Origin of the sequence: Roseomonas sp. CECT 9278 (assembly GCF_918698155.1) — a bacterium.
In the GTDB taxonomy this organism is placed as follows: domain Bacteria; phylum Pseudomonadota; class Alphaproteobacteria; order Acetobacterales; family Acetobacteraceae; genus Neoroseomonas.
This window is the reverse complement of the sequence record NZ_CAKKLX010000007.1, coordinates 54,581-110,721: the sequence shown is the minus strand read 5'-3', so window position 1 is coordinate 110,721 and position 56,141 is coordinate 54,581. Positions and strand designations below refer to the sequence as shown.

Sequence of the window (56,141 nt, the reverse complement as noted above, 5' to 3'; positions counted from 1 at the left end):
CGGCGCCGAGGCCTACGAGGCGGCGGGTGGGCTGATCCTCCGCGACCTGTTCCAGCCGGACGATGGCGGCTGGTGGCAGGATGCCGGGCTGCTCGACCGCCTCGCGCGCGAGCGGCTTGAGCGCGAGGCCGAGGCGATCCGCGCCGAGGGCTGGCGCTGGGTCGAGGCCGCGCCCGACTTCCCTTACGGCCACACCTACGGCCTGCGCCGCCTGGCCGGCGAGGCGCAGCCGCTCACCGAGGAGGAGACGGCGCGACGGGATGCGCTTCAGGCCGAGTTCGACCGGCTGGAGCAGGACTGCGCCGAGGCCGACGAGGTGCCGGAGGAGACCGACCGGCGCCTGGCCGAGATCGAGGAGGCGCTGGCCGCCTTCGAGGACCGGCCCGTCGCCTACGACCCCGAGGAGACGGCGCGCGCCGGCGTCTTCGTCAGCATCGATGGCTCGGGCGCGCTGCGCGTCGAGCGCGGCTATGTCCTGCCGGAGGACGAGCCGCCGGTCGCCGCGGCGCCCGAGGACGAACAGGTCGGGACCGACCAGCCCCCGGCCGAGCCGGAGCCGGAGGGCGAGACCACGGCCGAGCCCGAGACCGGCACGGCCATCCCGCCCGCCGAGCCGCCGGAGGAGGACGAGGGCATCCGCCCACTGCCCGACCGCCTGCTGACCGAGCTCACCGCGCACCGCACCCTCGCGCTGCGCGACGCGCTCGCCGCCGATCCGCAGGTGGCGCATCTTTCGGCGCTGCACGCCCTCTGCCTAAAACTGTTCTACCGCTACGGCCTCGACTCCTGCCTGGAGATCGAGCCGAAAAGCGCGCTGTTCTCGGCCCAGGCGCCCGGCCTCGCCGACACCGCCTCGGCACGCGCCATCGAGGCCCGCCACGCGCGCTGGCAAGCGCAGATGCCGACGGAGCCTGGTGAGCTCTGGCCGGTCCTCGCCGGCTTCGACGCCGACAGCCGCGAGGCGCTGTTTGCGCACTGTGTCGGGCTGACGATCAACGCCGTGCACGAGGCCTACAACCGCCGGCCCAAGGCGATCGCGCATGCCGACCGCATCGCCGAGGCGGTCAGCCTCGACATGGCCGCGGTCGGCTGGCGCCCGACAGCGGAGGCCTATCTCGGCCGCGTCACCAAGGGCCGCATCCTCGCCGCCGTGCGGGAGGCGCGCGGCGCGCGGACGGCGGAGCGCATCGCCGGTCTGAAGAAGGCGGAGATGGCGACGGCGGCCGAAGAGCTGCTCGCCGGCACCGGTTGGGTGCCCGAGCCGCTGCGCACGCCGGGCCAGGTCTTCGCCGCGGTGGAGCCGGAGACCGAGGCGGCGCCGGAGGGCGAAGCGGAATCGGCGGCCGACGGCGGCGAACCGGCCATCGCCTCGGCGCCGCCGGCCGAAGACACTGACGCCGCGGCGATCCCCACAGCCGCCATCGCCGCCGAGTAACCGGCCTCCCTGCACCTCGCGGGCCCGTCGCAACGCGGGCCCGCATCTTCATGGAGGGATCGATGCGCGAGGATGCCGCCGCGCTCGCGCGCCGCCTGGCCCGCAACGCCGAGGCGGTCTGCCGCCACTACCTCTCCAACGGCCGGCGCGAGGGCCGTTGGTGGACCGTGGGCGATGTCGCCAATACGCCGGGGCGCAGCCTGTTCGTGCGGCTGCACGGGCCTGAGGCGGGCCGCGGCGCCGCCGGGAAGTGGACCGACGCCGCGACGGGCGAGCATGGCGACCTGTTGGACCTGATCGCCCGGGCATGCGGCCTCGACAGCCTGCGCGACGTGCTGGAGGAGGGGCGGCGGTTCCTGAGCCTGCCCGCTCCCCAGCGGCCCGAGCCGCGCGCGCCTGTCGCCGCCGGCTCGCCGGATGCGGCGCGCCGGCTGTTCCACGCCGGACAGCCAATCAAGGGGACGCTGGCCGAGACCTACCTGCGCGCGCGCGGCATCACCTACCTGGACGATCTGCCCGCGCTGCGGTTCCACCCGCGCTGCTACTACCGCGCTGACGAGAAGGCGCCGGTCGAGACGTGGCCCGCGATGCTCGCCGCGGTGACGGATCTCGACGGCGCGATCACCGGCGTGCACCGCACGTGGCTCGCCCGCGATGGCAGTGGCAAGGCGCCGATCGCGACGCCTCGGCGCGCGATGGGGCGGCTGCTCGGCAATGGCGTACGGTTCGGCCTCGTGCAGGACGTCGTCGCTATCGGCGAGGGTATTGAGACCGTGCTGGCCCTGCGCTGTGTCCTGCCCAAGATGCCGATGATCGCCGCTCTATCGGCAAGCCATCTCACAGCCCTGGTGCTGCAAGCAGGGCTCAAACGCATCTACATCTCCCAGGATAACGACGACGCGGGCATGCATGCTGCGCAGTCCCTGGCCGGCCGCGCAGGCTATCATTTCATCGAGCCGTTCGTGCTTCGCCCACGCGCCCGCGACTTCGACGACGATCTCCGCCAACTGGGCTCTGCCGAGGCGGCTGCGTGGCTACGCGCCCAGCTTGCACCTGAGGATGCAACCTGCCTGCTGTTGCCGCAGCCGGCTGATGTCGGGCTGGGCGGTTAGCGCGGCGCCTGCATCCGCCTCCGCGCTGCGCCCAGATCGGTCGGTCACGAGTTCTTTGCGCTCTCCCGAAAGCGGCCGGTAGAACTCTGCCGGCTAGCAGCTCATCAGGCCGGACTCATTACCGGCCACTCCAGCCACTGCAGTGGGCCACGAAGCCTTGCAAACCGGGGCATCCATGGTGATCCTATAAGCGAAAGGAATCGTGCTTGGATTCGCCAGGGCAGTTCAGCGCGGCTGCTTCGGCAGCCGGATACCTTTACCAAGCGCGCCTTGGTCTCGCCCTTGCCTTGCCCCACGTCAACGCAAGTACAGGCGTTGAGATATCTATCGAGCTTCTGGACGATGTGGCTTTCGAACGAGAGGGGAGCCCTATTGAGCTCCTGCAGACCAAGCATCACCTGAGTCGGACTGCGAGCTTGACGGACGCAAGCAGCGATTTGTGGAAGACCATACGGGTCTGGGCATCTCAGGTAGCCGAAGACCCGTCGTTACCTACACGCTGTCGGCTCGTGCTCATTACGACCGGGACAGCACCCGCCGGGTCGGCAGCATCCTGCCTGCGCCCCACCTCCGGCCTGCTCTCAGCCCAGCGGCGCAACCCGGACGAGGCGCTTCGCCTGCTCACCGAGGTGGCTGGCACCTCCCGTAGCCGCGACCTTGCACCCGCTTTCGAGGCGTTTCTCTCCCTGACTCCTGAAATGCGTGCCTCGCTCCTCACCTCGGTCGAGGTACTGGACCATCAGCCGACCCTGGGCGACCTTGAGGGGGTCCTCGACAGGCAACTCCAACTCGCTGTGCCTCGCGGCAAGGCGTCCGCGGCCCGCGAACTCTTGGAGGGCTGGTGGTGGCCGCGCGTGTGCCGGGCCTTGATGTCGCAGCCTCCGGGGCGCATCGCGATTGCAGACCTGGAGACGAAGCTGGAAGAGGTCAGGGAGTGGTTCCGGCGAGACGCACTCCCAATATCCTTCGCCGATGCAGTACCGTCGGACGAGGAGGCGGCGGGGTACGAAGCCTTCAGGTTCGTCCGTCAGTTGCAGGGCGTGGGGATCGGGCGACAGAGGATCACGAATGCGAAGCGTGACTACTATCGCGCGTTCGCTCAGCGGTCCCAGTGGCTGCGCGACCACCTCACCCTAGACGACGAGGTTGCATTGTTCGAGGCGACCTTGACGGAGGAGTGGGAGGCACGGTTCGAGGCGATGTGCGACGATCACGCAGACCCCACCTGCGAGGCAGCGACGCTCCAGGCCGCCGGGGCAGCGATTTACCGATGGGTGGAAAGCGAGGCGCGCTTCCCCTTCCGCGGGACGGACGCGCGGTTCGTGTGCGTAGGCTCCTACCACATGCTCGCAGACCATCTCCGGGTGGGATGGCACCGCGACTTCCGAACCATGTTCAAGGACGACGATGCCTGATTCTGCGTCGAGGAGCGCTTGGGAGCGCCCCTGGCGCGAGCGCCCAGGCGAGCAAGCAGCCCTCCTCAACCCGGCCTTCGTCGGGGAGACCGTGGCGCGTGTCGTCACAGGCTACCGACGGTCGGGAGAGCGTCCGTTGCCGCTTCCCCTTGCGTTCCTCGTCCCGCCACTTGTCCTTCCCCCGGCCATACGGGCCCTGCTGCCGAAGCGGGCGAACGCGACTTTCGGAACTTGGACCGCGATAAACGCGCCCCGCCTTGTGGACCTCCCAGACCGCATCCTCCGGCTCAGGCCAGTAACGCGCGAGGCGCTGCTTTTTCTGGCGCAGTTGGGCGCAGTGACGCTCGACGGCGACGGCATCGTCCCGGGACCTCGTCCGCTACGCCTCGGCGTGTCGCCGTCCAAAACGACGGACGAGACCACCCACATTCGCCGCGCGGCGGATCTGGTCGGCCGTTGGTTCGGGGCGCAAGCCGACCCCGCCGCAATCATGCAGGGCCTTGGGACGACACCATGACGATGCAGATTCGTGCCATCGCGATCTACTCTCTAGACGGCGAGCGGCGCGACGTGCGGTTTGCGTTGGGGAGGCTCAACATCGTCGCGGGCGGGTCGAAGACGGGCAAGTCAGCGCTTCTGGACATCGTCGATTACTGCTGGGGGCGGAGCGAGTGCACCGTAGCCCAGGGGGAAATCCGGCGGTCGGTATCCTGGTTTGCTGTCCTCTTCGACCGCGACGGCGAGGGCATTCTCGTCGCACGCCGCAACCCCGGACCGGCGGCGGCAACGAGCGACGATATCCACTTCGAGCGGAACGCGGAGGACCTCCCTGAGCGAGACGACGGGTTCACTAAGAACATCACTGCTGACGGCCTTCGCCTCCAACTGTCCATCCTCCTAGGCATCCCGGAGAACCTGCAGGTGCCGGAGCCCGGGGCAACTCGCCAGCCGCTGGCCGCCACCTCGGGCCAAGCGATCTTCTTCTGCCTGCAGGCGCAGGACGAGATCGCGAACCGCCGCCTGCTGTTCCATAGGCAGGGCGACCAGTACATCCCGCAGCACATCAAGGACGTGCTGCCCTACTTCGTCGGGGCAGTCGATGAGGACCACTATCTCAACCAGCGCCGCTTGGCCGACGCACGGACGAGGTTGCGCCGGCTGGAACGTGACCTGGCGGATGCGGAGGCCGCAGCGGGTGAGTCGTCGGGCGCTGCAGATCGGCTCCTGGGCGAGGCGCGCCGGGCAGGCTTGATTGAATTCGGGGAGACCCCCGCCGATCCCACTGCCGTCCGCCAGTTGCTGGAGGTCGCTTCCGCGCCTCGCTCTGCAACCCTCGCCGAGTTCGAAGAGAGCGGGACCGACCTCGCGGAACTGGAGGAAAACCGGCGACGGCTACGCGTCGAAATGGACGGCATCCGCGAGGAGATCGACGAGGTGAAGCGGTTCTCGAAGGAGGCCGCGGGCTTCGAAACCGAAGCCAAGGAGCACGAGGCCCGGCTGGTCTCGATAGGCTTGGTGGGCGCAACCGACGCCGACCACGGTAGCTGTCCCCTATGCGCGAGCCGGCTGACCGTCGCCGTGCCATCCGTCGAGGAGATCAGGCGGTCCCTGACGGTCGTCGAGCGCCAACTCGCGTCGGTGAGGCGGGACAGCCCCCGCCTCCAGACGCGCCTCGCCGACCTCGAGACTCGCAGGTCCACCAAGGAGCGCGAGATCAGGGAAGCGCAGGCCCGCATTGCCGGCAGGATCGCGGAGAACGAGCGGCTGCGGGTCCAGCAGGATCGCCTCGCCGAGGGAGCCCGTGTCGCGGGCAGGATCGCCTACTTCCTGGAGAACGCCCGGACCGTGTCGGTCGGCTCGCAGCTGAGGGAGGACGTGACCAGGTGCAGGGCGCAGGTGTCCGAATTGCAGCGGCTCGTGGACCCGGAGGTCACGGAAGAGCGCCTCGCCGGTTCGCTGTCCCTTATCGCGAGCTACCTGGCGGAGTACGCCCGCCACTTGGACCTTGAACACTCCGACCACCCGCTCAGGTTCGACCGCAGAAATCTCACGGTCGTTGCAGAGTCCCCGGAAGGGCCGCTGCCGCTGGGTCAGATGGGAAGCGGGGAGAATTGGGTCGGTTACCACGTGGCGCTCCACCTCGCCCTACACCGCCTCCTCCGCCTCCGCAGGAGGCCGGTGCCGGCGTTCCTGATTCTCGACCAGCCTTCTCAGGCCCACTATCCCCCCGAGCGGGACGTGGGACAGGTCGGGGGGCAGGACGACGAGGATCAGATCGCGGTCGCGCGGCTGTTCAGGCTGCTTTGGGACTACGCTCGGGAGCTCGCGCCCACGATGCAGGTCATTGTCATGGACCATTTCGAGGTGCTCGACGACTGGTTCCGGGACGCGACCGTCGAGCGCTGGCGGGACGGCATCAAGCTCGTACCGCTAACCTGGGTTCGTTAGGCGTGAGCAAGTCATTCAACGGCTAGGCAGGCGGAGGAGCATTCGGCAAGTCGGTCAATTCTCCTTGCTGGCCACAGCGCCCAAGACCTTCGTGTGCGCGATCGGGCCGGAGCCGGTCCCTCCCCGCAACGCCGTCGCGCAACTTTCTTCCCCGCGGCCCTGACGTGCCGCTTCCTCGCGAGACAAGAAAGCCGCGCGCCGGCGTCCTCCGCTGCGCTGCGGCCCTCCGGCTTCGCCTGCGGGTGCAGGTCCGTCCCGTCCCCGGCCGGGTGATCGCCACGAAGGCCGCGATGGGCGCGGCCCGTGACAGCGAGGACCCGGCCATGACCGACCGCTTCGACGACGCCGAACCCACCCGCGCCGCCTCCGCCACCGCGCACCTGCTCGACGAGCTCCAGCTCCACGGCTACCGCCCCTTCGCCGACGAGCCCGACCCTCGGCCGCTGCCCGATCCCGATCGCCTCTCCGGCGCCGTCGCCGACATCTTCGACGCATTCGTCGCAAGCCTCGGCGAGACGCGCCTCGAGCCCGACCTGCCCGACCTGCTCTGGTCGCTGGTCAACCTCTTCCATCGCGGCATCGACCGCATTGGTCGCGAGCTCGACACCAACGAGGCCGCGCAGCAGCGCTCCCAGCGCGAGCAGGACGGCTCCGAGGTCCGCTCCGTCGGGCTCGAACGCCTCCTCGCCCAGGGCCTCACGCTCATCGAGCGCCGCAACGCCTTCGAGTTTCTCCGCGACGCCGCCGCCGAGCACTTCGAGCATCACACCGGCTCCGCCTGGCGCCCGCGCGCGGGTTCGATGGTCAGCCGCCGCACGATGACCGCTGCGATGATCGACAGCCGCGACTTCCTGGCCGCGAGGCGCCGCGCCGAGACCGAGCCTCTGCTGCCCGCGGGCGTACGCATCGCCTTCGCCGGCGGGGTCGAATGCATCGATCACCTGCGCATCTGGGCCGCGCTCGACCGCGTGCACGCGAAGCACCCGGACATGGTGCTGCTGCATGGCGGCACGCCGAGGGGCGCCGAGCGCATCGCCGCCTGCTGGGCCGACCAGCGCAAGGTGCCGCAGATCGTCTTCAAGCCGGAGTGGCACCGCCACGCCAAGGCCGCGCCCTTCAAGCGCAACGATGCACTGCTCGAGACGCTGCCGATCGGCGTCATCGTCTTCCCCGGCTCGGGCGTCACCGACAACCTGGCCGACAAGGCGAAGCGCCTCGGCATCCCGCTCTTCGACTTCCGCGGGGGCGGCGGCTAGCGCCGCCCGCACGACGATGCGCTCACGCAAAGGCGAACCGCTGCGCGCCGGCGATCCGCTAAAATCGCGGCGCATCATCGCGCCTCGACCGGGGAGGGTCGCATGACGCTCGGTGTCATCGTCAGCCTGTTCGGCCTCGGCACGATGCTCGTGCTGCTGTTCACGCTCGCCATCTACGCCGTGCCGTTCTTCGTCGGACTGACGGTCGGCATGTGGGCGTTCGAGACGGGCGCGGGCGTCGTCGGCGCCGTGCTGGTCGGTATCGTCGCGGGCGTGATCGCGCTGTTCGCCGCGCAGCTGCTCTTCGCGTTCGTCCGCTCGCTCGCCCTGCGGGCCGTCATCGCGCTGCTGTTCGCGGCACCGGCCGCCGTGGCCGGTTACCACGCGGTGCTCGGTATCTCGGCGCTGCTCGTGCCGTCGGAAGTCTGGCGGCACGTGTTCGCGGCGATCGGTGGCCTCGTGGTGGGTGTCTGCGCTGCCGTGCAGCTGGCTGCGTTTGCGGGCGCCGGCGCCCAGCCGAGGCAGGCCACCGCTGGCCGTCCAGACGCAGAGTTCGCCGAAGGCGCGGGACCTGATCAGCCTCGCCTGCCATCCCCTTCCGCGGCACGCCTGCCCGCGCCGTCATCGGGATCGCGCGGCTGAACCGAAGCAGGGTGGCGCTCGGCGGGAACATCCACGCCACGCCCCACCGAGTCGGGATGATGGGTCACCTGTCCAGCATCTCGCCTCCCCCGTTCCGGCCGGATCCTCCCTTGTGCACGCCATGGGCGCCGTGACCGCGATGACTGGTCCATCGCGCTTGTGCCGGGCAAGGCGACCGTCGCCTGCTGTCTCCCCGGTCCGTCCGGTGTCGCGCTGCCACGCTGCCTCGGATGGCCTGATCTGGCCGAGGGACGGCTGACGCCTCGGGCGCCTCGGCCGCAACGGCGCCGGTGCGACTTTCTTCCCCTGGCTACCCACCCCACGCGGCAAGCCGCGCGGGGACCCCGGGTGGGCCATTCCTCGCGAGGCAAGAAAGTCTCCCAGCCCCGTCCTCCGCTGCGCTGCGGCTCCTGCGGAGTGCGTCGGCGCCCGCCCCCGGCCGGACGATCGCCATCGAGGCCGCGATGGGCGCGGCCCGATCGACAGACAGGAGACAGTCATGGCAACCATCGGCACCTTCACCCGCACCGGCGACGGCTTCACCGGCACGGTCTCCACCCTCACCCTCGACGCCAAGGTCCAGGTCCGGCCGGCCGAGAAGAGCAGCGACAAGGCCCCCGACTTCCGCATCTTCGCCGGCCGGGCCGAGATCGGGGCAGCGTGGAAGAAGACCTCGAACGAGGGCCGCGACTACCTCTCGGTCAAGCTCGACGACCCCTCCCTGCCGGCGCCGATCCTGGCGAACCTCTTTGAGATGGAGGGCGGCGAGTTCGAGCTGATCTGGTCCCGCCCGAACGGCAACCGCAGCAGGGAGTGAACGGCCAACGGCGCCCCGCCTGGATGGGCGGGGCGCCAGCCTCAACGCGTCACCGGCAAGGTGGACTGGCGTCGCAGCGATCGGCTTTGTAACCTTTGGTTGAACACGATCACCGAAGCGGATTCGCACCGACCCATGGCTGATTCTCTCTCCGCCGCGGTGTCGCGCTTCGGCGCCTCGCTCAAGGCAAAGCTCTCCGGCAAGGCAGCGGTCGGCGCACCGGAGGACCAGCTCCGCGCGCCGCTCGAGACGCTGATCGCCGACCTCGCCGCCATCCTGCTGCTCAAGGCCGGCGATGTGGTCGCGATCGGCGAAACCACGCTGTCCTCCCTGAAGACCCGACCGGACTACGCCGTCCGCGCCCGCAACGCCCTCGTCGGCTTCATCGAGGTCAAGGCACCCGGCAAGGGCGCCGACCCGCGCCGCTTCAAGGACGAGCACGACCGCGACCAGTGGACCAAGCTCAAATCCCTGCCGAACCTCATCTACACGGACGGCAATGCCTTCTCGCTGTGGCGTGACGGCGCCCTCCAGGGCGAGATCGTGCGGCTGTCCGGCGACGTGGAATCCGCCGGTGCCGCGCTCACCGCGCCCGACGCGCTGACCCGCCTGTTCGGCGACTTCCTGCGCTGGGAGCCGATCCCGCCCACCAATGCGCGCGCGCTCGCAGCACTCAGCGCCGGCCTGTGCCGCCTGCTGCGCGACGAGGTCACCGAACAACTCGACCAGAAGGTCCCGGCGCTGAGCGGCCTTGCCGAAGACTGGCGCCGGCTGCTGTTCCCCGAAGCCAGTGACGAAGACTTCGCCGACGGCTACGCGCAGGCCGTCACCTTCGGCCTCCTGATGGCGCGCGCGCAGGGCATCGTGCTCGCTGATGGCCTGGACCGCGTCGCGAAGGCGCTGGCCAAGACCAACACGGTGATCGGCGGCGCCTTCCGCGTGCTGACCGACGATGTCGATGGGCAGGAAGCGCTGAAGACTTCGCTCGGCACCCTCACACGCGTGCTCGATGCTGTGGATTGGGCGGCCATCGGCAAGGGCGACTCCGAGGCCTGGCTGTATTTCTACGAGCACTTCCTGGAGGCCTACGACAACGACCTGCGCAAGCTCACCGGCTCCTACTACACGCCGCCCGAGGTGGTCACCGCGATGGTGCGCCTGGTGGATGATGTGCTGCGGGACCCGGCGCGCTTCGGACAGCCGGAGGGGCTCGCCTCCAACGAGGTCACGCTGGCGGACCCGGCCGCCGGCACCGGCACCTACCTGCTGGGCGTCCTGCGACGCATCGCGGAGACTGCGCGCGCAGACGGCGCCGGCAGCGTGCCGGGCGTCATCCGCGCCGCGCTGAAGCGCATCATCGGCTTCGAATTGCAGTTCGGCCCCTTCGCCGTAGCGCAGCTGCGCCTGCTGGCAGAGGTCGCCGACCTGCTCAAAATAAAGGGCACGGTGCCGTCGGACGTGCATCTGCGCCTCTATGTCACCGACACGCTTGGCAATCCCTATGCTGATGAGGAATACATCCCGCAGATCCTGAAGCCGCTCGCTGAGTCCCGACGCGAGGCGAACAAGGTGAAACGCGCCGAGCCGATCACCGTCGTCATCGGCAATCCGCCCTACAAGGAAAAGGCGAAGGGTCGCGGCGGATGGGTCGAGTCCGGCAGCTTGAATGCGAAGGGGGCCGCGCCGCTTGCGCGTTGGATGCCGCCGCCGGAATGGGGCGTTGGTGCGCATTCGAAGCATCTGCGCAACCTCTATATCTATTTCTGGCGCTGGGCGACGTGGAAGGTGTTCGGCGATGCGGCCGCCGCGCCGCAGGCGCGGGCGGACCGGCGCGGTATCGTGTGCTTCATCACCGTGGCTGGGTTTCTCAACGGGCCGGGTTTCCAGGCGATGCGCGCCGATCTGCGTCGCACGGCGGATGAGATTTGGGTGGTGGATTGTTCGCCGGAGGGGCATCAGCCGGCCGTCGCCTCGCGCATTTTCCAGGGCGTGCAACAGCCCGTGTGCATCGTGCTGTTGGCGCGCACGGGCAAGACGGATGTGAGCAAACCTGCCCGCGTGCGGTATTGCGCGTTGCCGATCGGGCGGCGGGAGCAGAAATTCGAGGCCTTGGCGAAGCTGACACTCGACGGCGAGGGCTGGATCGATTGTCCGGAGGCGGAGCGCGCGGCCTTCCTGCCTGCCGCGACGGGCGGATGGGCGACCTATCCGGCGCTCGATGCGCTATTCGCCTACGATGGCTCAGGCGTCATGCCAGGGCGCACCTGGGTGATCGCGCCAGATCGGTGGTCATTGGAAGAGCGCTGGAAGCGCCTGATTGCCGAGCGCGATTCGGAGCGGAAGGAAGTGCTGTTTCACCCGCACATCCGCAACGAGCAGCTCGGCGACAAGCACTCAGGCAAGGCTGTGGAGGAGGGCCTGGCAGGCCACGCCCATCGCATACTGCCCGTAGCGAAGGATAAGGGCGCGGTCGTCGCGCCGGCCCACTACGGCTTCCGGTCCTTCGATCGCCAATGGGTCATTCCTGACGCACGCTTATTAAACCAACCGAACCCGACCATTTGGCGCATGCATTCGGAGAAGCAGGTCTACCTCACTGCGCTGATGCAGCACTCGCCGACTGGCGGACCGGCAGTAACCTTCTCCGCGCTCATTCCGGACCTTCACCACTACAAGGGCTCGTTCGGTGGTCGCGCCTTTCCGTTGTGGGCCGACAGCGCCGCGGCGACGCCAAACATCCCTGCCGCAGTGCTTGCCGCGCTTTCCTCGGCGCTCGGCGCGCCCATCTCCGCGCCGGACATCCTCGCCTACATCGCAGCCGTGGCCGCGCACCCGGCCTACGTCACCCGCTTCGTGACCGACCTCGTACAGCCCGGCCTGCGAATCCCGCTCACCACCGACTCCGGGCTGTTCACCGAGGCCGCACGCCTCGGCCGCCGCGTCATCTGGCTGCACAGTTTCGGCGAGCGCTTCGTCGATGCGTCCGACGGCCGTCCCGCCGGCGCGCCACGCCTGCCCGCCGCCGAACGCCCGACCATCCCGGAAGACGGCGCCATCCCGACCGACCCCGCTGCGATGCCCGACACGATCCGCCACGACGCAGCCACGCGCCGGCTGCATGTCGGCCAGGGCCATGTGGACAATGTCTCGCCTGCAGTCTGGGACTACGAAGTCTCCGGCAAGCAGGTGCTGACGCAGTGGTTCAGCTACCGCGGCCGTGACCGCTCGCGCCCGATCATCGGCGACCGCCGCAAGCCCTCGCCGCTCGGCGACATTCAGCCGCCCGGTTGGCTGCCGGAATACACGGCCGAACTGCTCAACGTGCTGAACGTGCTCGGCGGCCTCGTCGCGCTGGAGGCCGCGCAGGCCGACCTGCTGGAGCGCATCTGCAACGGCCCCACGCTGCCGGCCTCGGCGCTCCATGCCGCGGTTGCGGCGGACACGACGAAGGCGCCCGCCGCACGGCGCGGCCGCCGACGCGTGGCGGCGCAGGGCGATCTTTTGGGCGGGAGCGATCCCTGACGCGCCGGCGGCGCGCCGCTCAGCCGTTGCGCTGCGCGTTGCGCCAGGCCGTCCAGTCGACGATGCCGTGGTCGCGCACGACCTCGACCGCCTCCGGTCCGGCAACGCCGCAGAACACCACCAGGTTGGGATAGGCGGAGCGCGCGCTCGGCACGAACAGGCCGTCGCGGCCGTGGAAATGCGCGGCCTCGGCGATCTCCTGCGTGCGCGGATATTCGAGCTGCCGTTCGCTGTAGGACAACTGGCCGAACGCGTTCGTCTTGAGGCCCAGGCTCGCGAGCACCTCCAGCGAGGCGATGCGCACGCAGGCGTCGAGCGTGACGCGAAGCTCGTGCAGGCCGTAGCGCACCTGGGACGGCATCACCGGCTGGCCGCGGCTGAGATGGAAGAACATTTCGGCCCGCGCGCCATCCTCATGCGTCGAGGTGTAGAGAACCTCAAAGCTGCGATCATCCCAACGGCCGCCCACCGCGCTGCCCTGCGTCGGGTCGCGCCCTTCGCGCACGACGCGCCATACCGGGCCGCTCCAGGCCTCCCGCGGCAGCGCCTCGACGGCGTCGAGCAGGTGGTTGTCGCGGGGGGAGCGGGCCGCGGCCATGCCTCAGAGATACACGTCCGAGTCCAGCCGATCGAGGATACGCAGGATCTCCTCGGACCGGTTCTGGTTGATCAGGTCGATGGCCCGCTGGCCATCAAGCTGCGGATGACGCGCATAGAGCCAGGTGCGGATTTCATCCGCGCTGTAGTACTCGGTCAGCCGCTGGACGATGAAGTGCAGGTCCGACAGCACCAGCTGCGTGTCCGGCTGCGGCTTGACCGTGCCGGACTTCCAGCGCGAGACCGTCGCCTTGGAGACGTCGGCGATGTTGGCGATGTCCGTGCCTGACAGGCCGCCGAACTCGTTCAGATCGTCGATGTAGCGGGGCATTGCGCCCGATTTGCCGCTCACGGCTGCCCCTTTGCGGACTTGGGTGCTCCTCCACTCCGAAGCGCGGCCACGCGTGCGCGGGGCACGTCGTTGCCACGGGTCTCGTGGATGGTCTCGAGGGTCGTGCGAATCTTCTCGGTCGTCCGGCTATGGTCCGCGAGCCGCTTCATCAAGGCTTCCGGATCGATGTTGTGGCGCGCCGCTTCGGCAGCGTCCGGGCGCAGTGCCTTGATCTCGCGCGCCGTCCTGTCGGCTTTCGCCATGGGCCCGTCGTGGCTGAGAAAATACGTCTCGCGTCGCAGGTCCGGCACGGCCTCCAGCTTCGCGATGCTGCTGAAGAACTGCCGCGCCGCATGCCCCCGCGGATCGGCGACCATGCTGTCGTACCCGTGCTTGCAGCACGCGCGATCAGCGCATCCGCAGATGCGGCGGCCATTCTTCGCGCTTGCGGGAACGTCGAGCTCGCTGCGCGTCAGCGTGCGGTTGAGGCCGGGTATCGAGAGCCGCACCGCGCGGCCGAACTTCGCGTCGTCGGGACGCGGTTTGGCTGGCTTGTGCCAGTCGCCCGTGTCGAAGCGCTCGCGCTCGCCAATGCCCTGCGCAATGCCGGAGACCCCGCCGAACGCTAGGGCCGCCTGGCCTGGCAGCCCGCCCAGTTGATCGGCGATCACGGGCTTGCCGAGGTTGTGCAGTCCCGCCGCGGCCGAGAGGTAGCGGCTCAATTGCAGGGGACCGGCATCGGCGCCCAAACCCGCGACGCGGAGCCAGACGTAGTCGATGGGAAGCGCGGCCAGCGTCGCGACCAGCATGCCGCGCTGATTCGGCTGGTTCAGCACCGCGTTCGGAACGATCAGCGGATAGTCGATCGCGATGCCCTGGCCCCCCTCGCGGTCGAGTGCTCTCCGCAACGCGAGGCAGGCGTCGCGATCCACCGAGAACCAATCGCGGAATGCCGGATCGCCCAGGTGATGCGCCGGCGACAGGACAGCGGTGACGCCTGATGAGACCGCCAGGCGCGCGATCTGGCCGATGACGTCGGACTTTGCGTCGGCCCGGAAATGATCGGGGCCGAGCGGCCCGGCACCTTCGGGCAAGGCCCATGGTGCGGTGCGAACCCGCCCGGAGTGCCGCCCGACGCTGGCGAGCTCTGCCGCTTCGGTGTCCAGGACGATCTCGCCGCCGGCGTCGCGGACTGCCGCGATAAGCTCTTGCTGGTGGCGCAGGCGGGAGGCTTCAACGACGAGGCGGCGGGCGGGCAAGTGCCCTGCTCCATGAAGATCCGCGAGCTTCCGATGGGCCTCGCCGACCCAGAGATAGGTTGCGATCGGCGACGAAGGGGCCGGGGACGGCTTCGGGAAGGGGAGGATCTGGGCGGCCACAGCGCACCTCGCGCATCTGAGTTTCACGAGAAGCTATCTGTGAAACGCCAATGCGTCAAGGAAGAGCGGGCTTCGGTGTACCCCGCCTCGGGATTGAGGGGTTGTGGGCATCTACCGCGGCTTGCCCGCGGTGCCGGAGCGACCGCCACGGCGAAGCGGAGCGGCGGCATCGCTCTCGCCGTCCGGCGCGACAAGCGCGACGTGGCTCACCCCGAGCGCGGACGCCAGTTCGAAGAGCGTGACGATCGTCGGGTTACGGCGGCCGCGTTCCAGGCTGCTCAGATATTGCTGGCTGAAGCCCGAGGTTTCGGCGAACGCCTCCTGCGTCAGGCCCTTCTCGAGCCTGATCCGCCGCACGTTCCTCCCCACCAGCCGGCGCATGTCCATGCCGGCACGGTCGTCGCGCTACATACTTCGAGTTTATCACCTATAGTATGTATCGACTGCGACCCCTCAAAAGCGCTTGGGGGATGGCGCATCGCGCACCAGTGGACGACGCTGATGAGGTGGGTGCACCGAGTCGTCGATGCTGAGAGGAGCTTGCATGGGCAGCAGGAAGATCCTCGACAGGCCGCCAGACGAGCCGACCGTCACCGAGTACGATCTCGCCCACAAGGTGATCTATCTCCGTCTGCTTGATGCCGCCGCCGATCAGGCCGATTGGCGCGAGGCAAGCCGCCTCGTTCTTGGCCTGGACCCGGCGCGCGACCCTGACCGCGCCAAGCGCATCCACGACAGCCACTTGGCCCGCGCCCGATGGATGACCGAGGCCGGTTATCGCGACCTGCTGCGGCAGGGCTCGACAAACTGACCGGCGTTGCGCCCACGGCAACACGGTTTGCCTGGCGCGCGCCTGGACAACACACGGAATGGTCGCATGTCTCGGCGTGCTGCGCGCGGAGCGTGTGCTCCGCGCTGTGTCGGAGCCTTGCCATGCCGTCGCGAGACTGGCGGTCGGCGGCCGCCTATGCCGATCTGGAGAACGCCTCGGCGCGCGATCTCGCCTGGGAATTCCTCCGGCGCAACCCGCGCTATGTGCGCGACTGGGAACAGCTCGACGACCGGCGGCCCGACGACGCGGCCAGCGCCGTCGCCGAGCGCTGGGGGTTGCGATTTCGCGGCCGACCCGGCGCTGGACGCGGGCAGCGCAAGGGTCATCTGGGCGCCGACCATCTCTACCGCCACCGTTGCGCTGTCGGCCTTGCCGCCGTCCTTCTCGCCTCCCTTGCCGGCTGTCCTGCCGCCCTTGAATTCACCGCAGCTGGGGAGTGACGGGCTGCACGGAACCGTAGGGACGCCGCCGCTGCCGGTCTGGTTGATCGGCGACCCGCCGCCCGACGCGCCGCTAGGCGTCCTGGTGCCGCTCGACGCCCTCACGCCAAAGCGCCTGGCTGCTGCGCTGCAATTCTGGACTGCGCTCCGGGGCCGACCCGCGCGCGATCACGCTTTTTCGCGCAACCGCCGACGGGTCCTGGTCAATCGCCTGCGCGCACTCGATGGCGATGCCGACGGCGCGAGCATCCGCGACCTCGCGGTCGGCCTGTTCGGAGCGGCCCGCGTTCCCCGTAGCGCCGCCTGGAAGAGCCACGATCTGCGCAGCCGCACCCTGCGCCTCCTTTCGGCTGCTCGCGCACTCCGAGATGGCGGCTACCGCGACCTGCTGACCGCCGGAGCCAGCGCCCGCCTCTGACCTCCGCGCGGGGTCCGGTTTCGCCGCCGCGGTCTTCGGACTCCCACGCGGCGACCACGCTTCTCCAGCCTCCGATGCGACCGCCGCGCCCCATGCGCGGCATCCGACAGCGTCACCGGAGGCTCCCGATGCCCGACCCGAATGCCGGCCTGCCGCCGCGTTATCTCCGCACGCCGGAGGCCGCCCGCTTTCTCGGCTTGTCCGGCCGTACCCTCGAGAAGCACCGCACCTACGGTACGGGCCCGCGCTACTCGAAGCTCGGCGGGCGCGTCGTCTACGCGGTGACAGACCTCCAGGCCTGGGTGAACCGCGGCACCAAGGCATCGACCAGCGACGACACCGGCGAGACAGTGCTACCCGCCAAGCGTCACGCGGCCATCTCGCCGGCCTATGCCGGCGCGGCACGCCGCTGAGTGCTCGCCGCCGATGCGCCGCGATACCTCGCCCAGCGAACGACTGCGCCTCAGTCCCTTCGACGCCCTACCGGACGACGGCCCACCACGTCGCGACCAGCGCGACCTGATGGAGCGGCCGTTCTTCTCGCTGGCGAAGGGCCGCCGCGTTGCGCCGATCCTCTACCGCGCCGGCGACATCGAGGTGCAGGTCCATGCCGTCCCCGAGCATGGCATGGCCACCATCTGGGACGCCGACGTGCTGATCTGGGCCGGCTCGCAGATCGTCGAGGCCGCTGATCGAGGCCTCGCCGCCTCCCGCTTCATGCGGTTCGCGCCACACCAGCTGCTGACCGCCATCGGGCGCGGCACCGGGCAGCATCAGTACCTGCTGTTGAAGGCGGCGCTCGCCAGGCTCCAGTCGACCGTCATCCGCACCACGATCCGCCACGGCGCGCACTGGCGGCGCCAGCAATTCTCCTGGATTAACGAATGGGAGGAGCGGATCACCGCCTCCGGCCGCGCCGACGGCATGGAGTTCGTGCTGCCGGACTGGTTCTACCGCGGCGTCCTCGACCGACAGCTGCTGCTGACCATCGATCCGGCCTACTTCCGCCTATCGGGCGGGATTGAGCGCTGGCTCTACCGCGTCGCGCGCAAGCACGCGGGCCATCAGCCCTCCGGCTGGGCGTTCGAGTTCCGGCACCTGCACGCCAAGTCCGGCAGCCTCGCGCGCTTCGCCGACTTCGCGCTCGACCTGCGCCGGCTCGTCGCGCGCCAGAGCCTGCCCGGCTATCGCCTTGCCATCCGTCGCGATGTCGCGGGCGGCGAAGTGCTCCACATCATGCCGAGCGGTCGCCTCCCCGGCGTTGTGGATAACTTGTGCAGCCCTGTGGAACCGCACGGCACATCAGGCGCACGGGACACGGCAGATCAGGCGCAGCCGGCACGGCAGATCAGGCGCACGAACCACCCGCAAACCGTTGCAGCGCAAGCGGAATTCTGGCCCGTAAAGACTCTAATTGAGTCTAATTCTAATGATGGTAGGCCCAGCGCGGTCGGTGGAAAACACGACCGGGACGGGGAGCGGGGGGCGGTGCCATGACGCCGCTGACCCGCGTCGAGTTGCTGTGGCTCGAGGGGCGCATCGAGCGCTGGATCCGCTTCGGGCAGATCGCCGAGGAGACGATCCTCGACCGCCGGCGCCGCGTCGTCGCCTTCGCGGCGGGCGAGGTGTTCGCCTTCGTGCGGTGGGCATCCAACGGCTACGGCACCGTGGTCAGCCGCATCGACATCCTGCGCGCGGTCGGCCCGGGCGAGGCATTCAGCACGATCGGCTTTGTGGAGCCGGGGGCGGAAATCCTGCTGCGAATGTCCAACTGGCCGAAGGTCAACGAGGTGCTGCGCGCGATCGACGCGGTCGAACGCGCGGGCGTCGCAGCCGAGGAAGCCTGTCCAGACCACTGGCGGCACGTGATGAACCGCCTCGCTGCCGGCGACCAGCCCCGCGCCTACACGCGCGAGCGCCACCGCGCCTGGCTGATGCGGCGGAGGATCGACGCGTGACGGCGCGGCGGAAACGGCGCGCGGCGCCCGTCGTGGTCATGCTCGCCGGGCTTGGGCTGATCGCCATTCCTGTGGTCGCGGGGTGGCGGCCGCGCATCATCTGGAACGCGTCGGCGAGCGTGCCGCTCGGCCTCTACGTCACGGCACATGCCGACAGCATTGCGCTGGGCGACCTCGTCCTCGTCCGCCCGCCGGAGACGCTCGCGGCGTTCCTCGCTGAGCGCGGCTACGTCGCGCGCGGCGTGCCGCTGCTGAAGCACGTCGCCGCCCTGCCGCCGCAAGTGGTGTGCGCAGAGGGCACCGCGATCACGGTCGACGGCGAGACGGTGGCACACCGCCGCATGGCTGACCGCCTGGGCCGAGTGCTGCCGACCTGGCACGGCTGCCACAGGCTGGAATCCGGCGAGGTGTTCCTCCTCAACCCCGCTGAGCCGGATAGCCTCGACGGCCGCTACTTCGGGCCTCTCCCGCGCACGAACATCGTCGCCCGGCTGCGTCCGGTCTGGATCACGGAGCGCAGACCATGAGCCTGACGACCACCATCAACGCAGGCGCATTGATGATGCGCGATAACCAGGGAGGCGGCGCCGCGCAATGCGCTTCCTCCCTCCCGTCCCGGTCGTGGCCCTGCATCGCAGCCGTGCTGCTGCTGGTCAGCCTTCCGCTGTCCGGGGTGGCGGCGCAGACGATCCATGCTGCCGAGATCGCTGCCGCATCGCAGCGTTTCGGCATTCCGGAAGCCTGGATCAGGGCGGTGATGCGCGCGGAGAGCGCCGGAGATCGGCACGCCGTGTCGCACCGCGGCGCCATGGGGCTGATGCAGGTGATGCCGGCGACCTGGGCGGGCCTTCGCGCCCAGCACAGCCTCGGCGCAGATCCCTTCGCGCCGCAGGACAACATCCTGGCGGGTACGGCGTATCTGCGCGAGATGCTAGACCGGTTCGGATCGGTGCCGCTGATGCTGGCGGCCTACAACGCGGGGCCACGTCGGGTTGAGGCGCATCTGTCGACGGGGCAGCCGCTGCCGGCGGAGACGCGGGTTTACGTCGCAACCCTCGCGCCGCTGCTCCCCGGTGACGGCGGCATTGTCGCGCCTGGCCAGCTTGCGGTGGGTGCTGAGCGTAGCGCTGAGGCAATCTTCGTGCAGCGTGGCGGTCACGATATGGCACCGACGCGGTCGATCTTCGTGCCGGTTGGCGGTGCGACGATCGCAGCCGCTGCACCAGTTGCGCAGCCGTTCGTTGGCAGAGATCGAGCGGCCGGCGCACACGATGGCGACGGTCCTGCCGGCGATCGCCGTTCCGTCTTCGCCATTCGTCGCACGGCCGGCGGTGCACCATGAGCGATGGCGCTGGGACGCAGGGCATCGCGCGACCCTGCAATCTCTCCGCTGTCGCACCAGCGCGCACCTTCGGGTGCTTCTGTCGTGCTGCCGGCTACTCCCGTGCCGACCACGAACGCAATGGAGGGGGAGGTCCCAGGAACCCCGACCGCAGATTGCCAGATAAAAGCAGGGCTGGCGGATGGTCGTATGTGCCTGATCCAGCACGGGAATTCATGCCTCGTGCAGAAGTGGTGGCTGGCGCTTCCTCCCGAACGCCAAGGCAATTCAAAGACCTCAGCGCCAGCCGCCGCTGCGCAACGGCGCATCGGCGGCCATGACGACCCGCGACGACGACCTGCATGTCCGCCCCGGCCGCGTCGGCGACACGCATGCGCCGACCCGCCGCGCGCGAAGCTTCGTGGGCCAGGTCATGCGCGCCGTCCGCAAGGCCGGCCACACCGGACACGGCTTCGGCCGCGGCGCAAGGGGGGCGGGCCGCTCGCACTTCGGGCGGGGTCGGGCCGCCGCGGCACAGGCCGCGCTCCGCTCACCCTCGCGACGCGTCGTGATCAAGGCGCGCGTCGTGCGCCATCAGGGCACGCGCTTTCGGTCCGCGTCGCTCGCCACCCACATCGGCTACCTCCAGCGCGACGGGGTGACCCGTGATGGCGCCAAGGCGCGGCTCTTCGACGCGGGCTCCGACAATGCGGAGGGCCGAAGCTTCGCGGAGCGCTGCACCGATGACCGCCACCACTTCCGCTTCATCGTCAGCCCGGAGGACGCGCCAGCGCTTGAGGACCTAAAGGCCTGGACACGCGACCTGATGCGCCAGGCCGAGCAGGATCTGGGCAGCCGCCTCGACTGGGTTGCGGTCGATCACTGGAACACCGACAACCCCCACGTCCACGTCCTGGTGCGCGGGCGGGCCGAGGATGGCGGTGACCTGGTGATCTCGCGCGACTACATCTCGCGCGGCTTCCGCGGTCGCGCCGAGGCGCTCGTCGAACTGGAACTCGGGCCGCGGACCGAGAAGGAGATCCGCACTGCGCTCGAGGCCGAGGTCGGTGCCGAGCGCTGGACCGGTCTCGATCGTGCCCTGCGCGCCGCTGCCGATGAGGGTGGCGGCATCCTGGACCTGCGCCCGGCCGGCGCGGACGGTACCGATCCGGAACTCCGTCGGCTGATGATCGGACGGGCGCAGACGCTGGAGCGGTTCGGCCTTGCCGAACGCCACGGCCCCGCAGTCTGGACGCTCAGGCCCGGCATGGAGGAGACGCTGCGCGACCTTGGCACCCGCAGCGACATCATCAAGTCGATGCATCGCGCCATGCAGGAGCTTGGCGCCGACCGCGCGGCCGGCGACTTCGCCATCCATGGCGACCGGCCCGAGCCGATCATAGGCCGCCTCGTCGAGCGCGGCATCGCCGACGAGCTCAAGGGCAGCGGCTACGCCGTCATCGACGGGATCGACGGCCGCGTGCACCACCTCCGCTTCGCGGACATCGAAGCGACCGGCGACGGGCATCCGGGGGCGGTCGTCGAGGTCCGCCGCTACCAGGATGCCGGCGGGCGCGAGCGCAGTGCCATCGCCGTGCGGTCGGACCTGCCGGTCGAGGCGCAGATTACCGCCAATGGCGCGACCTGGATGGACCGCCGTCTGCTCGACCGCGAGGGGCTGCCGCTGGCCGGGCAGGGCTTCGGCGCGGAGGTCGAGGGCGCGCTCGCCCAGCGGACCGAGCATCTCGTCGCAGCCGGTCTTGCGCGCCGGCAGGGTCAGCGCGTGATCTTTGCGCGCGACCTGCTCAACACGCTGCGCCAGCGCGAGGTGGAGGCGGTCGCGGCGCGGGTAGCGGCCGAGACGGGGAAGGCATGGCGGCCGGCGCGGGAGGGGGACAGCGTCTTCGGAGTGTTCGCCCGTCGGCTCGACCTGGCCTCGGGGCGCTTCGCGATGATCGACGACGGGCTCGGCTTCCAGCTGGTGCCGTGGAAGCCGGCGATGGAGCGGCAGCGGGGACTGGCCGTGGCAGGGAGCATTGCGCCCGGCGGCGGTCTCGAGCTCACGCCCGCGCGCAAGCGAGGCGTCAGCCTCTGACCGGATGCCGTGCCGTCGCATCGGCCCGGAAGGAGTCCCCCGCCGTTTCGCGCGATGCGCCCGCCGCCGGCACGATGCCGACCTCTGGCTGCTTGAACGTCACCGCGTCAATCGCGCACGTCTCGCCGCATGGTTGCTGCCCACGCCACCCAGCCATGACCGCGACGAAGATCCTCTGGGGCCAGGTCCTGGTTGTCTTCCTGATCGTGCTTGCCGCGGTCTGGGGCGCGACGCAGTGGGTCGCCTGGCGCCTCGGCTACCAGGCGCAGCTCGGCCAGCCGATGGACGTCTGGGCCGGCGTGCCGGTCTACCCGCCGCCGGCCTTCTTCCTGTGGTGGTACTGGTACGACGCCTACGCGCCGCGGGTCTTCTACGAGGGCGCCGTCATCGCCGCGGCCGGGGGCTTCGCGGCGATCGGCATCGCCATCGGCATGTCGGTCTGGCGCGCCCGCGAGGCGCGGGACGTGACCACCTACGGCTCGGCCCGCTGGGCGACAGAGCGTGAGGTGCGGGACACCGGCTTGCTCGCCCCCGATGGGGTCGTGCTCGGCTGGTTCGCCCAGCGCTACCTCCGCCATGACGGGCCGGAGCACGTGCTGTGCTTCGCGCCGACGCGCTCCGGCAAGGGCGTGGGCCTCGTCGTGCCGACGCTGCTGACCTGGCCGGGCTCGGCGATCGTCCACGACATCAAGGGCGAGAACTGGCACCTCACCGCCGGTTGGCGGGCGCGCTTTGGCCGGGTGCTGCTGTTCGACCCCACCAATCCGGCGAGCGCCGCCTACAATCCGCTGCTCGAGGTCCGCCGCGGCGACAGCGAGGTCCGCGACGTGCAGAACATCGCCGACATCCTGGTCGATCCTGAAGGCGCGTTGGAGCGACGGAGCCACTGGGAGAAGACGAGCCACTCCCTGCTGGTGGGCGCCATCCTTCACGTCCTCTACGCCGAGCAGGACAAGACCCTCGCCGGCGTCGCGGGCTTCCTCTCCGATCCGCGCCGTCCGATCGAGCGGACGCTGGCCGCCATGATGACGACGCCGCATCTCGGGGATCGACCGCACCCTGTCGTCGCCTCCGCGGCGCGCGAGCTGCTCAACAAGTCGGACAATGAGCGATCCGGCGTGCTCTCGACCGCGATGAGCTTTCTCGGTCTCTATCGCGATCCCGTCGTCGCGCAGGTCACGCGCCGCTGCGACTGGCGGATCGCCGATCTGGTCGAGGCGCGCGAGCCGGTCACGCTCTACCTCGTCGTCCCACCCTCCGACATCGTGCGCACGAAGCCGCTGGTGCGGCTCGTGCTGAACCAGATCGGCCGCCGCCTGACCGAGGCGCTGGAGAACGAACGGCGACGGCATCGGCTGCTCCTGATGCTTGACGAGTTTCCTGCCCTCGGACGGCTCGACTTCTTCGAGAGCCAGCTCGCCTTCATGGCGGGCTACGGCATCCGGTCCTTCCTGATCGCGCAGTCGCTGAACCAGATCGAGCGCGCGTACGGGCCGAACAACGCGATCCTCGACAACTGCCATGTCCGCGTCGCCTTCGCGACGAATGACGAGCGCACGGCCAAGCGCGTCTCCGATGCGCTCGGCACGGCGACCGAGATCCGCGACAGCCGGAACTACGCAGGGCACCGCCTATCGCCCTGGCTCGGACATCTGATGGTCAGCCGCCAGGAGACGGCGCGGCCGCTGCTGACGCCCGGCGAGGTGATGCAGCTGCCGCCCACTGACGAGATTGTCCTGGTGTCGGGCTGCCCGCCGATCCGCGCGCGGAAGGCGCGTTACTACGAGGACCGGCAGCTTCGTGCACGCGTGGTGATGCCGCCGGATCCCGCGGTGGCTGCGCCGTGCGCGCCGCGTCCTGATGACTGGAGCGTGCTGAAGCCTGTAGCGCGTGAGACAGCACCATCAGCCAACGGCGCGGGCGATGATGCCGACGGTGGCATCCGCCGGGAGCCGACCCTGCCTGAGCACGAGCAGATCGCGCCCGAGCCAGGACCGCCGCTCGAGAGGGAGTTCGTCTTCGCGGAGGACGAACAGGACGACGACACCGCGCGCACCCGTGCCCTTGCCGCGCGTGCGCGTCGCGTTGCTCGCCAAGCCGCGCTCGACCCCAATGACGGCATTGCCCTCTGATCCACAATGCGCACCAAGGTGACCTTTCGGCTGGCCCCAGATCTGACGCGCCGCCTCGCAGAATACGCGGCACGCAAGCGTGTGAGTCAGTCCGTTGTGGTCGAGGCTGCACTCGAGAGCTACCTCTCGGCGGATGGTCCCGACCGGCTGGAGGCGGCCCTGGCACGCCGGCTCGATCGCCTGTCGCGCGCCAGCGAGCGGCTGGAGCGCCATGTCACCATTGGCAACGAGGCAATAGCCCTATTCGTCCGGTTCTGGATAACTGCGACGCCGCCGCTACCTAACGCGATGCAGGCCGCCGCCCAGGTGAAGGGAAAGGAGCGCTACGACGCATTCGTCGAGGCTCTTGCTCGACGGCTTGCGAAAGGCCGCATGCTCGCCGATGAGATAACGACTGATGTATCAGCATCTCGTGCCATCGACGAAGTCGCGTCCGAAGAAAAGCCTCCCGCGTGACCAGCACCCTCACGACACCCACGCCATGCATGCCGGAGAGCAAACAGCGGAAGAAATGAGCCCGCGCGAGCGATCAGGCCTGGTTCACGCCACCCGACGGCGCATCTGCAGATTCACGCCAGTCTGGTTCAAGCGCATACGCAGCAGAACCTGACTGGTTCGATACTGGCATGCAGCTTCTTCGGATGAAACGCCGCTCTGCACGATCCTGAGCAGTGCAGCACGAGGTAGCAGAAGAGCCGCAGCGAGCCAGTCGGCTTCTGCCTCCTGCCGCTTGTCGTAGGCGCTGAGCATGAGCGCACCCGTCGCTGCGCGGAGCGCTTTGGAGGGTGCATGGTTCAGCACCACGTGCGCGCATTCGTGCATCAGGTCGTTCGACTGACGACCGTCCGAGTGGGAGGGATTAACAACGACGACCTTGCTGTCTCCCAGGGTCAGCATCACCGCCGACCAACTGGTTGGGTCGGCGACGGTAAGCTGCTGAAGTGCTTCCGCGCGAAGACCGGGGATCAGCCCGATATCGACGACCCGCAGCCCGATATGCGCGGCGAGCCGCTCTGCCGGGAGAGGGTCAGGTGCCTTCAGGCCTAACGCCGTCCGAAACTGGAGGGCCGTCGTCTCGCACCAGGACTTGAAGCCGCGCCGGAAGGTGGTCACGCGGCCTCCCCAGCTGCTCCACCTTCTTGCGCCTCGGACCGAACCATCTCGAACACAGCCATGACGAGCTCGCCGAGGGCCGCCGCCGTCGCTGGAGAGACCGCGTCCAGCTTCTTGAACTGGACTGTGCCCACGGCCTCCTGCGCCGGCCCGTCGAGGAATTCCGCAGGATCGGCCCCCATCCAGCGGCAAAGCCTTTCGAAGGTCTCAATGTCGGGCACGTGGCCGTTTTCGATGCGGGACAGCGTCGCCGGGCTGACACCAGCATCTCGCGCAGCGGCCCGCACGCCGATCGCGCCTCGCTTGGCGGCGAGCCTCAATCCGAAGCCGGCGTGGTCCATCTGACCTCCTCCCACGCACTCCGTCTCGCGCAGAACGAAGTGTTTGACATACGAGACACTCTTTGGCTACGAAGTGCTTAACACGTGAAACGCATCGAATCAGTTCACGATTCCGGCGTCAAGCCCATCGGCGGGATTGGCGCATCTATGGAGGCTGAGCGTCGGCTTGGCTGTCCCGAGAGCGGAGCAGGGGTTGGTCCGGTGCCGTAGGGGAAGAGGTGCATGCTCGACTCGACGACCAATCTTCGTGACGGCCTCCCTAAGGGGATCCATCGCATTCGGGCGCTTCCCGACCCGCAGCTCGCCCTCCTGTGGGATTCGATCCACGTGGGCGCTGGGCAGAAGGAACAGCTGCTGTCCCAGGCCGTCCTGAATTTCACCCTCCGAGCGCAGGTGCCCCGCACGGTCCTGCCGCTGCACGGCGTGATCCTGCTCGTCGGCCCCCCAGGGACCGGCAAGACCTCGCTCGCCCTTGGACTCGCCGACCGTGTCGCCAGATCGTTCAAGAGCAATGGCTTCAGGCTAGTCGAAGTCGACCCCCACCAGCTCGCCAATTCGGCCCTCGGCAAGACCCAGCGTGCCGTGTCCGACCTTTTCTCAGAAGCACTCAGGTCTGTGGCGGGCAGCGCGCCGACAGTGGTTCTGCTGGACGAGGTCGAAACCCTTGCGGTCGATCGGTCTCGGCTCAGCATGGACGCGAATCCGATCGACGTGCACCGCGCAACCGATGCCGTGCTTGTCCAGCTCGACTTGCTGGCCGAGAGCAATCCGAACCTTTTGTTCGTCGCGACAAGCAACTTCCCTCAGGCGTTGGACGAGGCCTTCACCTCGCGCTGCGACCTCGTGATTGAAGTCCCACTGCCGGACATCGAGGGCTGCCGACGCATCCTTGGTGACTGCGTGCTGGGCCTCGGCCAAACCTACCCGACGATCGGCAGGCTCGTAGGCGCCGAGGGATTTGACGCGGCCGTCGCCGCATGCGTTGGCCTCGACGGCCGCGCCATCCGCAAGGCCGTGGGCAATGCGCTGGCCAGCAGCCCGGAAACAGCAATGGACCCGGGCAAGGTGACCCTCGCCGACATCCACGGTGCCGCCGAGGCGGCCAGGAAGGCCCGTCTGGCCGCTGGAGGAAAGGCATGACGACCGTCATTCGCCGGATCTTCCGCGCGACACCGCACCGCGATGCCCACGGTACTTGGGCCGCGATCGTCGACCTGCTCACGCAAGGCGCCGTCGGGGAGGCACGCCGCGAGCTCCTCGCTGTCAGCGGCACTGCGGCGAGCATCATCTCCGACCAGGCCGCGCGCGACGAACCGATCGTCGTCACCTGCGAAGGCCCGCGCACCCGGATCTATTGCCTGTTCGACGACGACGCCATCGACGGTTCCGATGCGAACGAGGGACCCCTTGGCTACGACCCGCTGAAGGGTGACTGGCGGGTGTCCCTTCCCTGTGGGCAGGACGACCTCGCCTGGGTGCAGCGCGCCCTGGCGCGGCACAGTGCCCGCGTGACTGCGCGGGGTCCGGGCTCGTCCCCCGCCGCCGACGAGCGGGCCGGCACTGCGACTGCATCGGTCGCCATCCCTCTCACGCTCGACATGAAGGGCTTCCTCGGCCGATGAGCGCTGTCGTCGTCTCCGCCTATTCTCGCACAAACTCGGTGACCTACGTCGCCGAGAACATGCTCAAGAGCCTGAAGGATATCATTGTCCTCAGCGGGCTCGATCCGGCGAAACTCACCGACGACTGGCAGGTGCTCTCACGCGGGCTGCGGTGCTGGATCGCCTCTGAGCACCTCGAGCGTATCGTCCTTGAAGTGTTCAGGCCAGGCAGCAGTACTCCGCTAGGACGTTGGGACATCGACGTCGTCTACGGATGGACCGGCGGCGACGGCCACTTCTGGGTAGACACCGACCAGATAAGGCTGGCGGTGCGCAAGGCCGGCCTCTGGCCGGGCGACGCCGACTACCGCATCGTGGTGCAGAACAGCCCTGGAGCCGAGGCCGTGGACGGCTGGTCGGACACAACCCTCCGGTCCACCGCCGGCATGGTCCGGCAATCACTCGGCGGGACCATCGAGCACCACGGGCTCGGGGCCAGCGCGGCGTACTGGAGGAGGCTCTGATGCTGACCGTCGACGAGGCGTTCCGGAAATTCAAGAGCCGCCTTGAGCTGAACGACCGCGAACAGGCCAATGCGGCGGCTCGCCACAACGAGGTGCGGGATTTCCTGCGGACCAAGTTCGCTGTCGATAGCGACTTCCTCACGGGATCCTACCGACGTTGGACGAAGACCAAGCCGCTCAAGGACATCGACATCTTCTTCGTCCTGGGATCGTCAGAGCGGACGTACCGGGAGAAAGCTCCGTCCGTGGTGGTCGACGACTTCCACGCGCGCCTGCTTGAGAAGTACGCGGCTAAGGCGCTCCGGAAGCAGTCCCGCTCCGTCAACATCGATTTCGGCGTCGTGGCCGACGCGGACGATAACACCGACTACCGCGTCGTCAGCGTGGATGCAGTTCCGGCCTTTGCGGCTGGCGCAGACTACGAAATTCCTGACGCCGTGACCGGCAGGTGGATCAAGACCAATCCGAAGGTGCACGCGGACAAGGCCACCGTGGCTCATCAGGCATACGACGGCGAGTGGAAGGGCCTGGTCCGGATGATGAAGTACTGGAACAACAACGCGAGGCACGGCGAGAAGCCCATCAAGCCGTCTTTCCTGATCGAGGTCATGGCGTTGGAGTGCCTGCATGGCGGCTGGTGCGGGCAGTTCGACCGGGAGATCCAGGCGCTTTTCGCCACGCTTTCCGACCGGATCTTCGACATCTGGCCTGACCCTGCCGGCCTCGGCCCGCCGGTAAGCGACAGCATGGCTGCCGCGGAGAAGCAGCGCGCCCGGTCTCTACTCCTTGCTGCCAACCGCGAGGCATCGCTCGCGATCCATCTCGCCCGCCAGAACCGCAACGGCGATGCGCTCAGGGCTTGGCGCGCCCTGTTCGGTCCAAAGTTCCCGCTGTCATGACGGTACCTGCCCATGTTGCGGCCTTAGGGCGGCGCTGAGGAAAGCCCACAATGGCAAATGCGGTCGTCGCACCCTGGCAGGGGAACAACTACCAGGCTCGAGTGTTCTGGCTGAACGCGCTGAACCTGCGCGCGCGGGAATCTTGCGTCACGGAGGTAACATTCGAGGCCGCCGCGCCGCGGGCCTTCGACGACGTGGTCGTGCGCTATGATCCCCCCATCCCAGGCTCGGGCCCCACGCGCGTCCCGGCGGACTACCAGCAGGTTAAGTGGCATGTCGCTGCCGGCAAGCCGTTCGGCTCCGCTGACCTTGTGGACCCAGGCTTCATCGGCGCGGAGCGTGTCTCGCTGCTGCAGCGACTCCGCGCGGCGCGATGTAACGCCCCCGCCGGCTCACGATTCTCCCTCATCACAGTGTCGGGCATCGAGAGGGAGGATGCACTTTGGGATTTGATCTCCCAGAATGACCACACGCTGCTTCTGGACCGGCTCTTCGACGGCACTGGCAAGCGGAGCCGGATGGGCAGAGTCCGTACGCTGTGGCGGGAGCACCTCGCGCTTGATTCGGATGACGCACTGCGAGGGATGCTGGAAGGCTTTCGTATCCTGCACAGCCAACCTTCTCTTGAACAAATGCGGGATGCCGTGAACGAGCGCGCCCGCTCCGTCGGGCTTGCGACGTGCAGCGCCGAAGCATCGGATTTCCGCTACGATGAGCTCATCCGGCAGCTTACGGCGCGTGGATTGAATGGGCTCACGCGGGCCTCGCTCGATCGCATCTGTGGCGAGGAGCGCCTGATCGTAGCGCCCGCACCTGTCGCGGATGCTTTCCTGCCGGTAGCGATCCGCACTTTCCTCGGCCCCGCAGCCGATGTCTCCGGCGCAGCCCCCGACAATACGCTTTTGCTCACCGATCTTTTCCGCCAGCGCTACCTCCAGGAAGGACAGGACTGGCAGCGCAACATCCGCCCTCGCGTCGAGGAGTTCCTGCGCGACGCGGTGCGCCGCTCACCCCGGCTGCGCCTCATTCTCGACGCGCACGCCTCCATCGCGTTTATCGCGGGCGCCGTGCTCCACGTGAAGTCCGGCGTTGACGTGGAACTGGTGCAGAAGGGAAGAGCTGGTGGCTCGCGCGTATGGCGCGCCGACGACGGCAAGAGCGGGCCTTCGTTGGAGGTGGACGCGGACAGCTGTGGTCCGGGGGCCGGCATCCTCGTCGGCGTCGGCCTGACCCATGATGTCGCCCCGGAGATGCTGCGATTTGCGCAGGGGGCGGGGCTTGACTGGGGAGCAATGCTGAACTTTCGACCTCCGACGGGCCCGTCCGGCCAGGCCGTGGCGGGCGGCGCGCATGCCGCTGCCATCGCCGACCTGATCGCCCGTGAGGTGCGTGCGACGCGGGGCAACAATCCGGACCGCCTCGCGCACATCTTTGCCGCCTGCCCCAACGCGCTGCTGTTCTTCCTCGGCCAGCACCACCAGGCGGTAGGCCCGGCCATCATCTACGAGTTCGACTTCGACCGACAAGGTACGAAGACGTATCAACCCTCTTTCGTCATCGATTGAAACCGAAACGCGCTTAAGACCACGGCGTGTGCTTCGGCCGGGATCAGCCCCACCACGACGCCTGTCTTTCCGCGCCGTCCCACTACGAAACCTCTGTGTTGTTGAACCCGCCCCGAACAGCCGCTCTCTAATCGTCCCCGCTCGCTGCGGCGTCCTCGCCGCGGCACCACAACGGGGACCGCATGTCGCTGCATCCACTCAAGGCCGAGACGACCGCACGTGGCGCGCGGATGCTCCGCACTGCCTTCGGCCCGGGCATCGCAGCGTGGCTCGAGGACCCAGCCGTCGTCGAGGTGATGCTGAACCCCGACGGCCGTCTCTGGATCGACCGTCTCGCGGAAGGCCTCGCCGATACCGGCCGCTGTCTATCCTTCGCTGACGGCGAGCGCATCATCCGCCTCGTCGCTCACCACGTCGGCGCCGAGGTGCATGCGGACCGCCCCTGCGTATCGGCAGAGTTGCCCGAGACCGGTGAGCGGTTCGAGGGTCTGCTGCCGCCTGTCGTCGCGGCCCCGGCCTTCGCGATCCGCAAGCCCGCCGTCGCCGTGTTCACGCTGGAGCACTACGTCGCTGCGGGCATCATGACCGCCGGGCAGGCCGCCTCCCTGCGCATCGCCGTTGCCGAACGCCGCAACATCCTGGTGGCCGGCGGCACCTCCACCGGCAAGACCACGCTGACCAACGCCCTGCTCGCCGAGGTTGCGCGCGAGGGCGGTCGCGTCGTGCTGATCGAGGACACGCGCGAGCTCCAGTGCCGCGCCCCGAACCTGGTTGCGCTGCGCACCAAGGACGGCGTCGTCTCGCTGTCGGAGCTCGTCCGCCGCGCGCTGCGCCTGCGCCCCGACCGTATCCCCATCGGCGAGGTGCGCGGCGCCGAGGCGCTCGACCTGCTCAAGGCCTGGGGCACCGGCCATCCCGGCGGCATCGGCACCATCCACGCCGGCTCCGCCCTCGGCGCGCTGCGCCGCCTCGAGCAGCTGATCCAGGAAGCTGTCGTCACCGTCCCGCGCGCCCTGATCGCTGAAACGGTCGACGTCATCGCCGTGCTCGCCGGCCGCGGTGCAGACCGCCGCCTTGCCGAGCTCGCCCAGGTCCGCGGCCTGACCACGACCGGCGACTACGACCTCACCCCCACAGGAGACACCCTATGACGCCCACGCTGCGCACGCGCCTCGCCGGCGCGGCCACCTTCGCGCTGTGCATCGCGCTCACGGCGCCCGCCCGCGCCGCCGGCTCCAACATGCCCTGGGAGCAGCCGCTGCAGCAGGTGCTGGAATCCATCGAGGGGCCGGTCGCCAAGATCATCGCGGTGATCATCATCATCGTCACGGGCCTGACGCTGGCCTTCGGGGACACCTCGGGCGGCTTCCGACGGCTGGTGCAGATCGTCTTCGGGATCTCGATCGCCTTCGCGGCGTCGAGCTTCTTCCTGTCCTTCTTCCAGTTCGGCGGCGGGGTGCTGATCTGATGGCCGCGCCGGCCGACCCGGTTCCGGGCTTCTCGGCGCCGGTGCACCGCGCGCTGATCGAGCCGATCCTGCTCGCCGGCGCGCCGCGGGCGGTCGCCATCGCCAACGGCACGCTCGCCGCGGCGATCGGGCTCGGGCTGCGGCTCTGGGTCGCGGGCGTGCTGATCTGGCTGGTCGGCCACCTCGCCGCCGTCTGGGCCGCGCGGCGGGATGCCCAGTTCGTCGAGGTGGTGCGCCGGCACCTGCGCTACCCGGCTTGGCTACGCGCGTGAGGGCACGATGCTGAACCTCGCCGAATACCGCCGGAAGCCCCAGACCCTCGCGGACTTCCTCCCCTGGGCCGCCCTGGTGGCGCCAGGCGTGGTGCTGAACAAGGACGGCTCCTTCCAGCGCAGCGCCCGCTTTCGCGGCCCGGACCTGGACAGCGCCACGCCCGCCGAGCTCGCCGCCACCGCCGCGCGGCTGAACGGCGCGCTGCGGCGCCTCGGCTCAGGCTGGGCAGTCTTCGCGGAGGCGCAGCGCGTGCCGGCCCGCGGCTACCCTGCCAGCACCTTCCCCGATCCGGTCTCGGCTCTGGTCGACGCCGAGCGGCGCGCCCAGTTCGAAGAGGCCGGCGCGCATTTCGAGAGCGTCTACGTCTTGACCTTCGCCTGGCTGCCGCCGGCCGACGACGCCACCCGCGCCGAGGGGTTTCTCTACGAGGGCACCGAGGGCGTCGACGCTGCCACCGGCCACGAGGCGCTCAGAAACTTCATCGACCGCACCGACCGCGTGCTCGACCAGATCGAGGCCTTCGTGCCGGAGGCGCGCTGGCTCGATGACGCCGAGACGCTGACCTTCCTGCATTCGACGGTCTCGACCCGCCGCCACCTGGTCCGCGTGCCCGAGACGCCAATGCATCTCGACGCGCTGCTCGCCGACCAGCCCCTGGTGTGCGGCTTGGCGCCGCGCCTCGGCGACGCCCAGCTGCGCGTGCTCACCATCATCGGCTTTCCGAGCGCCACCTTCCCTGGAATCCTCGACGAGCTGAACGCGCTCGCCTTCGAGTACCGCTGGTGCACCCGCGCCATCTGCCTCGACCGCACCGATGCGCAGAAATTGCTGACGCGCATCCGCCGGCAGTGGTTCGCCAAGCGCAAGTCGATCGGGGCGATCCTAAAGGAGGTGATGACCAACGAGCAGAGCGTCCTGCTCGACAGCGACGCCGCCAACAAGGCCGCTGACGCCGACGAGGCGCTGCAGGAGCTCGGGCAGGACATCGCCGGCTGGGCCTACGTCACGGCGACCGTGACGGTCTGGGACGAGGAAGCCCGCGCCGCCGACGACAAGCTCCGCCTTGTCGAGAAGGTCATCCAGTCCCGCGACTTCACCGTCATCCGCGAGGGGGTCAACGCCGTCGAGGCCTGGCTCGGCAGCCTTCCGGGGCATCTCTACGCCAATGTGCGGCAGCCGCCGATCTCGACGCTGAACCTCGCGCACATCGTGCCGATCTCGGCGGTTTGGGCCGGGCCGGAGCGGAACGAGCATCTCGGCGGCCCGCCGCTGTTCCATGCGCGGACGGAGGGCGCGACGCCGTTCCGCTTCTCGCTGCATGTGGGGGATGTCGGGCACACGCTGGTGATCGGCCCGACCGGCGCCGGCAAGTCGGTGCTGCTGGCGCTGATGGCGCTCCAGTTCCGCCGCTACGCGGGTGCGCAGGTCTTCGCCTTCGACTTCGGCGGCTCGATCCGGGCTGCCGCGATCGCCATGGGTGGGGACTGGCACGACCTCGGCGGCGCGCTGGCCGGCGACATGGCCGAGCCGGTGGCGCTGCAACCACTGGCGCGGATCGATGCGCCGGAGGGGCGCGCCTGGGCGGCGGAGTGGATCGCCGGCCTGCTCGCACGCGAGGGCGTGGCGATCGATCCTGCCGTAAAGGACCATCTCTGGTCCGCGCTGACCAGCCTCGCCTCCGCACCCATCCACGAGCGCACCCTGACCGGCCTTGCCGTGCTGCTGCAGTCCCAGGCGCTCAAGCGCGCGCTTGAGCCCTACACCCTGGCCGGCCCCTGGGGACGGCTGCTGGACGCCGAGGCGGAGCGGCTGGGCGAGGCCGAGGTGCAGGCCTTCGAGACCGAGGGGCTGATCGGCACCGCCGCCGCGCCAGCCGTGCTGGCCTATCTCTTCCACGCCATCGGGCGGCGCCTCGACGGCCGGCCGACGCTGATCATCGTCGACGAGGGCTGGCTCGCGCTGGACGACGCCACCTTCGGCGCGCAGCTGCGCGAGTGGCTCAAGACGCTCCGCAAGAAGAACGCTTCGGTGGTCTTCGCGACGCAGTCGCTGGCGGACGTGGATGGCTCCGCCATCGCGCCCGCGATCATCGAGAGCTGCCCGACGCGCGTCTTCCTGCCGAACGAGCGCGCGCTCGAGCCGCAGATCGCGGCGATGTACGCCCGCTTCGGGCTGAATGACCGGCAGATAGAGATCCTCGCCCGCGCCACGCCCAAGCGCGACTACTACTGCCAGTCCCGCCGCGGCAACCGGCTCTTCGAGCTGGGGCTGTCGGAGGTCGCGCTCGCCTTCTGTGCGGCGTCCTCTAAGACCGACCAGGCCGCCATCGCCGAAACCCTCGCCGCCCATGGCCGCGCCGGCTTCGCGCGGGCCTGGCTGCTGCGCCGCGGCCTCGACTGGGCCGCCGAGCTCCTGCCCGACCCCTCGGAGAACACCCCGTGATGATCCGCCGCCCGCTCCGCGCCGCGCTGCTCGGCGCCGCCCTCCTCGGCCTGCCGCTCCCCATCCCGGTCACGCCCGCCCAGGCGCAGTGGACGGTGTTCGACCCCTGGAACTACGCGCAGAACATCCTCTCCGCCGCCCGCGCGCTCGACCAGATCAACAACCAGATCGCCTCGCTTCAGAACGAGGCGCAGATGCTGATCAACCAAGCGCGCAACCTCGCGAGCCTGCCCTACTCCTCGCTGATGCGGCTGCAGCAGTCCTTCACGCGCACGCAGCAGCTGATCGCCCGCGCCCAGCGCCTCGCCTACGAGGTCACCGACATCGAGCGCGCCTTCACCCAGGGCTACGGCAGCGCCGCCTCGCTCGGCTCCAGCCAGCAGATGTTCGCCAATGCGCGCGAGCGCTGGCAGACCTCCGTCGCCGGCTTCCAGGACGCGCTGATGACGCAGGCGACCGTGGTCGGCAACCTCACCGGCACCCGCGCCGAGATCGAGGCCCTGATCGGCCAGAGCCAGGGCGCGACAGGCGCGCTTCAGGCGGCGCAGGCAGGCAATCAGCTGCTCGCCCTCCAGTCGCAGCAGATCGCCGACCTCACCGCCCTTCTCGCAGCCCAGGGCCGCGCGCAGGCGCTCGAGGCCGCGCGCGTCGCCAGCGGCGAGGAGCAGGCGCGCGAGCAGCTGGAACGCTTCCTCGCCCCGGGCGCCGGCTACCAGCCGGGCTCGGCGCAGATGTTCCATGGCCGCTGAGCCATGGTCGTGGCGCCGCATCCTCGCACACCCCGGGACGTGCCATGAACGGCACCGGCGTCATCGACCGCTTCCTCGACGTCTTCACCCGCTACATCGACAGCGGCTTCGGGCTGCTCGGCGGCGAGGTAGCCTTCCTCGCCGCCACGCTCATCGTCATCGACATCACCCTCGCCGCGCTCTTCTGGGCCTGGGGTGCCGACGACGACATCATCGCGCGCCTGATCAAGAAGACCCTCTTCGTGGGCGTCTTCGCCTGGATCATCGGCAACTGGAACTTCCTCGCCCAGGTCATCTTCGACAGCTTTGCCGGCCTCGGGCTGGTCGCGTCGGGCTCGACCATCACGGCGCAGCAGCTGCTGCAGCCGGGCCGGGTCGCGCAGGTCGGGCTCGATGCGGGGCGGCCGCTGCTCCAGGCCGTCTCCGGCCTCATGGGCTACATCTCGTTCTTCACGAACTTCGTCCAGATCGCGATCCTGATGTTCGCCTGGGCGGTTGTGCTGCTGTCCTTCTTCATCCTGGCGATCCAGCTCTTCGTCACGCTGATCGAGTTCAAGCTGACGACGCTGGCGGGCTTCGTGCTCGTGCCCTTCGGGCTGTTCGGCAAGACCGCGTTCCTCGCCGAGCGCGTGCTCGGCAACGTCGTCTCCTCCGGCGTGAAGGTGCTGGTGCTGGCCGTCATCGTCGGCATCGGCTCGACGCTCTTCGCGCAGTTCACCGCGGGCTTCGGCGCGAACCAGCCGACCATCGACGAGGCGATGTCCATCGTGCTGGCGGCGCTGGCGCTGCTGGCGCTCGGGATCTTCGGGCCGGGCATCGCCAACGGGCTGATCTCCGGCGGGCCGCAGCTTGGCGCGGGCGCGGCAGTCGGCACCGGCCTGGCGGCAGGCGGCGCCATGGTCGCGGGCGCGGCTGCCGTGCGCACCGGGGCCGCTGCGGTCGGCGCGGCAGGGTCCGCCATCAGCGCCGGCGCGCGAGGCTCCGCCTATGCGCTTGGCGCCACGAGCACCGCCTATCGCAGCGGGGGTACGTCCGGCGTGGCGATGGCCGCGGGCTCGGCCGCCATGAGCCCGCTGCGCAGCGCTGCGGGCAGCCTCCGTGCCAGCCACGCCGCCGGCAGCGCGGCCGTCAGTGGCGGCGCCTCGGCGCCGGCTGATTCGTCAGCGTCGTCCGGCGCGCCTGCCTGGGCCCGGCGCATGCGGCGCGGGCAGGCGCTGAGCCACGGCGTCACCACCCTCGGCCACGCCATCCGCTCCGGCGATGGCGGCGGCGCCGGCTCCTCCATCCGCCTCTCGGAGGATCGCTGATGTTCCGCCGTCCCTCCGTCCGCTACGGCCGCACGCCCGAACCCGAGACGCCCTACCAGCGCGCCGCCCAGGCCTGGGACGAGCGCATCGGCTCCGCCCGCGTCCAGGCGCGCAACTGGCGGCTGATGGCGCTGGGCGAGCTTTTCCTGATCGCAGGCCTCGCTGCCGCCCTGGTCTGGCAATCCGCCCGCGGCACCATCGTGCCCTGGGTCGTGCAGGTGGATCGACTCGGCGAGGCGCAGGCGGTCGCACCCGCCATTGCCAACTTCCGCCCGACCGACCCGCAGATCGCTTGGCACCTCGCGCGCTTCATCGAGCAGGTGCGCGGGATCGCCGCCGACCCGATCATCGTCCGCCAGAACTGGCTGCGTGCCTATGACTTCGCGACGGATCGCGGCGCGCTGGCGCTCAACGACTTCGCGCGCGCCAGCGATCCCTTCGGCCGCGTCGGCCGCCAGCAGGTCGCCGTCGAAGTCTCCAGCGTCATCCGCGCCTCCGACGACAGCTTCCGCGTCGCGTGGATCGAGCGGACCTACGAGAACGGCCAGCTCGCGCGCACCGAGCGCTGGAGCGCGATCCTGACCATCGTGGTCCAGCCGGCGCGCGACGCCGAACGACTGCGCAAGAACCCCCTCGGCATCTTCGTCCACGCCATCAACTGGTCGCGGGAGCTCGGGCAATGAGACACCCTGTGTCCAGCGTTGGTTTGTCAGGCGGCGAGTTTTGCGGCGGCGGTGTGGCGCGCTGGGTCGTAGAGGGTGTTGTCCTGCCAGGCGCGCCAAAGGATTCGGACCCATGCGCGGGCGAGGATGCGCGTGGCGTGGGGATGCTTGCATCCGCGGTCACGGGCCTGTCGGTAGATGTTGGCGGCCCATGTGGAGGCGCGGCGGGAGTTGTCCGCGAAGGTGGTGATGGCGCTGCGCAAGTGCTTGTTGCAGGCCCATCGGAAAACGACGCCGCGGGACTTGCCGGAGGCGTGCGTGACGGGACAGACGCCGGCCTCCGCAGCGAGTTGCTCCTCCGTGGGGAAGCGATCGCGAACATTGCCGAGCTCGGCGAGGATCTGGGCGGCGCAGATGCGGCCTGCACGCGGGAAGGACATGACGATCTGCCCGTCGGGCAGTTGCGCGATGTCGTGCTCGATGCGGGCGGAGAGGCGGGTGATTTCGGTGACGATGGCTTCGAGGGTGGCGGCGAGGGAGCGGACCAGTTCGCCCTTGGCCTCGGCTTCGGTATCGCCCGCGAAGCCCTGAGGAGCGGCGCGGAGGCGGGCGAGCAGTTCGTCCGGGCTGCGCCGGCCGGAATAGCTATGGGCGGCAAGGAAGCCGGCCAGACGCTTGGTGCCGAGGCGAGCGGCGCTGGCTGGCGACGGGTAGCGGCGGATGAAGGCGAGCGCGATGGGGCTTGCGACGTCGGCGAAGATGACGGCGGCACCGGGCCAGAAGCCTTCGAGCGTGCTGCGGAGTTGGTTGGCGAGAGCGATGCGTGTTGCGACGAGGTCGTCGCGCCCGCGCACCAGGGCACGCAGTGCGCGGATGTCGTCCGAGAGGGGCGCGAGGGGGCGGAAGCGGTGCCCATCGGTGCGCAGGATGTCGGCGAGCATGTAGGCGTCGGAGGGATCGGACTTGCCGCCGGCGGCGCGGTAGCGGGGCCGGCAGGCCTTGGCGATGTTGGGGTGGATCGGGACCACCGGGTGGCCGGCCGCGACGAGGGCATCGACGACCAGCCCGGAAGGGCGCTCGATGGCGATCGGCAGCGCGGCGGGCGGGGCGATCTGGCGCAAGGCCGCGAGGAGTTCGGAAAGGCCCGCAGCGTCGTGCCTGGCGGTGATGCGGGCGACGACGCTGCCCGCGGTGTCGATGACGCAGACGCTGTGGCTCTCGGCACCCCAGTCGAGACCGGCGTGGAATGGCATGGGCTGACCTCCTCGGGTTGGGGTAGTCTCGCCCGGGCTGGGAGATCGTGCGGAACCCTCACTGATCGGCGCTCTGGCTGGCCGGCTCTGGCGCATCACCCTGTGGTCCGTCGCGGTCTCCCGGCACCCGCCGTGCGGCTGGTCTCATCATGGCCGTCCAGCGGCGAGGGACGCAGGCCGTCACGACGGGCACTCGGGCCGCCGGACACTACGCCGCGACGCGGCGCCGCACCCGACACTTCAACGGTGCACCAGTGAGGCACGCACATCCCACCCTGGCGCTCGTCCTGCTCGGCCTCGGCGCCTGCGCCTTCCGCCCGCCGGAGATCAGCTACGACGACGAGCCGATCCAGGCGACGCAGATCCCCGAGCCGCCGCGGCCCGTCGAGATCGTCGAGGTGCCGACGCCCCTGCCGCTGCTGGGCCAGCTTCAGCGGCTCCCGCCCGCGCGCCGTACGCCCGAGGCGCCGGATCCCACCGTGCGGGTCAACCAGGCCAACGCCGCCGCGCGCGTGCAGCCCGTGCGCGCGGGTTTCATCAACGCGGTGCAGGTCTACCCCTTCACGCCCGGCGCGCTCTATCAGGTCTACACCGCGCCCGGACAGGTCACCGCCATCATGCTGCAGGAGGGCGAGACGCTGGTCGGCAACGGCCCCGTCGCCGCCGGCGACACGGTGCGCTGGATCATCGGCGACACCGAGAGCGGCACCGGCCCGACACGCCGCGTGCACATCATCGTCAAGCCGACGCGCCCCGACCTCACCACCAACCTCATCATCAACACCGACCGCCGCACCTACCTGCTGGAGCTGCGCTCGACCGAGCGCACCTACATGGCCTCCGTCTCCTGGCAGTATCCGCAGGACGCGCTGATCGCGCTGCGCCGGCAGAACGCCGCCGCACCCGTCGAGCAGGGACTCGACCTCGCGCGGCTGCGCTTCCGCTACGACATCGAGGGCGACAGCCCGGCCTGGCGGCCGCTGCGCGCCTTCGACGACGGGCGGCAGGTCTTCATCGAATTCCCGCGCGGCATCGGCCAGGGCGAGATGCCGCCGCTCTTCGTCATCGGGCCGGAGGGCGAGGGGCAGCTCGTCAACTACCGCGTCCGGCAGAACTTCATGATCGTCGACCGGCTCTTCGCCGCAGCCGAGCTGCGCCTCGGCGACCGGCAGCAGCGCGTGCGCATTGTGCGCACCGATGGCCGGGCGCGATGAGCGGGGCGGCGCCGGAACGGGGCGGGAGCGAGCGCGACATCGCCGCGGCGCTCCGCCTGCGCCCCGATCCGCCGCGCGTGGTGCGGCTCTCCCGGCGGGTGCTGATCGGGCTCGGCGTTGCGGCTGGGCTCGGCATCGGGGCGGCGCTGATCGTGGCCCTCCAGGGCCGCAGCGGCGGCGAGGGGCCGCGCGAAATCTACAGCACCGACCGCAATCCGCAGGCCGACGGCCTTTCCGGCCTGCCCCGCGACTATGCCGGGATCCCGCAGCTGGGCCCGCCGCTGCCGGGCGATCTTGGCCGGCCGATCATGCGCGCACAGGAGCGCGGCCAGCCGGTCGTGCCGCCGGCCGCGCCCACGAGCGCCGATCCGGCCGAACAGCGGCGCCTTCAGGAGATCGAGGCGGCGCGCACGAGCCGGCTCTTCGTGCAGGTCGAGGCGCGGGGCGAGCCGCGCTCCGGTGCGCCGGCCGCGCCGCAAGCAGCAGACCTCGGCGCCATACCCGTGGGGCCCGACGCTACCGACCGACGGCTTGCCTTTCTGGGCGGGCCTGCGGACCGCCGTACTACCTCACCGGATCGGATACAGTCGCCGGCCAGCCCTTTCGTCATCCAGGCCGGCAGCGTCATTCCCGCTGCGCTGCTGACCGGCCTCCGCTCCGACCTGCCCGGGCAGATCACCGCCCAGGTCACGGCCAACGTCTTCGACAGCCCGACGGGTAGGCACCTGCTCATCCCGCAGGGCGCGCGCCTGATCGGCGCCTACGACAGCCGCATCAGCTTCGGACAGCAGCGCATCCTGCTGGTCTGGAACCGGCTCATCCTGCCCAACGGGCGCTCCGTCGTGCTGGAGCGCATGCCGGGCGCCGACGAGGCAGGCTACGCGGGGCTCGAGGACGGCGTGGACTACCACTGGGGGCGCCTCTTCCTCGCCGCCGGGTTGGCGACCCTGCTGAACCTCGGCCTGGAACTCGGCCGCGACGACGAAAGCGACATCGCCCGCGCCATTCGCGAGAGCGGCCAGGACACCGTCGGCCGCGCCGGCGAGGAGATCGTCCGCCGGCAGCTCTCTGTCCCGCCGACGCTGACCGTGCGCCCCGGATTTCCGGTTCGCGTCATCGTCCACCGCGACCTCGTGCTCGAGCCGTACGGAGGCTGACCCATGCCGAAGCTGAAGCTCGGCCCGATCCTCGACGACCGTCCGGTGAAGCTCACCGTGGAGCTGCCTGCCGAACTGCACCGCGACCTCGTCGCCTACGCGGAAGCGCTCTCGCGCGAGACGGGGCAGCAGGTCGAGCCGACAAAGCTCGTCGCGCCGATGCTGGCGCGGTTCCTCGCGAGCGACCGGGGCTTCCGCCCGGCACGCCGGCCCACGCCTCGATCGCGCGGGCCGCAGGCTCAGCCAGCGCGCGATCCCTGACTGGCACGCAGCTGCGCCAGGAACTTTCGCAGGGCGGGGTTGTCGCGCTTCGGGTCCCAGTACGCCGCAGCCTCCACCATCGTCGGACCGGTCTGGTCGCCAACGGGCCGGAACACGACGCCCGGATAGGACGCGCCTGACGCGGATTCAGCGAGCACGGCGACGCCAAAACCCGCGCCGACCAAATTGAACATGCCCTCCCGACTGACATCGTGCGCTGCGAAGCGAACTGTCGTCCCAGGCGGTAGCAGTCCTTGGACCGTGATGCGGGCCTCTGGTCCGGAACCACGCGACGTGACGATGAATGTCTCGTCCACCAAGTCCCGCCATCGAACGAAGCCGGCGTCGGCGAGGGGATGGCGCTCTGGCAAGGCAACCATGCCGGCTTCTTGCCAAAGCGCCAGGCAGTCCAACGCCGACTCATCCATTGGCCCCAGCAGCAGGGCGAGATCCACCTCGCCGCGGCGCAGGGTCAACAGGAGCTCATCGCGGTTTCCCTCGCGAAGCCAGATCTCGACGCCCTGGTTCTGCTCGACGAACCGCATCAGCGCCTCTCGGAACCGTCCCATCGAGGCCGAGAAATATGTGCCGATGACCAATCGGCCCGTCGCGGCCGATCCAGCCTCCCGTGCCCGCAACACGGCAGATTGCAGGCCGCCGAGCACGCGTGTCGCCTCAACAAGGAACTCGTCGCCGGCGGCCGTCAGCTTCATGCCCGACGGACGCCGCTCGAAGCGCGATACCCCAAGCCCGTCCTCAAGCGCCCGAATACTGCGGCTGACGGCCGAAACGGTTCGGCCCGCCTCGCGTGCCGCCAAACGGATGCTCCCGGTGCGTGCGACCAAAATTGCCAGAGACATTCCACGCAGGTCGATTTCGCCCCGGAGTGGTTCGCCTTGTTTCGGCCGCTGTAGCCATCGTGGCACTTGGTCCAGCCTCCAATGCCGGCCGACCCCGATCCCGGTCGCGCACGGGCCTTGGAGCGCGCTCCAGGCGCGCAGGACCGGCCCTCTCTTCTACAATAACGGGAGCATGCCGAACTCAGTTGTCCGTGTGCAATCACAAACGAGATGAAATAACCGTGCCCGAGACCATCTGTTCTCGGCCCGTTGCTTGCGGTCCTCGGCTCCAGCGTGGAAACCCAGCCCTCGATTGCAGACCCGTAAAGAGCATCGCCAACACATTCACCCGCGCGGTTCGGCGCTGATTCCGCTGTGTCGCAGTCCTCCTCCGGACCGTGGGGCGCGCGTCGCAGAGGGCGCCGCTGGCGACTCGCGTTCGGAAAGACCCTGCAGGATCGGGCACTCGGGCCGGCCATCTCCGTGGCAGGCTTTCGCAAGGTGTCGCAGAGTCTCACCGACTGCCTGCAACGTCCTGACTTTCTGTTCGATCGTCGCGAGATGGCCAAGGGCAAGACGTTTCACATCCGCACTGCTTCGCTCCCTGTCTCGCCACAGGCCAAGCAGCTCCTCGATGTCCGCGAGCGGGAAGCCAAGGTCGCGAGCATTTCGGACGAACCTCAGCGCGTGCACATCCTCGGGCCGGTAGACGCGGTAGCCACTTTCCGTCCGGGTCGCCGCCGGCAGCAGGCCGATCGCCTCGTAGTGGCGGATCATCTTCACCGAGACGCCAGAAGCTCTCGCGGCATCGCCGATGTTCATCACACACCCTCCCGCGCGGTGGCTGCGGCGGCTTGGAACCGCCGCAGCCGGAGTGCATTCGCCAGCACGAAGACGCTGCTGAGCCCCATCGCCCCCGCTGCCAGCATGGGCGAGAGCAGCGTGCCGCCGAAGGGCCAGAGTATGCCCGCGGCGACCGGGATCAGCGCAACGTTGTAGGCGAAGGCCCAGAACAGGTTCTGCCGGATATTCGCCATGGTGGCCCGGCTGATCGCGAAGGCCGTCGCCACAGCGCCGAGGTCGCCCGACATCAGAACCACGTCGGCGCTCTCGATGGCGATGTCCGTGCCGGTGCCGACCGCGAGGCCGACATCAGCGGCGGCGAGCGCCGGCGCGTCGTTGATGCCGTCACCGACGAAGGCGACCTTCCGCCCGCCCTCACGCAAGCCCTGCACGGCGGCAACCTTGCCGTCCGGCAGCACCTCGGCGACCACCTCATCGATGCCGAGGCCGCGGGCGATTGCTTCTGCCGTGCGCCGGTTGTCGCCGGTCACCATGGCGATGTGCAGCCCCTGCGCCCGCAGCGCGGCGAGTGCCGCCGGCGTCCCCGGCTTGACCGGGTCGGCGACCGCAAGTGCCGCGACGAGCCGCCCGTCCACCGCGGCGTAGAGCGGCGTGCGCCCCTGGTCCGCGAGCGCGGCGGCCGTGATGGCGAAGGGCGCGACGTCTATGCCCAGCCGCGCCATGTAGCGGTCGGCGCCGACCCCGACCTGTCGCCCGTCCACCAGCGCCGTGGCGCCGTAGCCGGGCACGGCCTCGAAGCCAGTGGCGTCGGGCAGGACCAAGCCGCGCGCCTTGGCGGCGGTGACGATTGCCTGGGCAATCGGATGCTCGGACTGCGCCTCGACCGCGGCGACCAGCGCCAGGATCGCCGCCTCATCCTCGCCCCCTACGACCGAGAGGTCAGTCAGGCTCGGCCGGCCTTCCGTCAGCGTGCCGGTCTTGTCGAGGGCGACGACCTCGACATTCCGCAGCGTCTGCAGCGCCTCGCCCTTGCGGAACAGCACGCCGAGCTCCGCCGCGCGACCGGTGCCGACCATGATCGAGGTCGGCGTCGCCAGGCCCATCGCACAGGGGCAGGCGATGATCAGCACCGCGACCGCGTTCACCAATGCGAAAGCCAGCGCCGGATCGGGGCCGAACACCAGCCACACGCCGAAGGTCAGCGCCGCGATGGCGAGCACCGCGGGGACGAACCACATCGTCACCTGGTCCACTAGCGCCTGGATCGGCAGCTTCGATCCCTGCGCCTGCTCGACCATGCGAACGATCTGCGAGAGTACCGTCTCCCCGCCCACGGCGGTCGCGCGGAAGCGGAAGGCGCCGGTGCCGTTCACGGTGCCGCCCGTCACCCGCGCGCCGGGGGTCTTCCCCACCGGCACGGGCTCGCCGGTGATCATCGCCTCATCGACGAAGGAGGCACCCTCGGTCACCTCGCCATCGGCGGGGATGCGCTCGCCCGGCCGCACCATCACGATGTCGCCGGCGATCAGTTGTGCCGCCGGGATCTCCTGCTCCGCCCCGTCGCGCAGCACGCGCGCGGTGGGTGGCTGCAGGCCCATCAGTCGCCGGATGGCTTCCGAGGTGCGGCCCTTGCTCCGCGCCTCCAGCCAGCGGCCGAGCAGGATCAGGGTGACGATGACTGCCGCCGCCTCGAAGAAGACATGGCGCGCGCCCTCCGGCAGCAGGGCGGGTGCGAAGGTCGCCACAGTCGAATAGGCGAAGGCCGCGCCCGTGCCGATCGCGACCAGGGAGTTCATGTCCGGCGCGCCGCGCAGCAGCGCACGCCAGCCCTTGGTCTGGAAGCGCAGGCCGGGGACGAACATCACCAGCGCGGCCAGCACGAACTGGATCTTCCAGCTCAGCGCGAAGCCAATGCTGTCGCGGATGGCGTGGTGCAGCGCCATGGACAGGTGCGCGCCCATCTCCAGAACCACCAGCGGCAGGGTGAGCAGCGCAGCGAGGCCGAGGCTGCGCGCCAGGCCGCGAATCTCGGCCGCGCGAGCGGCACGCTCGCGGTCGCCGCGGTCGGCGGGGGCCTCCGCGCCGATGCGCTCGGCACCGTAGCCTGCGGCCTGCACCGCCGCGATCAGCGCCGCGACGCCGACGGCGGGCAGGTGCGTCACGCGGGCGCGGTTGGTCGCGAGGTTCACCGTGGCCTCCGTGACGCCCGGCAGGGCCTTCAGCGCGCGCTCGACGCGGCCGACGCAGGAGGCGCAGGTCATGCCCTCGATGGCGAGGTCGGTCGCCTCGGTGCCGACGCCGTAGCCGGCCTGGCTGACGGCGCCGAGCACCGCCGGCAGGTCCGGCGTGCCGTCGAAGCGGATTTCGGCCCGCTCGGTCGCGAGGTTCACGGTGGCTGAGGCCACGCCGGGCACGGCGACGATGGCCCGCTCGACGCGTCGCACGCAGGACGCGCAGGTCATACCCTCGATCGGGACCGAGAGCGTGGCGTCCGGCGAAGCGGAGATGGAGGCCGCGAGCGCGGGCGTCCACTCCTTGATGTTGGTGTCGGGGGCCATCGTGCGTGCTCCTGCCTCAGGCCTTTACGGAGTTCGCGTAGCCGGCAGCGGCTATGGCGGCCGAGAGGCTCGCCACGCTCGCACCGCTGGTCACGCCGATGCTGTGCGTGGCGAGGTCCGCCTGGACCTGCGCCGCCGCGTCGACCGATTGCACGGCCTGCGTGATCGTCTTCACGCAGTGGCCGCAGGTCATGGCGGGAATGTCGAAGCGCCGCATGTGTGTCTCCTGTTCAGCAATCGCTGGAGACGCATTCGTCATCCCTCCCACGTTGGGAGGGTCAAGCGGAATCTCAACCATGATAACGCCTGGCCCAGCTGGGCGTCGGTAGACGTCATCATGATGCGCCGCACTGCGTTCGTCTCTTCGATCTGCGGCACGGAGTCTGCTGTGCAAGGCGATGACGACTGACCGCGGCGTTGCCTGCCCGACTCTAGCGCCTGAGCCCGGCGCACCAGCGAGCCTCCCGTTTTGCAATACTTTGTCATGATCGGGAAAAGACCCGTTCGCGTGGGGTCGTCATACCCATCCGCACAGGGGCGACGCGGAAGGGGATTCAGTGCTGATCCGGTTAATCTTGGCTGCCGTGCTTGCGGGCGGTATCGCCACGGCGCACGCCAGTCCGTTGCGCGACGCTTTCGAGGCTGCGGCCGCACTGAACCCAGAACTGCGGACACTCGAGGCGCAGCGTGCAGCGATCGATGCGCGACTGCGCGGCGCCAATGCGCTGACCCCAGGCGCCCCCAATGTTGGACTCGGCTACACCACCGATCGTTTCACCCAGAACCGTGGCTTCCGTGAAGCCGAACTGGAAGTAGGCGTCCCGGTGTGGTTGCCGGGCCAGTCCCGCGCGCAGCGTGGTCTCGCCGATGCTGAAGGCCAACGTCTTGCGGCGCAGATTGCGGCCCGCCGTCTGGCCATCGCCGCTGAGGTTCGTGATGCGTACTGGACCTGGGCGGCCGCGGAGGCCGCCCTGGCCGCGGCACGAACGCGAACGGCGAGCACCGCGGCGCTGACGCGCGACGTCACGCGCCAGGCTCGGGCCGGCCAGGTCTCTCGGGCGGAGGAACTGCTCGCGACCGCAGATGCCAGGGAAAGCGAGGGCGCATTGCGCGAAGCCGAGGCCGCTGTCCGCGAGGCACGGATCGCGTTTCGCGCGCTGACCGGACGTGATCCCGCGCCTGGATCCCAGGAAGTGTTGCGCGACGCTGCCGCGCCTGCCGAGCATCCCCGCATCGTCGCCGCACGGCTCGGGCTCGACGTCGCCCGCGCCGGCATTCGAATTGCCGAGGTCGAAGATCGCGAAAGCCCGGAGATAGGGGCGTTCATGCGGCAGGAGCGCGACGACCGTGATTCCGGATGGGACACCCGGTTCGGCGTGCGCGTGCGGATACCGTTCGCTCATCCGCCGCGCAATGCGGAACGACGCGCGACCGCGCAGGGTGAACTCACCACCGCAACCGCAGAAGCCGGTGCGGTCGATCGCCTCGTTGCCGCGGAACGGGATCGGGCCCGCGCAGCCCTCGCGGATGCGCGGGCCGCCGCCCGCCTGGCCGATCAGCGCCATGCGGCGCTCGCGGAAGCCGCGAGCCTGGGAGAGCGCGCGTTCCGTGACGGCCAGACAACCCTCGCGGAGACGCTACGGCTGCGGACCAGCCTTGCCGGCGCCGATGCCGATCGTCGGCGGATGCAGGTGGCGGTGCGCCAAGCCATATCACGCTACAATCAAGCGATCGGGGTCGAACCATGAAGCGTGCCACGTATCTGTTCCGCCGCCTGGTTGCCACTGCCGCCCTCGCACTGCTGGTCGCGGCGCCGCCTGCGCTTGCCCATCCCGGTCACGGAGACGAGCCACCTCCGCCCGCCAACGCCGCTCCGCGTGCGATCGCGCATTCCGACATCTTCGATCTCGTCGGCGTCCTCGGTCCGGATGCGCGCCTGTGGCTCTACCTGGACCGATACTCGTCCGCTGAGCCGATCGACAATGCCGAGATCAGCGCCACGCTCGACGGGCAACTCGTCCAGGTCACCCGCAGTGCGGAGGCGACCTATGTCGTGTCCCACCCCCTGCTCGGGCAGGCGGGTCCGCGCAGCCTGATCTTCACCATCACCGCAGGGTCCGATGTGGATCTGCTGCCGCTCGAGATCGAGGTCCCCGCCGTTGCGACCGCGGCCGCGGCAGCGCCGGGCTGGCGCGAAACAGCGATTCGCGCCGCTGTGGAGCCTGTGGTTTGGGCTGCGGGCCTCGCGCTGCTTCTCCTGGGCGTTCTCGTTGGCAGGGTCGCAGCACCGCGCAACCTCCCGCCGCTGGTGGCGGCGGACACCGTCCCGCTCAAGCCCCGCGTCGAACCGGCCTTGGAAACGCCACACAAGGCCGCTGCCGGTGGCGTGCCGGCGCGGGCAGCAGCTGCCCCGATGGCTCTAGTCCTGGCACTCGTGGCACTGCCGGTCCTGGCGCAGCCGTTGGACCAGCCGCGCCGCCAGCCGGACGGCAGCGTCTTCGTCCCGAAGCCGACGCAGCGACTGCTCGGCGTACGCGCGACGATCGTCGATCGCGCCGACGCACCAGTGTCACTACAACTGGTTGGCCAGGTGATCGCCGATCCGAATGCGTCCGGGCGCGTTCAGGCGCCCCAGGCCGGCCGGGTGGAATCGCCGGAGGGTGGATTTCCCGCCCTCGGCAGCCGTGTCGAGCGCGGGCAAACCCTGGCCTATGTGGTTCCGGTGCTCGGGGCGCAGGAGCGCAGCGGGGTGCAGGCGACCCTTGCCGAACTCGATTCTCAGATCGGCATCGCCCAGCAACGGACCCAGCGTCTTGCGGGCCTGGCGGGCAGCGTCTCCACACGCGAGATCGCCGAAGCACGCGCGGAACTGGACGGGCTGCGCGCGCGTCGGGCAGCGGTGGCCGAGGGCCTCAATGGCAGGCTCGCCGTCCAGGCCACCGCGTCCGGCTTCATCAGCGTCGCGGCCGCCCTCGGCGGTCAGATCGTCGATGCGCGCGAACCGCTCTTTGAAATCGTCGAGCCGACCCGGCTGTGGGTCGAGGCCGTAGCCTATGATGGCGGGATGGTTGCCGACATCGCTGGCGCCAGGGCGACGACCTCGGCGGGACTCACCCTGGACCTTGCGTTCATCGGTCGCGGCCTCGCCTTGCGCCAACAGGCGGTTCCCCTGCAGTTCCGAATCGTGAACGCTTCGCCCGGCCTGTCGGTGGGAACGCCGGTGACCGTCACGGTGCAGACGAATCGGCGGGCAGCTGGGATCGTGCTTCCCGGCGAAGCCGTGATCCGCAGCGCGGAGGGTCCGCCCATCGTCTTTGAGATGACGACGGCCGAGCGCTTCGTGCCGCGCCCGGTGCGCGTGCAGCCGCTGGATGGACGCAACGTGCTCGTCCTTGCCGGTCTCGACTCGGGAAAGCGTGTCGTCACTGAAGCGGCCAGCCTCATCGCGCAGATCCGCTGAGGGCCGCATCGGATGTTTAACTTCCTCGTCTCCACGAGCCTGCGCAACCGGCTCTTCGTGCTCGCAGCGGCGGCCATCCTTGTTGTCTATGGGTCGCTCACGCTCCGCCAACTGCCCGTTGACGTTTTCCCGGACCTCAACAAGCCGGTGGTCACCCTGCTGACCGAGGCCGAGGGATTGGCGCCCGAAGAGGTCGAGCTCCTGGTCTCCTTCCCGATCGAGACTGCCCTCAACGGCATGCCTGGTGTGACCCGAGTGCGATCAGTGTCCGGGGTCGGCCTGTCGATCGTCTTCGTCGAATTCGACTGGGGCACCGATATCTGGATCAATCGCCAACAGGTGGGCGAGCGGCTATCGCTCGTGCGCTCGCAGCTGCCGCCGAATGTCGTGCCGCAGATGGCGCCGGTCTCGTCGATCATGGGCGAGATCATGCTCGTGGCCATGTCCACCGACGGGCGGGCGAGCCCGATGCAGCTGCGCGAGCTGGCCGACTGGGTCGTGCGGCCACGCCTGTTGACCATCCCGGGCGTCAGCCAGGTGATCCCGATCGGCGGTGAGGTGAAGCAGTATCGCGTGACCCCGGACGTGGCCCGCATGCATGCGCTCGACATCACGCATGAGCAGATCGTCACCGCCTTACGGCAGTTCGGAGCCAATAGCGGCGGCGGCTACGTCGATCAGGCGGGTCGCGAATACCTCATCCGCAACATTGGGCGCACGACGAGGATCGAGGATCTGGCCAATGCGCCGATCGCGCTACGGAATGGCCAGCCCATACTTCTTCGCCAGGTCGCCGGCGTGGACTTCGCGGCACGCTTGCGACGCGGCGAAGCCGGCAGCATGGGGCGGCCCGCGGTGATCCTGTCGATCCAGAAGCAGCCCAATGCCGATACGGTCGTCGTCACCCGCGCGGTCGAGGAAGCGCTGCGCGAACTGCAGCGCGTCATGCCGGCGGGCGTCACTGCCGACAATGTGCAGTTCCGCCAGGCGGACTTCATCCAGGCGTCGATCGGCAATGTCCAGACAGTGCTTCTGGAGGCCGTCGCGGTCGTCGCGGTCGTGCTGTTCCTGTTCCTGTTGAACGTGCGGACCACGGCCATCTCGCTCACGGCCATCCCGCTTTCGGTGCTGATCACGGTGGTCGTCTTCCACCTCCTCGGCCTGTCCATCAACACCATGACCCTGGGCGGCCTGGCGATCGCGATCGGCGAGCTGGTGGACGACGCGGTGGTGGATGTCGAGAACGTCTTCCGGCGCCTGCGGGAGAACCGGGAAAAGGGCAATCCCCTGCCGGTCTTCACCGTCGTCGCGAAAGCAAGCCAGGAGGTGCGGTCGGGCATCGTCTACGCGACGATGATCGTGATCCTCGTCTTCGTGCCACTGTTCGCGCTATCCGGCATCGAGGGCCGGCTGTTTGCGCCCCTCGGCGTCGCCTACATCGTCTCGATCATGGCGTCGCTGATTGTGTCCATCACGGTCACGCCGGTGCTCTGCTACTATCTGCTGCCGCGGATGAAGCGGATGGACCACGGCGACGGCTGGATGGTGCGCAAGCTGAAGGCCGGAAACGAGCGCGCGCTGCTATGGGCGTTCCGGCGCGAGCGGCTGATGTATGTCATGGCCGGCGGCGCTATCGCGGTCGCGGTGGCAACATTGCCATTCCTGCCGCGCGCCTTCCTGCCTCCCTTCAACGAAGGCACGCTCACGATCAGCCTGCAGTTCCAGCCTGGCATCAGCCTGGCCGAGGCCAACCGCCTGGGCACGGCCGCGGAACGGCTGATCATGCAGGTGCCTGAGGTGCGGTCGGTTGGCCGAAGAACCGGCCGCGCCGAACTCGATGAACATGCTGAAGGCGTCCATTCCTCCGAGATCGACGTCACGCTGCACCCTTCCAGCCGTGGCAAGCAGGAGATTGCGGCGGATATCCGTGCGCGCCTCGGAATCATTCCCGGAAGTCTGAATATCGGCCAGCCAATCGGACACCGGCTCGACCACATGCTTTCGGGCGTTCGGGCGGAGATCGCGCTGAAGATCTATGGCGACGACCTCGACACCCTGCGCACCATCGCCGAGCAGATGCAGCAGCGATTGGCCGGAGTGGCAGGATTGCGCGACCTGCAGATCGAACGGCAGGTGCGCGTCCCGCAGCTGCAAGTGACGGTCAATCACGAACGCGCGGCGCTTCATGGCGTCTCGGCCGCGACGATCGGCCAGGCGGTGCAGGACATGTCCGGCGGCCAGGTCGTCAGCGAGGTTGTTGACGGTGCCCGCCGCTTCGACCTTGTCATGCGGCTTGCCGATCAGGACCGCACCGGCAGCGGGCTGTCGTCGATCATGATCGAGACACCGGGTGGGCGTGTTCCGCTCTCGCTCCTGGCCGAGGTACGCGATACCGACGGTCCGAACCAGATCCTGCGGGAAAATGGGCGGCGGCGCATCGTGGTGCTGGCGAATACCGATGGGAGCGACACGGCGGCGATCGTGCAGCGCATCCGCACGGAGATGGCCAATGCGCCGCTCCCGCCGGGCTACTTCTTCGCGCTCGAAGGTACGTTTCAGGCGCAGGAGGAAGCAACCCGCCTGATTGCCATGCTCTCACTTGTCTCGCTGACGCTGATCTTCATGGTGCTCTACAGCCGATATCGCTCAGCAGTCCTGGCGCTGATCATCATGGGTAATGTGCCGCTGGCGTTGGTGGGCGCCATTGCGGCGCTTTGGATCGCGGGCCAGCCGCTATCGGTCGCCTCCATGATCGGCTTCATCACGCTGGCCGGTATCGCCGCACGCAATGGGATCCTGAAGGTCAGTCATTATCTGAACCTGGCCCTGCTCGAGGGCGAGCCTTGGGGGCTCGGGCTCGTGGTGCGCGGTAGCCTGGAGCGTCTCACGCCAGTGCTCATGACCGCACTGTCAGCGGGTTTTGCGCTAGTCCCGCTGATGATCGGTGCCAGCGAACCCGGCAAAGAAATCCTTCACCCCGTCGCCGTCACGATCTTCGGCGGACTGGTCACCGCGACGTTGCTCGACACCTTCCTCACGCCCCTCCTGTTCCACCGCTTCGGCAGGCCGGCGCTCGCGAGCCTGATGGATCGCCAGCAGGAGATGAAGGTTGCCGAGGCTTACTGATCCGATGAAAGGACAACGCCCATGAACCGACGCATCCTCCTCGCCGCGACAGCGATGCTGTCCGTCCTCGCGCCAGCTGCGCGCGCGAGCATCACCCGCGGCCCGAATGGCGGCCAGCGGATCGACCTTGCAGGCGGACACGCCGAACTTGTCGCCGACGGGAATGAACTCAGGCTCTATCTGAGCGATAATTCGTATCGCCCCCGGTCCGCCGAGGGCGCCAGCGGCCAGGCGGTCGTGCTGGCCGGTGGCCGGCAGACAACGGTACCCCTCACGCCCGCAGGCGCAGATATGCTGCGAGGGCAGGGGGACTTTATCGCGGCTGCTGGAATGCGCGTGGTCGTTACCTTGACCATGCCGGGACAGCGCCCTTCGCAGGGGCGGTTCACGCCGAGGGATCAGAGTTGAGGATGACCAAATGGCGCCGGACCTGCTGACGCCGGAGGCGCATGTGCTCGTCGTCGAGGATGACGGCGAGATGCGTAACCTGATCGCGAAGTTTCTGCGTCAGAACGGCTACCGCGCGACCGGTGCGCGCGACGGCCGCGAGATGTGGGAAACCCTCGCGAATGCCGCGGTGGACCTCATCCTGCTTGACGTGATGCTGCCGGGACAGTCAGGCCTAGACCTGACTCGCGCGCTGCGCGCGAAGACCCAGGTCCCGATCATCATGGTGACGGCGCGCGGCGACGAAACCGACCGCGTGCTTGGCCTCGAACTCGGTGCCGATGACTACATCCCGAAACCGTTCTCTCGGCCTGAGCTTCTCGCGCGGATTCGTGCCGTGCTGCGTCGGGCGCAGGGGAGCGACCAGCGTGCCTCGGGACTGGTTGCGGACCGCCTGCTCTTCGCCGGATGGGCGCTCGACACGCGGCGACGCGAACTCATGGCGCCCGATGGCGTCGCTGTCGATCTCTCAGGTGGCGAATACGATCTCCTGCTGGCGTTCTGCGAGCACCCACAGCGCATCCTCAGCCGCGACCAACTGCTGGACCTCGCCCGCAACCGGGTCTCGGACGCGCTTGATCGCACGGTGGACGTGATGGTGAGCAGGCTCCGCCGGAAGATGGAGCCGACCGAGGAAAGCCCGACCATCATCAAGACCATCCGCGGCGCCGGCTACATGTTCGTCCCTGCGGTCGCCCGCGGGTGAGCGGGACGCCTCCTGGCCGATTCCGGCTCCGTCTTGTCCCCGATACCCTTGGCGGGCGCATCGTCCTCGTTCTGCTGATCGGGTTGCTGACATTCCACGTGGGCAGCCTCTGGCTGCATCAGGTCGGCACCGACGCCCTGCTCGGGTCTACGCGTGAACGCCAGACTGCAGAACGCCTCGCCGCGGCGAAGCGCGCCGTGGCCGAGCTGCCCGTCGCCGATCGCGACAGGACAGCGCATGCCCTATCGTCCGCCAGCCTCGACATGCATTGGACCCCGGCGCCAACTGTCCGCCTGGTCGATGAGACAAGCCCGCGGATCGAAGCGCTGCGGACCCGGCTCGTCGAACTGGTTCCGGAACTTCGGAGCACCGGCCTGCGGCTGGGCTATGCAGAGGACGGCACATCCCCGATGCCTGGTGGCGAGCAATTCCGTCACGTGATCATCGGTGCAGTCGAGCTGCCTGACGGGTCCTGGCTCAATTTCTCGGCCGGCCTGTTTCGCCCCCCTACCGCCGAACATGCGAGCCTGTTGTCCACCAGCGCCATGGCGGCCGGCATCCTGCTCCTGGGACTGCTCGTCGTCCGCCTCATCGGCCGCCCGCTGCGGCAGCTGTCCGATGCCGCCGATCGAATCGGCATGCCCGGCGTGACGGTCCGCATGCCCGAGACCGGCCCCTACGAGGTGCGTCACGCGGCGCTCGCCTTCAACCGCATGCAATCCCGCATCAACAAGCTGATCGCGGACCGTACGCAGGCACTTGCGGCGGTCAGCCACGATCTGCGCACACCGATCGCGCGGCTGAGGCTGCGCGCGGGTTTCCTCGACGATCCTGAAGCACAACGCGCGATCGATGCCGATCTCGACGAAATGGACGCCATGATCGGCGCGACGCTCGCCTACCTTCGCGGAGAGGACGAGCTCGAACCTGAGCGTCCCACTGACATCGTTGCCCTTCTCGAAACACTGTGCGACGCCGCAGCCGACACCGGCGCAGAAGCGCACTATGATGGACCTGGGCAGGCTCGCCTCACATGCCGCCCGGTGGCCATCAAGCGCGCTTTCGCGAACCTCATCGAGAACGCGGTGAAATACGGAAAGGTGGCGCGGGTTCAACTCGATGATCTCGCTGAGCGCATCCTTGTGCGCATCGACGACGATGGCCCCGGAATTCCCGAAGCCGACATGGAGGTCGTCTTCGAACCGTTTCGGCGGCTCGATCCATCCCGCAACCGCGGCACCGGCGGAACCGGTCTTGGCCTCACGATCGCGCGCCAGGTGATCTCGCAACATGGCGGCACGATCCGGCTCCTGAACCGGCCGGCGGGTGGGTTGACCACTCTCGTGGAGTTGCCGCGCACGCGCTGATGGCGTGCCAGAAGCAGACTTTGTCCCGTGCGATTCCTTGGCCACGTCGGGCATTTCGCCCCTGCCAGTCTCGCCTGACATGTTTTGTCACACTGTGTTGATGCGCGGGACATGCGCTGGTCCGAACTTCACCTCGTCACCGATCAGGTGGCGACACCATGAAGGAGTTCGAGATGCGTCGTTCCATTCTTGCCGCGGTGGCCGCCGCCGCTCTTGTCGGCGGTGGCGCGGGCTATGTGCTCGCCCAGGGCATGCCGCCCGGCCACCGTATGCCCGGCGGCCAGATGATGCCCGGCATGCAGCACGGCCAGATGCCGATGCAGCAGGGCATGCAGCCCGCCGGGCCCGGCGCCTCCGCACCGTCATCGCAGGCCTTCGCGGCGGCGATGGACAAGATGCATCGCGACATGGCGATCCAATACAGCGGCAATGCCGATCGGGACTTCGTCGCCGGCATGATCCCGCACCACCAGGGTGCGATCGACATGGCGCAGATCGTCCTCCAGCACGGCCAGGATCCGGAAGTCCGGCGGCTGGCGCAGGAGATCGTCTCCGCGCAGGAACGCGAGATCGCCCAGATGCGCGCCATGCTTGCGCGGCTGCCGGCCCGCTGATCGGCGGACGCGGTCATGCAACGCCTCGAAGACCGGCCCGCTGGTCCAACCCGCAAGCGTCGGGGAGAAACGGCGGTCCACGACACTCTCGTTTCCGACTTCGAGGCGATCCGCCGGTGGCTGTTGCGTCGTTGCCGAGGCGATGCGCAGGTCGCCGGCGAGATCCTGGCCGCATTCTGCCTGCGCGCACTGACGCGCGCGCCAGAGTTGCGTGACGCGGCGGCGGTGCGCGGTTGGCTTGCGATCGTGCTGCGCTCCACCGTCGCGGATCACTGGCGTTCGGCACGTGCCGAACGCCGCAGGGTCCGATCCGACGATCCCCAGACCCTGGAGCGTCGCGAAGAGTACACGGTGCCGCACCCGATGTCGTCTCGTCACCGCGAGCCCTGCGACTGCCTCCCGGATGTCGTGGCGCAGTTGCGGCAGGGGGAGCGTGATCTGCTGCAAGTGATCGATCTCGGGGGAGGTGATCGCGCCCAGCACGCCGAGCGCCTCGGTCTGACGCGCAATGCGCTCGACGTGCGCCTGCATCGTGCGCGGGCAGCGTTGCGGACCGCGTTCCTGGCGCATTGCGACGCGTGTTCCGAGGGCGGAAGCTTCGACCCGTGGACCTGCCCCGCTCCCGCCGGCGGCGTGTAAGGAATCGTCTGCGGCACCGTCTGTTCCAATGTGGCCCGGCAATGTGTCAGCCGGCCATGCAATGGAAGGGGAGTGCATGCGATGCACCGCGAAGCAGAGTCAACCGGACCGTCGGCTGATCCCGGAGGCCTCGATCCGCTCACGCTCACCACGGACTTCGCCGCTCGCGTCCACGGGATCACCGGCGCATTCGCTGCTGCTCAGGCCGGCGCCGCCCAGGACGCAATCGACCGTATGGCTGCGCATGGTCGTCAGCTCGCGGAGGCCCGAGACCCCTTCTCGGTCCTCGTCATGCAGGTGGACTGCTGCCTTGCCATGCTCGAAGCCACGACCACGCGGTTCAGGGCCGCGTTGACGGGACTGCCGCATCCTCGGACCGCCAGCACCGCTTTCATGCCCGAACCCTCGTCACCCTCCACGCATGACAGCGCTGAGCAAGCCGCGGACGCGCACCTATCACGCAGCCCTTCACGCAAGGCCAATGCAAGCATCGCGTCCGACGGTCGGGCGTCCGGTGGACGCCAGGAGTGAGAAGCATGTCCCAGCATTCGCACGAACCGGCGGGCCAGGTGACGAGAGCAGGCTTCTGGCGCAGCCGCACC

At 69.2% G+C, this 56,141-nt stretch carries 55 protein-coding genes (2 of these 55 running past the window's edge); 44 read left to right on the top strand and 11 right to left on the bottom strand.

Going from position 1 to position 56,141, the window contains the following annotated elements:
- The 9 genes from LQ222_RS06985 to LQ222_RS06945 form a co-directional block, all read left to right on the top strand.
- On the top strand, positions 1–1,435 hold the 3' portion of the coding sequence (locus LQ222_RS06985; RefSeq protein WP_230165387.1) for a ParB N-terminal domain-containing protein. It extends 686 nt beyond the left edge of the window; the window shows 1,435 of its 2,121 coding nt (coding positions 687–2,121); its start codon lies beyond the left edge, outside the window; it ends in the stop codon at positions 1,433–1,435.
- A 62-nt stretch (positions 1,436–1,497) separates the two neighbouring features.
- Positions 1,498–2,547, top strand: a complete 1,050-nt coding sequence (locus LQ222_RS06980) for a toprim domain-containing protein (protein ID WP_230165386.1) — start codon at positions 1,498–1,500, stop codon at positions 2,545–2,547.
- 509 nt (positions 2,548–3,056) lie between these two features.
- On the top strand, positions 3,057–3,962 hold the full coding sequence (locus LQ222_RS06975; protein WP_230165384.1) for an ABC-three component system protein: 906 nt from the start codon (positions 3,057–3,059) through the stop codon (positions 3,960–3,962).
- The gene (locus LQ222_RS06970; RefSeq protein ID WP_230165383.1) at positions 3,955–4,479 is read left to right on the top strand and encodes a three component ABC system middle component; all 525 of its coding nucleotides are present in this window, start codon (positions 3,955–3,957) and stop codon (positions 4,477–4,479) included. The genes LQ222_RS06975 and LQ222_RS06970 overlap by 8 nt, the downstream gene beginning before the upstream one ends.
- The gene (locus LQ222_RS06965; RefSeq protein WP_230165382.1) at positions 4,476–6,410 is read left to right on the top strand and encodes a DUF3732 domain-containing protein; all 1,935 of its coding nucleotides are present in this window, start codon (positions 4,476–4,478) and stop codon (positions 6,408–6,410) included. Before LQ222_RS06970 ends, LQ222_RS06965 begins: the two co-directional genes overlap by 4 nt.
- Positions 6,411–6,733: 323 nt before the next feature.
- Positions 6,734–7,666, top strand: a complete 933-nt coding sequence (locus tag LQ222_RS06960) for a DUF2493 domain-containing protein (RefSeq protein ID WP_230165381.1) — start codon at positions 6,734–6,736, stop codon at positions 7,664–7,666.
- A 102-nt stretch (positions 7,667–7,768) separates the two neighbouring features.
- A complete protein-coding gene (locus LQ222_RS06955) occupies positions 7,769–8,308 on the top strand; it encodes a hypothetical protein (RefSeq protein WP_230165380.1) in 540 nt (179 codons plus the stop codon).
- 499 nt (positions 8,309–8,807) lie between these two features.
- Positions 8,808–9,125 carry a DUF736 domain-containing protein gene (locus LQ222_RS06950; protein ID WP_149536470.1) on the top strand — a complete coding sequence of 106 codons (318 nt, stop codon included), beginning with the start codon at positions 8,808–8,810 and terminating at the stop codon, positions 9,123–9,125.
- A gap of 99 nt (positions 9,126–9,224) precedes the next feature.
- Positions 9,225–12,647, top strand: a complete 3,423-nt coding sequence (locus tag LQ222_RS06945) for a type ISP restriction/modification enzyme (RefSeq protein WP_230165379.1) — start codon at positions 9,225–9,227, stop codon at positions 12,645–12,647.
- 19 nt (positions 12,648–12,666) lie between these two features.
- Here LQ222_RS06945 and LQ222_RS06940 read toward each other — a convergent pair whose 3' ends face one another.
- The 4 genes from LQ222_RS06940 to LQ222_RS06925 form a co-directional block, all read right to left on the bottom strand.
- A complete protein-coding gene (locus LQ222_RS06940; RefSeq protein WP_230165378.1) occupies positions 12,667–13,245 on the bottom strand; it encodes an RES family NAD+ phosphorylase in 579 nt (192 codons plus the stop codon).
- 3 nt (positions 13,246–13,248) lie between these two features.
- Entirely contained in the window at positions 13,249–13,596 is a 348-nt protein-coding gene (locus LQ222_RS06935) for a hypothetical protein (protein ID WP_230165376.1), read from the bottom strand.
- Positions 13,593–14,954 carry a hypothetical protein gene (locus LQ222_RS06930; RefSeq protein ID WP_230165374.1) on the bottom strand — a complete coding sequence of 454 codons (1,362 nt, stop codon included), beginning with the start codon at positions 14,952–14,954 and terminating at the stop codon, positions 13,593–13,595. The genes LQ222_RS06935 and LQ222_RS06930 overlap by 4 nt, the downstream gene beginning before the upstream one ends.
- Positions 14,955–15,065: 111 nt before the next feature.
- The gene (locus tag LQ222_RS06925) at positions 15,066–15,341 is read right to left on the bottom strand and encodes a helix-turn-helix domain-containing protein (protein WP_230165373.1); all 276 of its coding nucleotides are present in this window, start codon (positions 15,339–15,341) and stop codon (positions 15,066–15,068) included.
- Between the two features lie 157 nt (positions 15,342–15,498).
- On the opposite strand from LQ222_RS06925, the gene LQ222_RS06920 reads away from it, so the two are divergent.
- The 11 genes from LQ222_RS06920 to LQ222_RS06870 all read left to right on the top strand — a co-directional run bounded on the left by LQ222_RS06920 (position 15,499) and on the right by LQ222_RS06870 (position 24,606).
- On the top strand, positions 15,499–15,765 hold the full coding sequence (locus LQ222_RS06920) for a DUF2285 domain-containing protein (RefSeq protein WP_230165372.1): 267 nt from the start codon (positions 15,499–15,501) through the stop codon (positions 15,763–15,765).
- Positions 15,766–15,887: 122 nt separating this feature from the next.
- On the top strand, positions 15,888–16,226 hold the full coding sequence (locus LQ222_RS06915; protein ID WP_230165371.1) for a transcriptional regulator domain-containing protein: 339 nt from the start codon (positions 15,888–15,890) through the stop codon (positions 16,224–16,226).
- An 85-nt stretch (positions 16,227–16,311) separates the two neighbouring features.
- A complete protein-coding gene (locus tag LQ222_RS06910; RefSeq protein WP_230165370.1) occupies positions 16,312–16,644 on the top strand; it encodes a DUF2285 domain-containing protein in 333 nt (110 codons plus the stop codon).
- 128 nt (positions 16,645–16,772) lie between these two features.
- Positions 16,773–17,057, top strand: coding sequence for an AlpA family transcriptional regulator (locus LQ222_RS06905; RefSeq protein ID WP_230165369.1), 285 nt, complete (start codon positions 16,773–16,775; stop codon positions 17,055–17,057).
- A gap of 13 nt (positions 17,058–17,070) precedes the next feature.
- Positions 17,071–18,141 carry a replication initiator protein A gene (locus LQ222_RS06900; RefSeq protein ID WP_230165368.1) on the top strand — a complete coding sequence of 357 codons (1,071 nt, stop codon included), beginning with the start codon at positions 17,071–17,073 and terminating at the stop codon, positions 18,139–18,141.
- On the top strand, positions 18,138–18,602 hold the full coding sequence (locus LQ222_RS06895) for a DUF2840 domain-containing protein (protein WP_230165367.1): 465 nt from the start codon (positions 18,138–18,140) through the stop codon (positions 18,600–18,602). The genes LQ222_RS06900 and LQ222_RS06895 overlap by 4 nt, the downstream gene beginning before the upstream one ends.
- Entirely contained in the window at positions 18,599–19,129 is a 531-nt protein-coding gene (locus LQ222_RS06890) for a S26 family signal peptidase (protein WP_230165365.1), read from the top strand. The genes LQ222_RS06895 and LQ222_RS06890 overlap by 4 nt, the downstream gene beginning before the upstream one ends.
- Positions 19,126–19,944, top strand: a complete 819-nt coding sequence (locus tag LQ222_RS06885; RefSeq protein ID WP_230165363.1) for a lytic transglycosylase domain-containing protein — start codon at positions 19,126–19,128, stop codon at positions 19,942–19,944. The genes LQ222_RS06890 and LQ222_RS06885 overlap by 4 nt, the downstream gene beginning before the upstream one ends.
- Before the next feature lie 316 nt (positions 19,945–20,260).
- Positions 20,261–22,018, top strand: coding sequence for a DUF3363 domain-containing protein (locus LQ222_RS06880; protein WP_230165361.1), 1,758 nt, complete (start codon positions 20,261–20,263; stop codon positions 22,016–22,018).
- Positions 22,019–22,173: 155 nt separating this feature from the next.
- On the top strand, positions 22,174–24,150 hold the full coding sequence (locus tag LQ222_RS06875) for a conjugal transfer protein TraG (RefSeq protein ID WP_230165359.1): 1,977 nt from the start codon (positions 22,174–22,176) through the stop codon (positions 24,148–24,150).
- A gap of 6 nt (positions 24,151–24,156) precedes the next feature.
- Positions 24,157–24,606, top strand: a complete 450-nt coding sequence (locus tag LQ222_RS06870; protein ID WP_230165357.1) for a ribbon-helix-helix domain-containing protein — start codon at positions 24,157–24,159, stop codon at positions 24,604–24,606.
- Between the two features lie 84 nt (positions 24,607–24,690).
- Here the strand turns inward: LQ222_RS06870 and LQ222_RS06865 are convergent, their stop codons facing one another.
- On the bottom strand, positions 24,691–25,263 hold the full coding sequence (locus LQ222_RS06865; protein ID WP_230165355.1) for an ImmA/IrrE family metallo-endopeptidase: 573 nt from the start codon (positions 25,261–25,263) through the stop codon (positions 24,691–24,693).
- Complete coding sequence (locus LQ222_RS06860; protein ID WP_230165353.1) at positions 25,260–25,604, bottom strand: helix-turn-helix domain-containing protein; 345 nt, start codon at positions 25,602–25,604, stop codon at positions 25,260–25,262. The genes LQ222_RS06865 and LQ222_RS06860 overlap by 4 nt, the downstream gene beginning before the upstream one ends.
- 222 nt (positions 25,605–25,826) lie before the next feature.
- Between LQ222_RS06860 and LQ222_RS06855 the strand changes: the two genes are divergently transcribed.
- The 12 genes from LQ222_RS06855 to trbF all read left to right on the top strand — a co-directional run bounded on the left by LQ222_RS06855 (position 25,827) and on the right by trbF (position 37,115).
- Positions 25,827–26,744, top strand: a complete 918-nt coding sequence (locus LQ222_RS06855) for an AAA family ATPase (protein WP_230165352.1) — start codon at positions 25,827–25,829, stop codon at positions 26,742–26,744.
- Positions 26,741–27,226 carry a hypothetical protein gene (locus tag LQ222_RS06850; RefSeq protein ID WP_230165350.1) on the top strand — a complete coding sequence of 162 codons (486 nt, stop codon included), beginning with the start codon at positions 26,741–26,743 and terminating at the stop codon, positions 27,224–27,226. Before LQ222_RS06855 ends, LQ222_RS06850 begins: the two co-directional genes overlap by 4 nt.
- Entirely contained in the window at positions 27,223–27,729 is a 507-nt protein-coding gene (locus tag LQ222_RS06845) for an HORMA domain containing protein (protein WP_230165348.1), read from the top strand. The genes LQ222_RS06850 and LQ222_RS06845 overlap by 4 nt, the downstream gene beginning before the upstream one ends.
- The gene (locus tag LQ222_RS06840; protein WP_230165346.1) at positions 27,729–28,628 is read left to right on the top strand and encodes a CBASS oligonucleotide cyclase; all 900 of its coding nucleotides are present in this window, start codon (positions 27,729–27,731) and stop codon (positions 28,626–28,628) included. Before LQ222_RS06845 ends, LQ222_RS06840 begins: the two co-directional genes overlap by 1 nt.
- 50 nt (positions 28,629–28,678) lie before the next feature.
- On the top strand, positions 28,679–30,193 hold the full coding sequence (locus LQ222_RS06835; RefSeq protein ID WP_230165344.1) for an SAVED domain-containing protein: 1,515 nt from the start codon (positions 28,679–28,681) through the stop codon (positions 30,191–30,193).
- Positions 30,194–30,375: 182 nt separating this feature from the next.
- Positions 30,376–31,344 (top strand): P-type conjugative transfer ATPase TrbB, encoded by a 969-nt coding sequence (trbB, locus tag LQ222_RS06830; protein ID WP_230165342.1) that lies wholly within the window; start codon positions 30,376–30,378, stop codon positions 31,342–31,344.
- Entirely contained in the window at positions 31,341–31,661 is a 321-nt protein-coding gene (locus LQ222_RS06825; RefSeq protein WP_230165340.1) for a TrbC/VirB2 family protein, read from the top strand. The genes trbB and LQ222_RS06825 overlap by 4 nt, the downstream gene beginning before the upstream one ends.
- On the top strand, positions 31,661–31,933 hold the full coding sequence (locus LQ222_RS06820; protein WP_149536375.1) for a VirB3 family type IV secretion system protein: 273 nt from the start codon (positions 31,661–31,663) through the stop codon (positions 31,931–31,933). Before LQ222_RS06825 ends, LQ222_RS06820 begins: the two co-directional genes overlap by 1 nt.
- Before the next feature lie 7 nt (positions 31,934–31,940).
- Positions 31,941–34,376 (top strand): conjugal transfer protein TrbE, encoded by a 2,436-nt coding sequence (gene trbE, locus LQ222_RS06815; RefSeq protein ID WP_230165338.1) that lies wholly within the window; start codon positions 31,941–31,943, stop codon positions 34,374–34,376.
- Positions 34,376–35,125: a P-type conjugative transfer protein TrbJ gene (gene trbJ / locus LQ222_RS06810; protein ID WP_230165337.1), complete on the top strand. Its 750-nt coding sequence runs from the start codon at positions 34,376–34,378 to the stop codon at positions 35,123–35,125. The genes trbE and trbJ overlap by 1 nt, the downstream gene beginning before the upstream one ends.
- Positions 35,126–35,169: 44 nt before the next feature.
- Positions 35,170–36,432 carry a P-type conjugative transfer protein TrbL gene (trbL, locus tag LQ222_RS06805; RefSeq protein ID WP_230165335.1) on the top strand — a complete coding sequence of 421 codons (1,263 nt, stop codon included), beginning with the start codon at positions 35,170–35,172 and terminating at the stop codon, positions 36,430–36,432.
- A complete protein-coding gene (gene trbF / locus LQ222_RS06800) occupies positions 36,432–37,115 on the top strand; it encodes a conjugal transfer protein TrbF (RefSeq protein ID WP_230165334.1) in 684 nt (227 codons plus the stop codon). Before trbL ends, trbF begins: the two co-directional genes overlap by 1 nt.
- Positions 37,116–37,141: 26 nt before the next feature.
- Here the strand turns inward: trbF and LQ222_RS06795 are convergent, their stop codons facing one another.
- Entirely contained in the window at positions 37,142–38,347 is a 1,206-nt protein-coding gene (locus LQ222_RS06795) for an IS110 family transposase (RefSeq protein WP_230165333.1), read from the bottom strand.
- A gap of 149 nt (positions 38,348–38,496) precedes the next feature.
- On the opposite strand from LQ222_RS06795, the gene trbG reads away from it, so the two are divergent.
- Genes trbG through LQ222_RS06780 form a run of 3 tightly spaced genes read left to right on the top strand, consistent with a single transcriptional unit; the run spans position 38,497 to position 40,979 of the window.
- Complete coding sequence (gene trbG, locus LQ222_RS06790) at positions 38,497–39,561, top strand: P-type conjugative transfer protein TrbG (RefSeq protein WP_230165332.1); 1,065 nt, start codon at positions 38,497–38,499, stop codon at positions 39,559–39,561.
- A complete protein-coding gene (locus LQ222_RS06785) occupies positions 39,558–40,718 on the top strand; it encodes a TrbI/VirB10 family protein (RefSeq protein WP_230165331.1) in 1,161 nt (386 codons plus the stop codon). The genes trbG and LQ222_RS06785 overlap by 4 nt, the downstream gene beginning before the upstream one ends.
- A 3-nt stretch (positions 40,719–40,721) precedes the next feature.
- The gene (locus LQ222_RS06780; RefSeq protein WP_230165330.1) at positions 40,722–40,979 is read left to right on the top strand and encodes a DUF2274 domain-containing protein; all 258 of its coding nucleotides are present in this window, start codon (positions 40,722–40,724) and stop codon (positions 40,977–40,979) included.
- Here the strand turns inward: LQ222_RS06780 and LQ222_RS06775 are convergent.
- From LQ222_RS06775 to LQ222_RS06760, 4 genes are all read right to left on the bottom strand, one after another.
- Positions 40,958–41,839 (bottom strand): LysR family transcriptional regulator, encoded by an 882-nt coding sequence (locus LQ222_RS06775; protein WP_256444009.1) that lies wholly within the window; start codon positions 41,837–41,839, stop codon positions 40,958–40,960. The genes LQ222_RS06780 and LQ222_RS06775 overlap by 22 nt on opposite strands.
- A gap of 324 nt (positions 41,840–42,163) precedes the next feature.
- Positions 42,164–42,640, bottom strand: a complete 477-nt coding sequence (gene cueR, locus LQ222_RS06770; RefSeq protein WP_230165328.1) for a Cu(I)-responsive transcriptional regulator — start codon at positions 42,638–42,640, stop codon at positions 42,164–42,166.
- Positions 42,640–45,180, bottom strand: coding sequence for a heavy metal translocating P-type ATPase (locus LQ222_RS06765; RefSeq protein WP_305800006.1), 2,541 nt, complete (start codon positions 45,178–45,180; stop codon positions 42,640–42,642). Before LQ222_RS06765 ends, cueR begins: the two co-directional genes overlap by 1 nt.
- 16 nt (positions 45,181–45,196) lie before the next feature.
- Entirely contained in the window at positions 45,197–45,397 is a 201-nt protein-coding gene (locus tag LQ222_RS06760) for a heavy-metal-associated domain-containing protein (protein ID WP_230165327.1), read from the bottom strand.
- A 367-nt stretch (positions 45,398–45,764) separates the two neighbouring features.
- Here LQ222_RS06760 and LQ222_RS06755 point away from each other — a divergent pair, with 367 nt between their 5' ends.
- From LQ222_RS06755 to LQ222_RS06715, 9 genes are all read left to right on the top strand, one after another.
- Entirely contained in the window at positions 45,765–46,928 is a 1,164-nt protein-coding gene (locus LQ222_RS06755) for a TolC family protein (RefSeq protein WP_230165468.1), read from the top strand.
- On the top strand, positions 46,925–48,640 hold the full coding sequence (locus tag LQ222_RS06750) for an efflux RND transporter periplasmic adaptor subunit (protein ID WP_230165325.1): 1,716 nt from the start codon (positions 46,925–46,927) through the stop codon (positions 48,638–48,640). The genes LQ222_RS06755 and LQ222_RS06750 overlap by 4 nt, the downstream gene beginning before the upstream one ends.
- A gap of 12 nt (positions 48,641–48,652) precedes the next feature.
- The gene (locus tag LQ222_RS06745) at positions 48,653–51,766 is read left to right on the top strand and encodes an efflux RND transporter permease subunit (protein ID WP_230165323.1); all 3,114 of its coding nucleotides are present in this window, start codon (positions 48,653–48,655) and stop codon (positions 51,764–51,766) included.
- Positions 51,767–51,787: 21 nt separating this feature from the next.
- Positions 51,788–52,174 carry a hypothetical protein gene (locus tag LQ222_RS06740; RefSeq protein ID WP_230165322.1) on the top strand — a complete coding sequence of 129 codons (387 nt, stop codon included), beginning with the start codon at positions 51,788–51,790 and terminating at the stop codon, positions 52,172–52,174.
- A gap of 10 nt (positions 52,175–52,184) precedes the next feature.
- Positions 52,185–52,919 carry a response regulator gene (locus LQ222_RS06735; protein ID WP_230165320.1) on the top strand — a complete coding sequence of 245 codons (735 nt, stop codon included), beginning with the start codon at positions 52,185–52,187 and terminating at the stop codon, positions 52,917–52,919.
- Between the two features lie 98 nt (positions 52,920–53,017).
- A complete protein-coding gene (locus LQ222_RS06730; RefSeq protein WP_230165318.1) occupies positions 53,018–54,286 on the top strand; it encodes an ATP-binding protein in 1,269 nt (422 codons plus the stop codon).
- 173 nt (positions 54,287–54,459) lie between these two features.
- Complete coding sequence (locus LQ222_RS06725) at positions 54,460–54,900, top strand: DUF305 domain-containing protein (protein ID WP_230165316.1); 441 nt, start codon at positions 54,460–54,462, stop codon at positions 54,898–54,900.
- Positions 54,901–54,915: 15 nt separating this feature from the next.
- Positions 54,916–55,539 carry an RNA polymerase sigma factor gene (locus LQ222_RS06720; protein WP_230165314.1) on the top strand — a complete coding sequence of 208 codons (624 nt, stop codon included), beginning with the start codon at positions 54,916–54,918 and terminating at the stop codon, positions 55,537–55,539.
- A 536-nt stretch (positions 55,540–56,075) separates the two neighbouring features.
- On the top strand, positions 56,076–56,141 hold the beginning of the coding sequence (locus LQ222_RS06715; RefSeq protein WP_230165313.1) for a DUF2933 domain-containing protein. The gene runs 174 nt beyond the window's last position; 66 of the gene's 240 nt are visible here — the first part of the coding sequence; the start codon lies at positions 56,076–56,078; the stop codon falls past the right edge of the window.

Excerpts from the sequence above, each read along its gene's own strand:
- LQ222_RS06880 (WP_230165361.1), top strand. The coding sequence starts at position 20,261 with ATGACGACCCGCGACGACGACCTGCATGTCCGCCCCGGCCGCGTCGGC.
- LQ222_RS06845 (WP_230165348.1), top strand. The coding sequence starts at position 27,223 with ATGAGCGCTGTCGTCGTCTCCGCCTATTCTCGCACAAACTCGGTGACC.
- LQ222_RS06745 (WP_230165323.1), top strand. The coding sequence starts at position 48,653 with ATGTTTAACTTCCTCGTCTCCACGAGCCTGCGCAACCGGCTCTTCGTG.
- LQ222_RS06750 (WP_230165325.1), top strand. The coding sequence starts at position 46,925 with ATGAAGCGTGCCACGTATCTGTTCCGCCGCCTGGTTGCCACTGCCGCC.
- LQ222_RS06965 (WP_230165382.1), top strand. The coding sequence starts at position 4,476 with ATGACGATGCAGATTCGTGCCATCGCGATCTACTCTCTAGACGGCGAG.
- LQ222_RS06855 (WP_230165352.1), top strand. The coding sequence starts at position 25,827 with ATGCTCGACTCGACGACCAATCTTCGTGACGGCCTCCCTAAGGGGATC.
- trbB (WP_230165342.1), top strand. The coding sequence starts at position 30,376 with ATGTCGCTGCATCCACTCAAGGCCGAGACGACCGCACGTGGCGCGCGG.
- LQ222_RS06970 (WP_230165383.1), top strand. The coding sequence starts at position 3,955 with ATGCCTGATTCTGCGTCGAGGAGCGCTTGGGAGCGCCCCTGGCGCGAG.
- LQ222_RS06780 (WP_230165330.1), top strand. The coding sequence starts at position 40,722 with ATGCCGAAGCTGAAGCTCGGCCCGATCCTCGACGACCGTCCGGTGAAG.
- trbL (WP_230165335.1), top strand. The coding sequence starts at position 35,170 with ATGAACGGCACCGGCGTCATCGACCGCTTCCTCGACGTCTTCACCCGC.
- trbF (WP_230165334.1), top strand. The coding sequence starts at position 36,432 with ATGTTCCGCCGTCCCTCCGTCCGCTACGGCCGCACGCCCGAACCCGAG.
- LQ222_RS06835 (WP_230165344.1), top strand. The coding sequence starts at position 28,679 with ATGGCAAATGCGGTCGTCGCACCCTGGCAGGGGAACAACTACCAGGCT.
- LQ222_RS06950 (WP_149536470.1), top strand. The coding sequence starts at position 8,808 with ATGGCAACCATCGGCACCTTCACCCGCACCGGCGACGGCTTCACCGGC.
- LQ222_RS06775 (WP_256444009.1), bottom strand. The coding sequence starts at position 41,839 with ATGTCTCTGGCAATTTTGGTCGCACGCACCGGGAGCATCCGTTTGGCG.
- LQ222_RS06740 (WP_230165322.1), top strand. The coding sequence starts at position 51,788 with ATGAACCGACGCATCCTCCTCGCCGCGACAGCGATGCTGTCCGTCCTC.
- LQ222_RS06960 (WP_230165381.1), top strand. The coding sequence starts at position 6,734 with ATGACCGACCGCTTCGACGACGCCGAACCCACCCGCGCCGCCTCCGCC.
- trbE (WP_230165338.1), top strand. The coding sequence starts at position 31,941 with ATGCTGAACCTCGCCGAATACCGCCGGAAGCCCCAGACCCTCGCGGAC.
- LQ222_RS06895 (WP_230165367.1), top strand. The coding sequence starts at position 18,138 with ATGACGCCGCTGACCCGCGTCGAGTTGCTGTGGCTCGAGGGGCGCATC.
- LQ222_RS06725 (WP_230165316.1), top strand. The coding sequence starts at position 54,460 with ATGCGTCGTTCCATTCTTGCCGCGGTGGCCGCCGCCGCTCTTGTCGGC.
- LQ222_RS06765 (WP_305800006.1), bottom strand. The coding sequence starts at position 45,180 with ATGGCCCCCGACACCAACATCAAGGAGTGGACGCCCGCGCTCGCGGCC.
- LQ222_RS06940 (WP_230165378.1), bottom strand. The coding sequence starts at position 13,245 with ATGGCCGCGGCCCGCTCCCCCCGCGACAACCACCTGCTCGACGCCGTC.
- LQ222_RS06925 (WP_230165373.1), bottom strand. The coding sequence starts at position 15,341 with ATGGACATGCGCCGGCTGGTGGGGAGGAACGTGCGGCGGATCAGGCTC.
- LQ222_RS06860 (WP_230165353.1), bottom strand. The coding sequence starts at position 25,604 with ATGGACCACGCCGGCTTCGGATTGAGGCTCGCCGCCAAGCGAGGCGCG.
- LQ222_RS06785 (WP_230165331.1), top strand. The coding sequence starts at position 39,558 with ATGAGCGGGGCGGCGCCGGAACGGGGCGGGAGCGAGCGCGACATCGCC.
- trbG (WP_230165332.1), top strand. The coding sequence starts at position 38,497 with ATGGCCGTCCAGCGGCGAGGGACGCAGGCCGTCACGACGGGCACTCGG.
- LQ222_RS06850 (WP_230165350.1), top strand. The coding sequence starts at position 26,741 with ATGACGACCGTCATTCGCCGGATCTTCCGCGCGACACCGCACCGCGAT.
- LQ222_RS06980 (WP_230165386.1), top strand. The coding sequence starts at position 1,498 with ATGCGCGAGGATGCCGCCGCGCTCGCGCGCCGCCTGGCCCGCAACGCC.
- LQ222_RS06900 (WP_230165368.1), top strand. The coding sequence starts at position 17,071 with ATGCGCCGCGATACCTCGCCCAGCGAACGACTGCGCCTCAGTCCCTTC.
- cueR (WP_230165328.1), bottom strand. The coding sequence starts at position 42,640 with ATGAACATCGGCGATGCCGCGAGAGCTTCTGGCGTCTCGGTGAAGATG.
- LQ222_RS06840 (WP_230165346.1), top strand. The coding sequence starts at position 27,729 with ATGCTGACCGTCGACGAGGCGTTCCGGAAATTCAAGAGCCGCCTTGAG.
- trbJ (WP_230165337.1), top strand. The coding sequence starts at position 34,376 with ATGATCCGCCGCCCGCTCCGCGCCGCGCTGCTCGGCGCCGCCCTCCTC.
- LQ222_RS06885 (WP_230165363.1), top strand. The coding sequence starts at position 19,126 with ATGAGCCTGACGACCACCATCAACGCAGGCGCATTGATGATGCGCGAT.
- LQ222_RS06875 (WP_230165359.1), top strand. The coding sequence starts at position 22,174 with ATGACCGCGACGAAGATCCTCTGGGGCCAGGTCCTGGTTGTCTTCCTG.
- LQ222_RS06760 (WP_230165327.1), bottom strand. The coding sequence starts at position 45,397 with ATGCGGCGCTTCGACATTCCCGCCATGACCTGCGGCCACTGCGTGAAG.
- LQ222_RS06955 (WP_230165380.1), top strand. The coding sequence starts at position 7,769 with ATGACGCTCGGTGTCATCGTCAGCCTGTTCGGCCTCGGCACGATGCTC.
- LQ222_RS06795 (WP_230165333.1), bottom strand. The coding sequence starts at position 38,347 with ATGCCATTCCACGCCGGTCTCGACTGGGGTGCCGAGAGCCACAGCGTC.
- LQ222_RS06920 (WP_230165372.1), top strand. The coding sequence starts at position 15,499 with ATGGGCAGCAGGAAGATCCTCGACAGGCCGCCAGACGAGCCGACCGTC.
- LQ222_RS06825 (WP_230165340.1), top strand. The coding sequence starts at position 31,341 with ATGACGCCCACGCTGCGCACGCGCCTCGCCGGCGCGGCCACCTTCGCG.
- LQ222_RS06905 (WP_230165369.1), top strand. The coding sequence starts at position 16,773 with ATGCCCGACCCGAATGCCGGCCTGCCGCCGCGTTATCTCCGCACGCCG.
- LQ222_RS06870 (WP_230165357.1), top strand. The coding sequence starts at position 24,157 with ATGCGCACCAAGGTGACCTTTCGGCTGGCCCCAGATCTGACGCGCCGC.
- LQ222_RS06735 (WP_230165320.1), top strand. The coding sequence starts at position 52,185 with ATGGCGCCGGACCTGCTGACGCCGGAGGCGCATGTGCTCGTCGTCGAG.
- LQ222_RS06720 (WP_230165314.1), top strand. The coding sequence starts at position 54,916 with ATGCAACGCCTCGAAGACCGGCCCGCTGGTCCAACCCGCAAGCGTCGG.
- LQ222_RS06820 (WP_149536375.1), top strand. The coding sequence starts at position 31,661 with ATGGCCGCGCCGGCCGACCCGGTTCCGGGCTTCTCGGCGCCGGTGCAC.
- LQ222_RS06915 (WP_230165371.1), top strand. The coding sequence starts at position 15,888 with ATGCCGTCGCGAGACTGGCGGTCGGCGGCCGCCTATGCCGATCTGGAG.